At 34.4% G+C, this 57,671-nt stretch carries 60 protein-coding genes, 2 tRNA genes, 1 pseudogene and 1 riboswitch (1 of these 64 running past the window's edge); of the genes and pseudogenes, 28 read left to right on the top strand and 35 right to left on the bottom strand.

Features of this window, described 5'->3' with window-relative positions; translation table 11 throughout:
- From proB to N3D17_01360, 28 genes are all read right to left on the bottom strand, one after another.
- Nucleotides 1-218 carry the 5' portion of a glutamate 5-kinase gene (proB, locus tag N3D17_01495; protein ID MCX8082063.1) on the bottom strand. Its footprint begins 586 nt before the window's first position, so only the first 218 of its 804 coding nucleotides appear in the window; the start codon lies at nucleotides 216-218; its stop codon lies beyond the left edge, outside the window.
- A complete protein-coding gene (locus N3D17_01490) occupies nucleotides 187-1,095 on the bottom strand; it encodes a prephenate dehydrogenase (GenBank protein MCX8082062.1) in 909 nt (302 codons plus the stop codon). The genes proB and N3D17_01490 overlap by 32 nt, the downstream gene beginning before the upstream one ends.
- Nucleotides 1,076-1,822 (bottom strand): slipin family protein, encoded by a 747-nt coding sequence (locus N3D17_01485; GenBank protein MCX8082061.1) that lies wholly within the window; start codon nucleotides 1,820-1,822, stop codon nucleotides 1,076-1,078. Before N3D17_01485 ends, N3D17_01490 begins: the two co-directional genes overlap by 20 nt.
- Before the next feature lie 72 nt (nucleotides 1,823-1,894).
- On the bottom strand, nucleotides 1,895-3,298 hold the full coding sequence (gene gltA, locus N3D17_01480; GenBank protein ID MCX8082060.1) for an NADPH-dependent glutamate synthase: 1,404 nt from the start codon (nucleotides 3,296-3,298) through the stop codon (nucleotides 1,895-1,897).
- Nucleotides 3,299-3,300: 2 nt separating this feature from the next.
- The gene (gene nadB, locus N3D17_01475; protein ID MCX8082059.1) at nucleotides 3,301-4,905 is read right to left on the bottom strand and encodes an L-aspartate oxidase; all 1,605 of its coding nucleotides are present in this window, start codon (nucleotides 4,903-4,905) and stop codon (nucleotides 3,301-3,303) included.
- Between the two features lie 47 nt (nucleotides 4,906-4,952).
- Entirely contained in the window at nucleotides 4,953-5,447 is a 495-nt protein-coding gene (gene def / locus N3D17_01470) for a peptide deformylase (GenBank protein ID MCX8082058.1), read from the bottom strand.
- A gap of 1 nt (nucleotide 5,448) precedes the next feature.
- A complete protein-coding gene (thiC, locus tag N3D17_01465) occupies nucleotides 5,449-6,738 on the bottom strand; it encodes a phosphomethylpyrimidine synthase ThiC (GenBank protein ID MCX8082057.1) in 1,290 nt (429 codons plus the stop codon).
- An 11-nt stretch (nucleotides 6,739-6,749) separates the two neighbouring features.
- Nucleotides 6,750-8,405 (bottom strand): dihydroxy-acid dehydratase, encoded by a 1,656-nt coding sequence (ilvD, locus tag N3D17_01460; protein MCX8082056.1) that lies wholly within the window; start codon nucleotides 8,403-8,405, stop codon nucleotides 6,750-6,752.
- A gap of 9 nt (nucleotides 8,406-8,414) precedes the next feature.
- Complete coding sequence (gene pfkA / locus N3D17_01455; GenBank protein ID MCX8082055.1) at nucleotides 8,415-9,380, bottom strand: 6-phosphofructokinase; 966 nt, start codon at nucleotides 9,378-9,380, stop codon at nucleotides 8,415-8,417.
- Nucleotides 9,381-9,392: 12 nt separating this feature from the next.
- Nucleotides 9,393-10,364, bottom strand: a complete 972-nt coding sequence (locus N3D17_01450; GenBank protein MCX8082054.1) for a class II fructose-1,6-bisphosphate aldolase — start codon at nucleotides 10,362-10,364, stop codon at nucleotides 9,393-9,395.
- 148 nt (nucleotides 10,365-10,512) lie between these two features.
- On the bottom strand, nucleotides 10,513-10,971 hold the full coding sequence (purE, locus tag N3D17_01445; GenBank protein ID MCX8082053.1) for a 5-(carboxyamino)imidazole ribonucleotide mutase: 459 nt from the start codon (nucleotides 10,969-10,971) through the stop codon (nucleotides 10,513-10,515).
- A complete protein-coding gene (locus N3D17_01440; GenBank protein ID MCX8082052.1) occupies nucleotides 10,956-12,116 on the bottom strand; it encodes an LL-diaminopimelate aminotransferase in 1,161 nt (386 codons plus the stop codon). Before N3D17_01440 ends, purE begins: the two co-directional genes overlap by 16 nt.
- Nucleotides 12,109-12,909: a 4-hydroxy-tetrahydrodipicolinate reductase gene (gene dapB, locus N3D17_01435; GenBank protein ID MCX8082051.1), complete on the bottom strand. Its 801-nt coding sequence runs from the start codon at nucleotides 12,907-12,909 to the stop codon at nucleotides 12,109-12,111. Before dapB ends, N3D17_01440 begins: the two co-directional genes overlap by 8 nt.
- Nucleotides 12,910-13,974 (bottom strand): hypothetical protein, encoded by a 1,065-nt coding sequence (locus N3D17_01430; GenBank protein ID MCX8082050.1) that lies wholly within the window; start codon nucleotides 13,972-13,974, stop codon nucleotides 12,910-12,912.
- Entirely contained in the window at nucleotides 13,971-15,230 is a 1,260-nt protein-coding gene (gene murA / locus N3D17_01425; protein ID MCX8082049.1) for a UDP-N-acetylglucosamine 1-carboxyvinyltransferase, read from the bottom strand. The genes N3D17_01430 and murA overlap by 4 nt, the downstream gene beginning before the upstream one ends.
- A 54-nt stretch (nucleotides 15,231-15,284) precedes the next feature.
- Entirely contained in the window at nucleotides 15,285-16,130 is an 846-nt protein-coding gene (gene prmC, locus N3D17_01420; GenBank protein ID MCX8082048.1) for a peptide chain release factor N(5)-glutamine methyltransferase, read from the bottom strand.
- A gap of 3 nt (nucleotides 16,131-16,133) precedes the next feature.
- Nucleotides 16,134-17,987: a tetratricopeptide repeat protein gene (locus tag N3D17_01415; protein MCX8082047.1), complete on the bottom strand. Its 1,854-nt coding sequence runs from the start codon at nucleotides 17,985-17,987 to the stop codon at nucleotides 16,134-16,136.
- Nucleotides 17,984-19,045: a peptide chain release factor 1 gene (prfA, locus tag N3D17_01410; protein MCX8082046.1), complete on the bottom strand. Its 1,062-nt coding sequence runs from the start codon at nucleotides 19,043-19,045 to the stop codon at nucleotides 17,984-17,986. The genes N3D17_01415 and prfA overlap by 4 nt, the downstream gene beginning before the upstream one ends.
- Complete coding sequence (gene rpmE / locus N3D17_01405; GenBank protein ID MCX8082045.1) at nucleotides 19,032-19,232, bottom strand: 50S ribosomal protein L31; 201 nt, start codon at nucleotides 19,230-19,232, stop codon at nucleotides 19,032-19,034. The genes prfA and rpmE overlap by 14 nt, the downstream gene beginning before the upstream one ends.
- 3 nt (nucleotides 19,233-19,235) lie before the next feature.
- Nucleotides 19,236-19,790 carry a GerMN domain-containing protein gene (locus N3D17_01400; GenBank protein ID MCX8082044.1) on the bottom strand — a complete coding sequence of 185 codons (555 nt, stop codon included), beginning with the start codon at nucleotides 19,788-19,790 and terminating at the stop codon, nucleotides 19,236-19,238.
- 38 nt (nucleotides 19,791-19,828) lie between these two features.
- Nucleotides 19,829-20,320: an OmpH family outer membrane protein gene (locus tag N3D17_01395; protein MCX8082043.1), complete on the bottom strand. Its 492-nt coding sequence runs from the start codon at nucleotides 20,318-20,320 to the stop codon at nucleotides 19,829-19,831.
- Nucleotides 20,321-20,330: 10 nt separating this feature from the next.
- On the bottom strand, nucleotides 20,331-22,343 hold the full coding sequence (locus tag N3D17_01390) for a hypothetical protein (GenBank protein ID MCX8082042.1): 2,013 nt from the start codon (nucleotides 22,341-22,343) through the stop codon (nucleotides 20,331-20,333).
- 17 nt (nucleotides 22,344-22,360) lie between these two features.
- Nucleotides 22,361-22,903 (bottom strand): AmmeMemoRadiSam system protein A, encoded by a 543-nt coding sequence (gene amrA, locus N3D17_01385; GenBank protein ID MCX8082041.1) that lies wholly within the window; start codon nucleotides 22,901-22,903, stop codon nucleotides 22,361-22,363.
- Between the two features lie 35 nt (nucleotides 22,904-22,938).
- Nucleotides 22,939-23,010: transfer RNA gene (locus N3D17_01380), tRNA-Met, on the bottom strand.
- Nucleotides 23,011-23,084: 74 nt separating this feature from the next.
- The gene (gene rdgB / locus N3D17_01375; protein ID MCX8082040.1) at nucleotides 23,085-23,666 is read right to left on the bottom strand and encodes an RdgB/HAM1 family non-canonical purine NTP pyrophosphatase; all 582 of its coding nucleotides are present in this window, start codon (nucleotides 23,664-23,666) and stop codon (nucleotides 23,085-23,087) included.
- Nucleotides 23,644-24,387: a ribonuclease PH gene (rph, locus tag N3D17_01370; GenBank protein ID MCX8082039.1), complete on the bottom strand. Its 744-nt coding sequence runs from the start codon at nucleotides 24,385-24,387 to the stop codon at nucleotides 23,644-23,646. The genes rdgB and rph overlap by 23 nt, the downstream gene beginning before the upstream one ends.
- A gap of 12 nt (nucleotides 24,388-24,399) precedes the next feature.
- Entirely contained in the window at nucleotides 24,400-26,310 is a 1,911-nt protein-coding gene (locus N3D17_01365) for a hypothetical protein (GenBank protein MCX8082038.1), read from the bottom strand.
- Nucleotides 26,311-26,355: 45 nt separating this feature from the next.
- Entirely contained in the window at nucleotides 26,356-27,762 is a 1,407-nt protein-coding gene (locus N3D17_01360) for an L-fucose/L-arabinose isomerase family protein (GenBank protein ID MCX8082037.1), read from the bottom strand.
- A 129-nt stretch (nucleotides 27,763-27,891) separates the two neighbouring features.
- On the opposite strand from N3D17_01360, the gene N3D17_01355 reads away from it, so the two are divergent.
- Nucleotides 27,892-27,964 (top strand) — tRNA-Ala (locus N3D17_01355).
- A gap of 7 nt (nucleotides 27,965-27,971) precedes the next feature.
- On the opposite strand, the gene N3D17_01350 is transcribed toward N3D17_01355, so the two are convergent.
- On the bottom strand, nucleotides 27,972-28,835 hold the full coding sequence (locus tag N3D17_01350; GenBank protein MCX8082036.1) for an alpha/beta fold hydrolase: 864 nt from the start codon (nucleotides 28,833-28,835) through the stop codon (nucleotides 27,972-27,974).
- Nucleotides 28,807-29,361 carry a DUF4416 family protein gene (locus tag N3D17_01345; GenBank protein ID MCX8082035.1) on the bottom strand — a complete coding sequence of 185 codons (555 nt, stop codon included), beginning with the start codon at nucleotides 29,359-29,361 and terminating at the stop codon, nucleotides 28,807-28,809. Before N3D17_01345 ends, N3D17_01350 begins: the two co-directional genes overlap by 29 nt.
- A gap of 72 nt (nucleotides 29,362-29,433) precedes the next feature.
- Between N3D17_01345 and mnmE the strand changes: the two genes are divergently transcribed.
- On the top strand, nucleotides 29,434-30,813 hold the full coding sequence (gene mnmE, locus N3D17_01340; GenBank protein MCX8082034.1) for a tRNA uridine-5-carboxymethylaminomethyl(34) synthesis GTPase MnmE: 1,380 nt from the start codon (nucleotides 29,434-29,436) through the stop codon (nucleotides 30,811-30,813).
- A gap of 10 nt (nucleotides 30,814-30,823) precedes the next feature.
- Complete coding sequence (locus N3D17_01335; GenBank protein ID MCX8082033.1) at nucleotides 30,824-31,552, top strand: M48 family metallopeptidase; 729 nt, start codon at nucleotides 30,824-30,826, stop codon at nucleotides 31,550-31,552.
- Nucleotides 31,553-31,596: 44 nt separating this feature from the next.
- Here the strand turns inward: N3D17_01335 and dcd are convergent, their stop codons facing one another.
- Nucleotides 31,597-32,133 (bottom strand): dCTP deaminase, encoded by a 537-nt coding sequence (gene dcd / locus N3D17_01330; protein ID MCX8082032.1) that lies wholly within the window; start codon nucleotides 32,131-32,133, stop codon nucleotides 31,597-31,599.
- Between the two features lie 64 nt (nucleotides 32,134-32,197).
- Here dcd and N3D17_01325 point away from each other — a divergent pair, with 64 nt between their 5' ends.
- The 14 genes and pseudogenes from N3D17_01325 (at nucleotide 32,198) to N3D17_01260 (ending at nucleotide 43,364) form a co-directional block, all read left to right on the top strand.
- Nucleotides 32,198-33,043 carry a lipoyl synthase gene (locus N3D17_01325; protein MCX8082031.1) on the top strand — a complete coding sequence of 282 codons (846 nt, stop codon included), beginning with the start codon at nucleotides 32,198-32,200 and terminating at the stop codon, nucleotides 33,041-33,043.
- Entirely contained in the window at nucleotides 33,043-33,561 is a 519-nt protein-coding gene (locus N3D17_01320) for a sigma-70 family RNA polymerase sigma factor (GenBank protein ID MCX8082030.1), read from the top strand. Before N3D17_01325 ends, N3D17_01320 begins: the two co-directional genes overlap by 1 nt.
- A gap of 34 nt (nucleotides 33,562-33,595) precedes the next feature.
- Nucleotides 33,596-34,153 (top strand): hypothetical protein, encoded by a 558-nt coding sequence (locus tag N3D17_01315; GenBank protein ID MCX8082029.1) that lies wholly within the window; start codon nucleotides 33,596-33,598, stop codon nucleotides 34,151-34,153.
- Nucleotides 34,140-35,060, top strand: a complete 921-nt coding sequence (locus N3D17_01310) for a hypothetical protein (GenBank protein ID MCX8082028.1) — start codon at nucleotides 34,140-34,142, stop codon at nucleotides 35,058-35,060. The genes N3D17_01315 and N3D17_01310 overlap by 14 nt, the downstream gene beginning before the upstream one ends.
- A gap of 12 nt (nucleotides 35,061-35,072) precedes the next feature.
- Nucleotides 35,073-35,159, top strand: a pseudogene (locus N3D17_01305) (prepilin-type N-terminal cleavage/methylation domain-containing protein).
- On the top strand, nucleotides 35,145-35,690 hold the full coding sequence (locus tag N3D17_01300) for a DUF1559 domain-containing protein (GenBank protein MCX8082027.1): 546 nt from the start codon (nucleotides 35,145-35,147) through the stop codon (nucleotides 35,688-35,690). Before N3D17_01305 ends, N3D17_01300 begins: the two are co-directional and overlap by 15 nt.
- A gap of 12 nt (nucleotides 35,691-35,702) precedes the next feature.
- Nucleotides 35,703-36,611 carry a DUF6263 family protein gene (locus N3D17_01295; protein ID MCX8082026.1) on the top strand — a complete coding sequence of 303 codons (909 nt, stop codon included), beginning with the start codon at nucleotides 35,703-35,705 and terminating at the stop codon, nucleotides 36,609-36,611.
- 77 nt (nucleotides 36,612-36,688) lie between these two features.
- Nucleotides 36,689-38,683 (top strand): transporter substrate-binding domain-containing protein, encoded by a 1,995-nt coding sequence (locus tag N3D17_01290; protein ID MCX8082025.1) that lies wholly within the window; start codon nucleotides 36,689-36,691, stop codon nucleotides 38,681-38,683.
- Nucleotides 38,673-39,758, top strand: a complete 1,086-nt coding sequence (locus tag N3D17_01285; protein MCX8082024.1) for a response regulator — start codon at nucleotides 38,673-38,675, stop codon at nucleotides 39,756-39,758. The genes N3D17_01290 and N3D17_01285 overlap by 11 nt, the downstream gene beginning before the upstream one ends.
- Before the next feature lie 18 nt (nucleotides 39,759-39,776).
- Complete coding sequence (locus N3D17_01280; protein MCX8082023.1) at nucleotides 39,777-41,447, top strand: NAD+ synthase; 1,671 nt, start codon at nucleotides 39,777-39,779, stop codon at nucleotides 41,445-41,447.
- Between the two features lie 6 nt (nucleotides 41,448-41,453).
- Complete coding sequence (locus N3D17_01275) at nucleotides 41,454-42,341, top strand: radical SAM protein (protein MCX8082022.1); 888 nt, start codon at nucleotides 41,454-41,456, stop codon at nucleotides 42,339-42,341.
- Nucleotides 42,342-42,797, top strand: coding sequence for a Mut7-C RNAse domain-containing protein (locus N3D17_01270; protein ID MCX8082021.1), 456 nt, complete (start codon nucleotides 42,342-42,344; stop codon nucleotides 42,795-42,797). It abuts the gene before it with no gap.
- A 36-nt stretch (nucleotides 42,798-42,833) separates the two neighbouring features.
- Entirely contained in the window at nucleotides 42,834-43,052 is a 219-nt protein-coding gene (locus N3D17_01265; protein ID MCX8082020.1) for a DUF2905 domain-containing protein, read from the top strand.
- A 3-nt stretch (nucleotides 43,053-43,055) separates the two neighbouring features.
- Nucleotides 43,056-43,364 (top strand): antibiotic biosynthesis monooxygenase, encoded by a 309-nt coding sequence (locus N3D17_01260; GenBank protein MCX8082019.1) that lies wholly within the window; start codon nucleotides 43,056-43,058, stop codon nucleotides 43,362-43,364.
- A gap of 2 nt (nucleotides 43,365-43,366) precedes the next feature.
- On the opposite strand, the gene N3D17_01255 is transcribed toward N3D17_01260, so the two are convergent.
- On the bottom strand, nucleotides 43,367-43,990 hold the full coding sequence (locus N3D17_01255; GenBank protein ID MCX8082018.1) for a LysE family translocator: 624 nt from the start codon (nucleotides 43,988-43,990) through the stop codon (nucleotides 43,367-43,369).
- Nucleotides 43,991-44,058: 68 nt separating this feature from the next.
- Here N3D17_01255 and N3D17_01250 point away from each other — a divergent pair, with 68 nt between their 5' ends.
- The 6 genes from N3D17_01250 to N3D17_01225 all read left to right on the top strand — a co-directional run bounded on the left by N3D17_01250 (nucleotide 44,059) and on the right by N3D17_01225 (nucleotide 48,173).
- On the top strand, nucleotides 44,059-44,535 hold the full coding sequence (locus N3D17_01250; GenBank protein MCX8082017.1) for an NAD(P)H-dependent oxidoreductase: 477 nt from the start codon (nucleotides 44,059-44,061) through the stop codon (nucleotides 44,533-44,535).
- Nucleotides 44,536-44,578: 43 nt separating this feature from the next.
- A complete protein-coding gene (locus N3D17_01245) occupies nucleotides 44,579-45,331 on the top strand; it encodes a sulfide-dependent adenosine diphosphate thiazole synthase (GenBank protein MCX8082016.1) in 753 nt (250 codons plus the stop codon).
- A gap of 67 nt (nucleotides 45,332-45,398) precedes the next feature.
- Nucleotides 45,399-45,770: a metalloregulator ArsR/SmtB family transcription factor gene (locus tag N3D17_01240; GenBank protein MCX8082015.1), complete on the top strand. Its 372-nt coding sequence runs from the start codon at nucleotides 45,399-45,401 to the stop codon at nucleotides 45,768-45,770.
- Nucleotides 45,764-46,810 carry a permease gene (locus N3D17_01235; GenBank protein ID MCX8082014.1) on the top strand — a complete coding sequence of 349 codons (1,047 nt, stop codon included), beginning with the start codon at nucleotides 45,764-45,766 and terminating at the stop codon, nucleotides 46,808-46,810. The genes N3D17_01240 and N3D17_01235 overlap by 7 nt, the downstream gene beginning before the upstream one ends.
- Nucleotides 46,811-46,824: 14 nt before the next feature.
- Nucleotides 46,825-47,058: a thioredoxin family protein gene (locus N3D17_01230; GenBank protein ID MCX8082013.1), complete on the top strand. Its 234-nt coding sequence runs from the start codon at nucleotides 46,825-46,827 to the stop codon at nucleotides 47,056-47,058.
- A gap of 80 nt (nucleotides 47,059-47,138) precedes the next feature.
- The gene (locus tag N3D17_01225) at nucleotides 47,139-48,173 is read left to right on the top strand and encodes an SO_0444 family Cu/Zn efflux transporter (GenBank protein MCX8082012.1); all 1,035 of its coding nucleotides are present in this window, start codon (nucleotides 47,139-47,141) and stop codon (nucleotides 48,171-48,173) included.
- Here N3D17_01225 and N3D17_01220 read toward each other — a convergent pair.
- Genes N3D17_01220 through N3D17_01210 form a run of 3 tightly spaced genes read right to left on the bottom strand, consistent with a single transcriptional unit; the run spans nucleotide 48,108 to nucleotide 51,012 of the window.
- Entirely contained in the window at nucleotides 48,108-49,370 is a 1,263-nt protein-coding gene (locus N3D17_01220; GenBank protein ID MCX8082011.1) for an MFS transporter, read from the bottom strand. The genes N3D17_01225 and N3D17_01220 overlap by 66 nt on opposite strands.
- A gap of 6 nt (nucleotides 49,371-49,376) precedes the next feature.
- Nucleotides 49,377-49,808, bottom strand: coding sequence for a hypothetical protein (locus tag N3D17_01215; protein ID MCX8082010.1), 432 nt, complete (start codon nucleotides 49,806-49,808; stop codon nucleotides 49,377-49,379).
- 4 nt (nucleotides 49,809-49,812) lie between these two features.
- Nucleotides 49,813-51,012 (bottom strand): cation:proton antiporter, encoded by a 1,200-nt coding sequence (locus tag N3D17_01210; protein MCX8082009.1) that lies wholly within the window; start codon nucleotides 51,010-51,012, stop codon nucleotides 49,813-49,815.
- 19 nt (nucleotides 51,013-51,031) lie between these two features.
- Nucleotides 51,032-51,102: riboswitch (Fluoride riboswitch) on the bottom strand.
- Between the two features lie 82 nt (nucleotides 51,103-51,184).
- Between N3D17_01210 and N3D17_01205 the strand changes: the two genes are divergently transcribed.
- From N3D17_01205 to N3D17_01185, 5 genes are all read left to right on the top strand, one after another.
- Nucleotides 51,185-52,075: an alpha/beta hydrolase gene (locus N3D17_01205; protein ID MCX8082008.1), complete on the top strand. Its 891-nt coding sequence runs from the start codon at nucleotides 51,185-51,187 to the stop codon at nucleotides 52,073-52,075.
- Between the two features lie 4 nt (nucleotides 52,076-52,079).
- On the top strand, nucleotides 52,080-53,642 hold the full coding sequence (locus N3D17_01200; protein MCX8082007.1) for a DUF1549 and DUF1553 domain-containing protein: 1,563 nt from the start codon (nucleotides 52,080-52,082) through the stop codon (nucleotides 53,640-53,642).
- A gap of 11 nt (nucleotides 53,643-53,653) precedes the next feature.
- Nucleotides 53,654-54,946 carry a DUF1501 domain-containing protein gene (locus N3D17_01195; GenBank protein MCX8082006.1) on the top strand — a complete coding sequence of 431 codons (1,293 nt, stop codon included), beginning with the start codon at nucleotides 53,654-53,656 and terminating at the stop codon, nucleotides 54,944-54,946.
- Complete coding sequence (locus N3D17_01190) at nucleotides 54,919-57,195, top strand: pre-peptidase C-terminal domain-containing protein (GenBank protein MCX8082005.1); 2,277 nt, start codon at nucleotides 54,919-54,921, stop codon at nucleotides 57,193-57,195. Before N3D17_01195 ends, N3D17_01190 begins: the two co-directional genes overlap by 28 nt.
- Before the next feature lie 15 nt (nucleotides 57,196-57,210).
- On the top strand, nucleotides 57,211-57,671 hold a 461-nt coding region (locus N3D17_01185), incomplete at its 3' end, for a hypothetical protein (GenBank protein MCX8082004.1).

Below are 57,671 nucleotides of genomic sequence, written 5' to 3'. Positions count from 1 at the left end.
GGCCTTTTTCTCCATCCGAGAATCTGCATACCTGCTCCTATTGCACCGGATGTTACGATTATTACCTTCACTTTCTTATTTTTTATAAGATAGCATATCTGCTCAACAAGGTGTTCAATGATAGATAAATCAAGACGGTTATTTGATGAGGTTAAGACATTTGTTCCTATTTTTATAACTATCTTTTTAATTCCTCTGAATATTTTGTCTCTTTCCATCCAATTCATCCCTAACTTTTTTAAAACTTAAAAGTTTCTCTGTCAGTTTTTGTATATCGTCTTTTTTTAGAATATCTACCATTTCAGATAAGTTATTCTCAAATATAGAGATATAGTTTAAAATATTTTCTTTATTAGCAATAAATATCTCCGCCCATAGTTCTGGAGAACTCTTTCCAATTCGTGTAGTATCTAAAAATCCTGTTCCTATACCGGGTAAAAGAGCATCTATGTTTTGCTCATACATAAGTGATAGTAAAAGGTAAACTAAAAAATGAGGTAGATGACTTGTCAGTGCAAGTAATCTGTCATGTTCTTCTGGAGAAAGTATTATTGTTTGTGAACCAACAGCAGTCCAGAATTTTTTAACCCTTAAAATATTTTCTTCTTTTGTATAATCTGAAGGAGTTATAATAACAAATTTATTTTCAAATAAATTTTCCTGTACAGCAGATATTCCACTTCTATCAGAACCAGCGATGGGATGAGAACCAACAAAATTTGAGTTTTTACCTAAAATTTCAAGGGCATCTTTTACTATCTTGTTTTTTACACTTGCAACATCTGTAATCAGAATGTCAGGATTAATTCTTTTTATTTTTAAGAAGTAGTCCTTAATGACATTTATTGGTGTGGATATTATCAGGAAGTCAACATTTTTTATTCCTTCCTCAAAATCCACAAAATACTCATCTATTAATCCATCTACTTTTGCCTTTTCAAGAGTTGAGTATTTTCTACTGAATCCAATAACTTTTTCCGCAATTTTTCTTTTTTTTATCTCCAGTGCTAAAGAACCCCCAATTAGACCAAGTCCCACAATACCAATAGTTTTAAAGTCAGTCATAATAATCCGGTTATTTTTTATTGCTTTCAAAGAATTTCAACAGTTCTACAGGAAGAGGGAAAATTATAGTTGAGTTTTTCTCTGCAGCAATTTCGCTTGCTGTCTGCATAAATCTTAACTGTATGGCTATCGGTTCAGAAGCGAGAACTTTTGCCGCTTCCATAAGTTTTTGAGATGCCTGATATTCCCCTTCTGCATTGATAATCCTTGCGCGTCTATCTCTTTCAACCTCTGCCTGTCTTGCCATAGAACGTTTCATTGTTTCAGGTAATTCCACTTCCTTTATTTCAACGATACTGACCTTTATACCCCATGGGTCTGTCTGTTCATCTATTATCTGCTGAAGTTGTTGATTGACTGTGTTTCTTTCGGATAGTATCTGGTCTAATTCAAATTGTCCTGCAATTCCTCTCAGTGTTGTTTGTGCTAATTGCATTGTAGCAAGATGATAATTTTCTACAGTTACAACCGCTTTTGCAGGGTCCATTACTCTGAACCATACAACAGCATTGATTTTTATGGGGACGTTATCTTTTGTCATTACTTCCTGAGGGGTTACATCAAATGTTACAGTTCTTAAACTTACCTTTACCATTTTTTCTACAATGGGAATAATAAAGAAAAGTCCTGGTCCACGTGCACCCATCAACCGGCCGAGGCGAAATATAACACCTCTTTCATATTCATTTACTATCTTTATAGCATTTACTAAAAAAATAAAAACCACAAATCCTATTATTAAAACTCCACCTGTCATAAAACCTCCTTTAGAGGAGAATCCTCTTTTTTTTATTAAACCCTATTGTTACTTCTATGTCAACATTCTTTATTATTTTTTTTCACGATTTTCAAGATATTTTATTATACTCTGTGCTGCTTTTCTCCCCATGCCCATAGCGCTTATAACAGTAGCAGCTCCTGTAGCAATATCTCCACCGGCAAAAATACCAGGAATGTTTGTTTCGCCTGTTGCTTCATTTACAATAATATTTCCTTTTTTGCCTGTTTTTATTTGTTTATATGTTGAAGGTATCAATGGACTGGGATTCTGTCCTATAGCAACAATGACAGAGTCAAGATTTATAATTTCTTCTGTGCCTTCAATAGGGATAGGACTCCGTCGGCCACTTTCATCTGGTTCTCCCAATTTATTATGGATTACTTTTATTCCTTTCACATATCCATTTTCATCTCCTATTATTTCAAGTGGCTGAACAAGAAAAATAAATTTTATTCCTTCCTCCATTGCATGTTCAATCTCCTCTTTTCTTGCAGGCATTTCTTTTTCTGTTCTTCTGTAAAGGACAATAACTTCTTTTGCCCCTAGTCTTAAGGCAGATCTTGCAGCATCCATTGCGACATTTCCACCACCTATAACAGCAACTGTTTTACCTATAGATACCGGTGTATCATATTCAGGGAAGAGATATCCCTTCATAAGATTTACTCTTGTCAGAAATTCATTTGCTGAATATACCCGTAAAAAATTTTCCCCCGGAATACCCATAAATGAAGGAAGTCCAGCACCTGTCCCAATAAAAATTGCTTCATAACCACTGTTGAAAAGGTCATCTATAGTAACTGTTTTTCCTACAATGACATCTGTTTTTATTTCCACTCCTAATTTTTTAACAATATCTATCTCTTTTTTAACGATTTCTTTTGGCAATCGGAACTCAGGGATTCCATATGTCAAAACACCTCCCGGAGTATGTAGTGCTTCAAATATAGTTACTTTTACTCCACATTTTGCGAGTTCAACAGCACATGTAAGTCCTGCTGGACCTGAGCCGATAATAGCTACTTTTCTATTTTGGATGTTCTTGCTGGTAATTATAGAACAGTTAAAATTCTGTTCTCCTTTATCAGCAATGTATCGTTCAAGTTTACCTATTGCTATTGGTTGCCCTTTTTTTGCAAGTGTACAGAGTATTTCACACTGTGTTTCCTGCGGACATACCCTTCCACATATTGCAGGTAGAAGATTTGTTCTGTATATTATCTCAAGTGCTTCCTGAAATTTCTTCTCGCTTATATTTTTTATAAAACCCGGTATATCTATTTCTACTGGACAGCCCTTTATACAGGGTGCTTTTTTACATTGAAGGCATCTACTTGCTTCAGCAATCGCCTGTTCCTCTGTATATCCAAGTGCAACCTCATTGAAATTTTTTATACGTTTCTCAACTGGTTGTTTGGTATCTTTAACTCTTTCTAATTGTTTCTGTTTCATTTTTAAACCTCTTCGTATCTAACACCTTTTTTACTTATGATTATATGTTTTTTCCAGTGTTTATTATCCTGCTCTGGATAGTCCTTTCTGAAATGTGCCCCTCTACTTTCTTTTCTTAAAAGAGATACTTTAGTAATTAACATAGAGAGTATGAGCATGTTAAGTGTCTCAAATCCTGTAGTATCTGAAAATTCTTTTAAGAAAGCATATCTCATCCAATCAGTAATTTTATCTTCTGCATTTTTGAGAGAAGTTTCTTCTCTTTCAATACCTACATTGCGCCACATCAAACTTCTTATAGACCTTTTAAGGTCTTCCCTATCAATGTATATATCAGCTTTTTGAGGGAATAAATATTTTCGCTTAAATGTATGAGATTTAATTCTTGATCTTTCCAAGGCACTTTTACCTGCTCTCGTACCAAATACAAGTCCTTCAAGTAATGAATTGCTCGCAAGACGATTTGCACCATGAACTCCTGTACAGGCAGTTTCTCCACAGGCATAAAGGTTTTCAATAGAGGTTTTTCCCCATATATCTGTTTTTATTCCTCCCATAAAATAATGAGCGGAGGGTCTAACAGGTATGGGGTTTTTTTGAATATCAATACCATAATCTTTACAAAAATTATAGATAGAAGGAAAACGTTTTTTAAGATTATAGTTTATATTTTTCAGGTCAAGATATACACAGTTTGAACCGGTTAGTTTCATCTGGTCTATAATTGCTCTGGTTACTATATCACGTGGAGCAAGTTCTCTCATAGGATGATAATTAGACATAAACCTTTCACCTTTTGAATTTATCAGAATACCACCTTCACCCCTGATACTTTCAGATATAAGGAAGCGTGGAGCTCCTGCCTGATAAAAGGTTGTTGGATGAAACTGATAAAATTCAAGGTCCATAAGTTCTGCTCCACAACGATATGCAATAGCGATACCATCACCTGTAATAACGGTAGGATTAGTAGTCTCCTGAAATATATTACCTGCACCACCTGTAGCAAGTATAAATGCTTTTGCTTTAATAATAAACACTTTTTTCCTTTTTTCATCATATACAAGAGCGGCTTCCACTTTATTCTCATCAGAGATAAGGTCTATAAGAAAATGAGAGTGAAGAATTTTTATATTTTTTTCAACGGATACTTTTTTGTATAAGAATTCTGCAATTGCTTTACCAGTTCCATCACCATTTATATGTAAAATCCTACGGCAGGAATGTCCACCTTCTCTCGTAAAGTGATAATCATTACCCTCTTTATCAAATGTGAGTCCAGAAGAGATGATTTCGTTTATGCTTTTTATCCCTTCTTTGACAAGGATATCCACTGCTTCTTCATTTGAAAGTCCACAGCCTGTATTGAGAGTATCTTTCTTATGTTGTTCAGGAGAATCCCATGGTGCTATTGCACCAGCAATGCCACCTTGTGCATTATAAGTACAGGTTTCTGAAAGTCCATCTTTGTAAAGAATAAGTGTTTTGAAATTTTTTAGTTCAAGAGAAGCAATCAATCCTGCTATACCACCACCTACAACAAGAAAATCCACTTCTTCTAACTGCAACTTCTCCGTATCAAAAGAGATAAAAAAATCAGGTATCATAATGTTTTATAGATTATAAGATTATTGTAAGATATATTTTTAATCTTTTAATCTGATTTAAGCAATTTATCTAATTTTTCCTGCCAGAGTTTTTTTTCTTCTATGTTGACATAATCAATAATTAACTTTCCATTCAGATGGTCTATTTCATGCTGAAAACATCTTGCTAAGAGTCCTTCTGTCTCAATAAAAAATTCTTTCCCTTTCTCGTTCAATGCTTTTAGTTTTATCTTTTTCGCCCGTGGTATTGAAAAATATATTTCAGGAAAACTTAAACATCCTTCTATATCAATTTCCTTTTCTTCTGAAATACATACTATTTCAGGATTTATAGCAGTTATTATTTTATTGGTTTCTTTATCAAAAGCAATAAATATTCTTTTTGAAATACCTATCTGAGGAGCAGCGAGACCAAGTCCCTGTACTTTTTGAAGTGTTTTTTTCATACTTTCTATTAATTTAATAGTTTGTTCATCTATATTTTTAACTTTTTCTGCCATTTTCCTTAAGATATCTTCTCCGTATACTCTGATTCTTCTCATTTTAACAGGTGGTAATAATCTTCACTCCGAGATACTTTTCTACTGTTTTAATAGCACAATATTTGCCACACATAGTACATACATCTTTTTCTGTCGTTTTGTATCTCCTATGAATTCTATCAAACTTAACAGGGTCTATAGAAAGTTTCCTTTCTTCCTGCCAGTTTCTCTGTGTTCTTGCGAGTGACATTTTACAGTCCCATTCTACAGAATCCTTTAGTCCTCTTGCTATATCAGCACTGTGTGCCGCAATTTTTGCTGCAATAGTTCCTTCAATTACGTCTTCAACCCCTGGAAGTCCGAGATGTTCACTCGGTGTAACGTAGCATATAAAATCAGCACCATACCACCCTGCAACAGCTGCCCCAATCGCTGATGTTATATGGTCATAGCCTGGGGTAACATCCGTAACCAATGGACCAAGTACATAAAAAGGAGCACCTTTACATACCTTTTTCTGAAGGGTGATATTTGCTGGTATTTCATTGAGTGGAATATGACCAGGTCCTTCTATAATTACTTGAACTCCATTGTCCCATGCTCTCCTTGTTAGCTCCCCGAGGGTTAAGAGTTCATCTATTTGAGAACTGTCAGTTGCATCTACAATACCGCCTGGTCTCATACCATCACCCAAACTTAATATTAAATCGTACTTTCTGGCAATTTCGAGAACTCTATCAAAATGTTCATAGAGGGGATTCTCTTTTTCATTTGCAATCATCCAACTTATAAGAAATGCTCCTCCTCTACTCACCACCATTGTTTTTCTCGGGTTTTTTCTCAGTCGTTCAAGTGTTCTGAAGGTAATCCCACAGTGAAGTGTGGTAAAGGATATTTTATCTTCAGCATGTCTTTCAATAACTTCAAAAAGTTTTTCAGTATCCATTTTAATAAGGGCACCTTTTTCTTCTACGGATTCAATGGCTGCCTGGTAGATAGGAACTGTTCCTATAGGGACAGGACTTCTTTCAACAATAGTACTTCTTATCTTATCAATATCTCCACCTGTGCTAAGGTCCATTACAGTATCAGCTCCATATTTACAGGCAGCTTTTAATTTTTCGATTTCAGAATGTATGTCTACTATATCAGGAGATGTGCCTATGTTAGCATTTATCTTTATTCTGAGAGAATCCCCAATTCCAAGATATGTGTTTCTGTGTTTTAAGATAACAACTTTGCCTTCTGCTACTTTTTCTGCAAGCGTTTCAGGATTTATTCTTTCTCTGCCTGCAACATATCTAACACCTTTGCTGATAATTCCCTTTAATGCCGATTCTCTTTCAAGCATTTTTCCCCCGTTTAATCAAGAATTGCTCCTGTATTTGCAGATTTTACACTTTTTCTGTATCTTGCAAGAACACCTTCAAGTTTTTGTGTTTTCTCTTTCCATGTTTCTTTTCGTTTCTTTAATTCTTCTTTATTTACTTTTAATTCAAGACGTCTATTTTTTATATCTATTTCAATTATATCTCCGTTTTTTACAAGTCCTATAGGTCCTCCAGAAGCAGCTTCAGGACTTATATGTCCTACACAGAGTCCTCTTGAACCACCAGAGAACCGTCCATCAGTAAGGAGTGCAACTTTTTCATCTAATCCTTTACCTGAAATTACAGATGTAATGGAGAGCATTTCTCTCATTCCTGGTCCTCCTCTGGGACCCTCGTATCTTACAATAAGGACACCTTCTTTTACCTTCCCTTTCATAACTGCGTTCATTGCCTCTTCTTCGGAATCATAGACCATTGCTGGTCCTGAAAATTTCATTGCTTTTTCTGAAACTGCTGATTGTTTAATTACTGCTCCTTCGGGAGCAAGAGTACCTTTTAAAATTGCAATTCCGCCTTCAGATGAATATGGATTTTCAATACTACGTATTACGTCTCTGTTGAATATCTGAGCGTCCTGTACAATTTCTTTTACCGTTTTACCACTTACAGTTAGAAGTTCTGTATTTAAAAGATTATTGGAAGCAAGTTCTTTCATTACAGCAGGTATGCCTCCTGCTGCATCAAGGTCCTGAATATGCTGTTTAGAAGCAGGAGATATTTTACATATATTAGGGATTTTTCTACTTATTTTATCAAAGAGATTTAGAGAAAGGGTAATTCCTGCTTCTTTTGCTATCGCTGGAAGATGCAGTACTGTATTTGTTGATGCTCCTATTGCCATATCCACTGCAATTGCATTTTTAAAAGCATCAAGAGTTGTTATATCTCTTGGCTTTATATCTTTTTTTACTAATTCCATTACTTTCATACCAGCATATTTAGCAAGTCGTATCCTTTTTGATGTTACTGCTGGTATAGTTCCATTTCCTGGAAGAGCAAGCCCAATTGCTTCTGCGAGACAGTTCATAGAGTTTGCAGTGAACATTCCCGAACAACTTCCTGCACCGGGACACGCTATATCTTCTATAATTTTTAATTCTTTTTCATTTATCTCTCCTTTTACAAATCTTCCAATACCTTCAAAAACAGAGATGAGGTCTATTGTTTCTCCTGAAGGGGAAAATCCACAAAGCATAGGACCACCACTTACGAGAAGACCTGGTATATTCACTCTTAAAAGAGCCATCAACATACCTGGGATGATTTTGTCGCAGTTAGCAATCATTACAACTCCATCAAATTGATGTGCCTGAAGCATAATCTCAACAGAATCAGCGATTATTTCTCTTGAGACCAAACTGTATTTCATCCCTGTATGGCCCATTGCTATTCCATCACATACACCTATAGTAGAAAATTCAACGGGAGTTCCTCCTGCCATCCTTATACCTGCTTTTACAGATTCTGCTATTTTGTTAAGATGGATATGTCCTGGAACAATTTCATTGGCAGAGTTAGCAACTGCAATTATAGGTTTTTCTATTTCTTCATCAGTTAACCCTATTGCTTTTAAAAGTGAACGATGTGGTGTTCTCTCAAGACCTTTTTTTATGTTATCACTTCGCATATTTCCCCCCTATATTGCCATTCTGTTTATTATTTCTAAATATGCTTCTGAAATGGGTTTCTGCGTAGAGATTATTTCTTTTAGTGGAACATACACTATCTCATTCCCTTTAATTCCAATCATATACGGATATTTTTTTTGCATTAAAAGATTCACTGCTGATACTCCAAATCTTGTAGCGAGTGTACGGGTAAGATATGTTGGGGTACCACCTCTCTGGATATATCCCAATACAGAATATCTTATTTCTCTTTCAGGGAGTGCTTTTTTTAAATAAGCAGTTAATTCTTCTGCCTTACCCGCTCCTTCAGCAAGGACAATAATAGAACTTTCTTTTCCCTTTTCTTCCTGTTCCTTGAGAAGACGAACTACTTTTTCATAAGGTATTTTAATTTCCGGTACCAATACTATTTCAGCGCCGCAAGCAAGTGCAACTTCAAGTGCAAGATTCCCTTTTTCTTTTCCCATTACCTCAACTACAAATGTTCTATTATGACTTGTGGCGGTATCTCTTATATTATCAATAGCAGAGACAGCAGTATTGACTGCAGTATCAAAACCAATGGTATAGTCAGTCCCGAAAATATCATTGTCTATAGAGGCAGGGATAAGAACAACAGGGAAATTAAAATCCATAGATAAATAATATGCTCCTTTGGAAGAGCCATCTCCCCCTATTACTACAAGTCCTTCAATACCTTCAACCTGTAAATGTTCATAACAAATTTTTCTAATCTCATATTCTCTGAACTCAGGAAATCTTATTGTTTTTAGAAAAGTCCCTGCTTTATTTATAATACCACTTACACTTCTTGAAGTAAGTTTTATAAAGTTTTTTTCGTACAGTCCCTTAAACCCTTTTTCAATACCTACGATTTCAAGATTATAACTTAATGCTGTTCTTACTACTGCTCTTATAGCAGCGTTCATTCCAGGAGCATCCCCCCCTGTAGTAAGAACCCCTATCTTTTCCATTTTTAGTTATGTTTATCCTCTGCCAGCACTGCCGAGGAGTTTACATTTTTCAATATACATCTTTTTCAATTCTTCTCTCGCAGGACCAAGATATTTTCTCGGGTCAAATTCTTTAGGATTTTCAGCAAGATATTTTCTTATCATTGCTGTCATTACTAATCGTCCATCAGAATCAATGTTTACCTTACAGACATTCATTGAAACCGCTTTTTTTATTTGTTCTTCTGGAACACCTGCTGTGTTTTCCAGTTTTCCACCATATTTATTAATTATTTCTATGTATTCAGGCAATACAGAAGATGCACCATGTAGTACTATAGGAAATCCAGGAAGTCGTCTCGCACATTCTTCAAGAATATCAAATCTTAATGGTGGGATTGATTCTCCCGGTTTTACTTTGAATTTATATGCACCATGTGAAGTACCAATGGAGATGGCTAAACTATCTACTCCTGTTCTTGTTACAAAGTCCTCAACAACTTCTGGGTCTGTATAATGACTTACTTCAGAAGAGACATGTTCTTCTATACCTGCAAGTACGCCTAATTCTCCTTCAACAGTTACATCTCTTTCATGGGCATATTCAACTACTTTCTTAGTAACTGCAACATTCTCTTCATAAGGAAGTGCAGAGCCATCTATCATAACATTTGAAAAACCGTAATCAATACAACTTTTACATATTTCAAAAGAATCTCCATGGTCTAAATTTAAGGCAATGGGTATATTACTTCCCATTTCTCGTGCCATAGCAATTGCTCCAGGAACCATATACCTTAAAAGTGTCTGGTTTGCATATTGCCTTGCACCTTTAGAAATCTGGAGTATCACAGGTGAATTACATTCAGCACAGGCAGTAATAATTGCCTGTAGTTGCTCCATATTATTGAAATTATACCCAGGAATGGCATAACCACCTGCTAATGCTTTTTTAAATAGTTCTCTTGTATTGACAAGCCCCAGTTCTTTATAACTTACTGCCATTTTTTAACCTCCTTTTCTTTTTAATAGTTTCAATTTTAATTGAAAAGTTTTATTATAATTTTTTTTCCTCCTGGCGTCAATTGAAAAACAATAAAAATTGTAAAATGTATATCAAAAAGTATTTTTTAAACAATACCTGGTAGTTTATTTACTTTCCAAGAGATTCTTTATATTTTTTTAACTTTGTTTTTAGGTCTGTATCTTCTAATGCAAGTATCTGTGCTGAAAGTATTGCCGCATTTTTTACACCTGACCTTCCAATAGCCATTGTGGCTACAGGAACTCCTGAGGGCATCTGTACTATTGCCAAAAGCGCATCTATCCCTCTGATTTCACTTGTAGGCAGAGGGACCCCTATAACCGGAAGGTGTGTCTTTGCTGCAATCACACCCGGAAGATGTGCTGCCATCCCTGCGCAGGCGATAATGACTCCAAACCCATTCTCCTCTGCTTTTTGAGAAAAATCTACTACTTTATCTAACGTTCTATGCGCTGACATTACCATCACCTCATATGGAATACCAAATTCCGTAAGAATATCCTTTGCCCCTTCAATATACTCCATATCGTTTTTGCTACCGAGAACAATCGCTACTTTTTTGCCCATATTTCTTTCACCCTCCTTATCCCTTCTTTTATCTTTTCTTCAGGGACTGTTATTGAAAATCTTAAATATCCCTCTCCTGATGGACCAAAACCCACTCCTGGGGTTGCCACTATTCCTGCTTTTTCAAGAAGAAAAGAGGCAGTTTCTATAGATCTCTCTTCTATATTTAACCAGCAGTAAAAAGTTCCTTCTGGCATTTTGATTGCGAAACCGGTTTCTTTTAGACCATTTACCAGTATCTTCATCCTGTTTTTGTATATCTTTCTTAACTCTATGACACTTTTCTGACTTCCTGTAAGCGCCTCTACTCCAGCGAACTGTATTGCCTCAAAGGTTCCAGAATCAATATTTTCTTTTATTTTTGCAAGTGCAGATACAAGATTACTATTTCCACAAGCCCAGCCAATTCTCCACCCGGTCATATTGTATGTTTTTGAAAGAGAATGAAATTCTATCCCGATATCTTTTGCTCCTGGTAAAGATAGAAAACTCACAGGTTTTTTTTCAAAGTATATCTCACTATAAGCAGCATCATATACAAGTATCAGTTCGTTTTTTTTACAGAATTTAATCGTATCTATCAAAAATTCCTTTGCTGCAAAAGCAGCTGTTGGATTATTAGGATAGTTAAGGAAGAGAATCTTTGCTTTTTTAATGATACTTTCAGGTATTTTGTCAAGTTCCGGAAGAAAGTTATTTTCTGCTTTCAGTGGTATGAAATAAGGTTTTCCTTCTGCAAGTATAGTTCCGATGTGATATACAGGGTATCCTGGTTCCGGGACAAGGGATATATCTCCTGGATTTAAAAATGCCCAGGGAAAATGGGCAATACCTTCTTTGGAACCTATCAATACAGTTATTTCTTCATCTGGATTAAGTTTTACATCATAATTTTTTTTATAAAAATCAGCGATTGCTTTTCTAAAAAGCAGGGTTCCTTTTCCCAATGGGTATCTATGAAAAGATGGATTTTCAATACCCTTTTTCATCGCATCTATTATATTTTGGGGTGTGGGCAGGTCAGGGTCTCCTATACCAAAGTCAATTATGTCAACACCTTCTGAAATCATTTTCTTTTTTTTCCTATCTATTTCTGCAAATAAGTAAGGTGGAAGTTTCTGAAGCCGTTTGCTTATTTCAAACATTCATTACCTCCCGTAGTATATCTTCCATTGTATAAAACCCTGTTTTCTTATTCTTTATAAAAGACGCGGCCTTAAGTGCTCCTGATGCAAAAGCGGTTCTGTTATAACATCTATGAGAAATTTCTATAACCTCGCCACTGCCTCCAAAATATACATAATGTTCCCCTACGATATCACCTAATCTGAGAGAATGGATACCTATTTCTTCGACAGCGCGTATTCCAGTCAGTCCTGCTCTGCCATGTTTTATCACTTTTTCAGGTTTTCTGTTTAAAATATTGCATATAATATCTGCAATCTTTTTTGCAGTCCCGCTGGGAGCATCTTTTTTAAATTTGTGGTGTATTTCTGATATTTCTATCTCATATTCCTTCAGAATTTTAGCCGAAAACTTTATTATTTCAAAGAAAAGGTTTACCCCTATACTCATATTAGGTGAATAAAATACAGGTATGTCAGAAGAAGATTCCTTTAAGATTTTCATATCTTCGCTGTTGAATCCGGTCACTCCTGTTACAAAAGGTGTCTTTTTTATTTTACATTCTTTTAAATGTTCTATTGCACCTTCCGGAGTAGAAAAATCTATTACAACTTCATCTCCTTTCATAACATCAGACAAATTATCGGAGATAAATATTCCTGAAGAGTTTGTTTTACCTACGGAAGAATGGGCTTTATATTCCACACCACCTTTTACAATGAACTCTTCTTTTTTCTGTATGGCAAGCTGAATTATAAGAGAACCCATTTTCCCTTCCGCTCCGCATACAACTATTTTGGTTTTATCTTCCATTTAGGCCTCCTTACAGGCTGAAATAAATGCTTCTATATTTTCCAGTGGAACTTCCGGTTCCAATACATGGGTCGGAGCCAGGATAAGAGCACCATCATATCCTAATTCTTTTTTTCTCTGCCTTATAACATTTTTTACTTCTTCAGGAGAACTGAAAGGCATGGTTGTTTGGGTTCCGATGGTTCCATCAAAAACCAGATGCTTACCATATTCTTTTTTTATCTTTGTAATATCCATGCATTCAGGCTGTAAAGGGTTAAGTATTGTCACTCCTATTTCTATAAGTTCCGGTATAATAGTATTGATATTTCCATCACTATGATACCATATCTGGATATCCGGCTTAATTGACTTTACTGATGAATATACCTTTGCCCACCGTTCTTTTATGAATCTTCTCCACATTGTCGGTGAAAACATCAGTATATTCTGATTTGCTACATCATCTCCGGTTATTATAAAGTCAACCCCTGCAGAAGCAGCAATTGTTGCTACATTCAGATTTCTTTCCATGAACCTGTCCAGTATGTATTCACACCATTCAGGCCGTTCTATCATATCCATTAAGAATTCTTCATAGCCTCTTACCTGCCAGGCGTTTTCGTACATATGTCCTACCGAGGTACAAACAACTTTTCCGTTTTTATGTGCTTCTTCAACTTTTTCTTTCAATCCTGTTATTTGAAATCCTTCTGAAGGAGGATAAGGGAACTCTTCTATATCTTTAAATGACTTTGCATTTCTTAATGGGCTTATATAGCCAGTAAAATGATAAAATTTTGCAGGTATTTCCAGTACTCCTAACCAGTTTATATGTGAACCTTCTGGTTTTTCAATATCTGTAAAATATCTTGAAAAATCAGGTAGGGGTTGTTTCTCAATATAAAGTGGTTGTAATGCAACGGGATCATACATTCCGAAAAGTTCTTTAATATCAGCATCTTTTTCAACTCCATATTTATCTTTTATTTTTTTTATGATTTCAGGAGTAAAACTGGCATAAAAAAGAAAGTCCGAATGTGGCTGATGAGAAACTGTTGCTTTGAAAATTTCAAGTTGTGTCATCTTATTCTCCTTATATCAGCTCCTAATGCTGATAACTTTTCTTCAAATTTTTCATATCCTCTATCAAGATGATATATCCTGGCTATTTCTGTTGTTCCTTCTGCTGCAAGAGCAGCAAGAACTATTGCTGCACTTGCCCTTAAGTCAGATGCCATTGTTTTTGCACCGATAAGTTTATTCACACCTTTTATTACTGCTTTAGCCCCGTCCAAGGTAATATTCGCTCCAAGACGATTAAGTTCACCAATGTGGATAAATCTTTCTGGAAAAACCTTTTCTGTTACAGTGCTTATTCCATCTGCAAGTGTAAGAAATGCGGTCATCTGTGCCTGAATATCTGTCGGGAATCCCGGATAAGGAAGAGTAACAATATCAACCGACTTCCATTTTCTTACAGGAAATATTTTTATAAAATCATTACCTGTTTTAAAAGATACTTCTGCTTCTTCTATTTTGTCAAGAAAAGAGAAGAGATGAGATGGAATAAAATTTTTTATTGTAATTTTGCTTGAGGTAATACATCCAGCAAGTACATATGTACCGGCTTCTATCCTGTCAGGAATTATAGAGTATTCTATCCCTTTCAGTTTTTTTACCCCTTCTATTCTGATACAGTGGGACCCTTCACCATATATCTTTGCTCCCATATTTTTTAAGAATCTTGCGAGGTCTACAATTTCAGGTTCACAGGATGCAAATTCAATTATTGTCTCTCCCTCAGCCAGTACCGCAGCGCTCATTACATTGGCAGTTGCAAGAACACTTGAACCGAAATTTCCACCTAAAAATATATTTGCGCCCTTTAATTTTTTAACCTTACCTACAATATATCCTTCTTCTGTATCTATATCTACTCCAAGTTTTTTTAATCCTTTGATATGGAGGTCAATAGGTCTTGTTCCTATTACACATCCACCAGGCATAGAAAATTTTACTTTACCATATTTTGCAAGTAGCGGTCCTAAGAGACATATAGAACCACGCATTGTGCTTACAAATTCATAAGGGGCTGTAAATTTATTTATTCCTGATGGGTCTATTTCAAGGGTGTTTTTTTCATATTTAACACAGGCACCCAGATATTCAAGGATTTTTATGATTGTTCGTATATCTCTGACATCTGGCACATTATGAAGAACGGTTTTATCATTACCGAGAAGTGCGGCTGATATAATAGGTAAGGCAGCATTCTTAGAACCAGATATTTCAACACACCCTGAAAGTTTTTTACCCCCTGTTACAATGAATTTATCCATTATTACACACCTCTTGTAATGTAATTAAAAATTTTAACATTTATGATGAATTCGTCAAATCTGCTTTTTACTGAAAATTGCTATTCTGTCAATTCCTGTAAAATCTTTTACAAATTTTATCAATTCCATATCAGTTTTTATTCTTTCTATGTGTTGTCTCTGTCTATCGCCTATTTCCATCAACAAAAAACCTCTATTATTAAGAAAAGCATTAGCATATTTCAAAATCCTTTTTATTACATCGAGACCATCACTACCACCAGAAAGTGCCTTTGAAGGTTCATTCTGAACTTCTCTTGGGAGAGTTTCTATTTCAGAAGAAGGAATATAAGGTGGATTACTCACTATTATATGAAATTTTACCTTTTGGAGAGGGAAAATATCTGTCTTTAAAAATTGTATTTTGGTTTTAACTTTATACTTTTTTGCGTTATTTAAGGCAGTTTTTAACGCTTTTGCAGAGATATCTGTTGCTATGATACGACAGTTTTTTATCTCCTTCGCAATAACAATTGCAATATTTCCACAACCTGTTCCTATATCTAATATTTTTACATTTTCACCTTTGTAAAATCTTTCGTATATTTCTATCGTTTTTTCAACAAGTATTTCAGTTTCAGATCTCGGGATAAAAACACCTTTCTGTATAAAAAAATCATATCCATAAAAATTTACTCTTTTTGTAAGATATTGTAATGGAATACCTTTTGCTCTTTTTATAAGAAGATTGTTATATGATTTTATAATTTCAGTAGGAAGAATAAAATTGTCAGTATATATATAGCAGATTGGTTTATTAAGGATATAAGAAAGGATAATTTCTGCATTTTTGCGAGGTTCTTCTATGTTATTCTTCTGTAAAAAAGTGGTTGCTCTTTCAACAATATCTTTTGGGTCCATTTTTTACTTACCTGGATTTTTTGTAATGGATACAAGCACACTTGAAGCCATTTCTTTTATATCAGGATAAATACCTTCTTCACTTAAAAATTCAATTAAACCCTGCAGTTGTGGATCTGGTTTTTGAGTAATATATTCACCCAATATCTCTATAATACCTTTACGGAGGTCTATCTCTTCTCTAAGTTCTACTTCTCCATTAGGATAGTCCTGGCCGAGTCGGCTAATAAGTGTCTGTATTCCAGTAAAGTCACCTAAACGTGCGAGAGTCAGCAAATAATATATTTGCTCATTTTCTACACCAAATTCTTCCCATCCTTTCTTAATAATGGATAATCCTTGTCTATCCCTCATCTTACCGAGGGTTCTTATAAGTTTTAGTGCAAATACAACTTCATTTTTGTCTTCAGGAGTTTCTTCGTACCTTGCTATTTCTGTAGGCATTCCTGTTTCAAAACCAGGAGGACCAACTGGAACGCCAGTTCTTGGGGCTAAAGCAGTAACTGGAGTAGAACTGGTTGTCACAACAATATCTGTCCTTTTCTGTTCTCTTGCTTGCAATAACGCTTCATATCTGCTTTTTTGTTGTTGTAACTCTATAATTTGCTGGTCTGTTTTAGCAAGGTCTTCTCTTTTTTTGTTTATAGAGGTTTCTGTTTTAAGCATTTCATTCCTTATTTTTTGTATTTCCTGAATGCTTAAAGATTTATTACCTCCTGGTTGAGGTATGCCTGGAGGTACTGCGAATTCAGAAGGAAGGTCACTCATCTGTAATTTTTGCATAATTTCATTTCTTTTTTGTTCTTCCTGTGTTAACTGCATATTCAGAGCAATTTTTTGTGCTTCAAGTGTTTCTAATTTTGATGTTATATCCTTGATATTTTTTTGTGCTTCAATCCTTTCGTTTTCCCTTTTATCCAGTATTGATTTTAATGTATTTCTTAAGGTGACAATTACACTTTCGGATTTGATTTTGGAAATACTATCAAGGGCAGTAATTTTTATATCATAGAGTTCGTTTTTATCCTGAATAATTTTGAGTATAGTATCAATAGAATCAGGTGTTTCTGTTTTTCCGAGTGCCAGTATGAGATTTTTTCTTATAGCTGGTTCATTATTCTGTTTTATAATTTCTATTATGTCAGGAACCACCTTTAACAGTTCTGATTGTTCATAAGCAAGTAAGAGTGTTGATGCATTTTGTCTTGTAGTTGCTGTACCAAATTTTATCCTTTTGACAAGTTGTTCTACAGGAAGTTTTTCTTCCTTTACTCCAGTTGCCTCTCCAGGTATCATTCCAGTGAATTCAGGAGGTAATACTGCTGCTCCTGGAGGACCTGGAAATGGTTCTTGTTTTTGTTCTTCCTTTTTTTCTTCTTTCTGTTTTTTTATTTCTTCCTCCATCTTAGCCCATTTTTGCAACATCTCTCTATTTTCTAGTTGTCTCTGGATTTCTTCTTTTAACTTTCTCGCTGATTTACCCTTTATTGATGCTGGGGCAATTTCTATTACTTTATCCAGTGATTTAATCGCCTCTTCATAGTTTCCTTCTGATAAATAAAAATTAGCAATAGAATAATAGAAATCAGGATTGGTATTATCTATCTCAACGGCTTTATTATAATTGTCAAGTGCTTCTTTCTTCTTCCCTATTGCATAATACGCCTCTCCCAGATAAAAATATGCATAAGGGTCTGATGGTTTCATATCCCTGGCTTTTTCAAATGCTTTTATAGATTCTGATATTCTTTTCTGGTTAAGTAGTAATATTCCTTCTTTTATGAAGTCTGTATAGTCGGCATATAATAGAGAAAGGCACATACTAAAAAATATTATATAAATAGATATTTTTTTCATTGCAATTGCCTCCTTAATGTTTCTATTAATTCTTCCATTTCTCCTTCCATTATTCTATCAAGGTTATATAATGTAAGTCCAATTCTATGGTCTGTAAGCCGATTCTGAGGGAAATTGTAAGTTCTTATTTTTTCACTTCTCTCACCTGTTTTAACGCACTCTTTTCTTTCGGTATCAATTTTCTTTTTCATTTCTGTTTTATATAGATTTTGAAGGCGCGCTCTTAAAATCTTAAGTGCTTTAACTTTATTTTGTATCTGTGACCTTTCATCTTGACAGTTTACAACAATACCTGTTGGGATATGTGTAATTCTTACTGCTGATGACGTTTTATTTACTTTCTGTCCACCTGCTCCTGAAGACCTGAATGTATCTATTTTAATATCACCCGGGTCTATCCTGAGTTCTTTTTCTTCCATTTCAGGAAATACAGCAACTGTGGCAGCAGATGTATGAATTCTTCCATAACTTTCTGTTTTAGGTATTCTCTGAACTCTGTGAACTCCACCTTCATATTTAAAATCACTGTAAGCACCTTTACCCTTAATAAGGAAAATAATCTCTTTAAAACCGCCTTTTTCAGAACGACTTGTACTCAATATCTCTATTTCATACCCCTTTTTTTCACAGAATCTTGTATACATTCTTAGAAGGTCTTTTACAAAAAGAGATGCTTCTTCTCCACCAACCCCTGCTCTAAGTTCCATTATTGCATTTTTATAATCTTCTGGATTTTCTGGAAATAAAAACCTTTTTATTTCTGTATCTATTCTATTTTTTTCTATTAGAAGTTCTTCCTTTTCATCTTCTGCAAGTTTTCTGATTTCAGAATCATCTGTATTGAGAATCTCTATAGCATCCTGTAATTTTTTTTCTATTCTTTCCTTTTCTCTTTGAAGATTGACAATTACCTCTAATTCTTTTAATTTTTTTACAGCATCTTTAAATTCATCTGATGTAGCGCTACCAGAAGTAATTAATTTAAGGAGTTTTTCATATTCCTCTGTTATTTCATGTAGTTTGCTTTCTATAGTATCTCTTACATTATTTATTTCCATACCTTTTCTTGAATTTTTCCACTCTTCCTGTGGTATCTACAAGTTTATGTTTTCCTGTAAAAAAGGGATGGCAGTTTGAACATATCTCTACTTTAATTTCTGGTTTTGTAGAACGGGTCTTTACTATATTTCCGCATACACATACAATTGTTGATTCTCTGTATTCTGGATGTATTTTCTCTTTCATATTTTATCCTCCTGTTTCATATTTTATCTCATAGTTAAAGTTATCCCTGCCTATAGGTTTTTCTACATCTGTAATTCCCTCTCCACTAAAATACTTTATAAATTCTCCATTTATAAGTATTCTTACCTTTTCAACAGGTGGAAACTGAGTTGCAGTATAAACAATCTGTGCTAATCTGTCAGTCATAAGCATGGTTCCTCCGCCCTGTTCTATCTCTTTTGAAAAGTCAATGAATGCAATACCTCCTTCCACTTTAACATTTATAATTGATGCATTTTCCGGCATGGCAGTATTTAAACCTTGTTGTTTCTCACTGTCATCCGGTCCCTGGAGTAGAAGTTCTATCGCCATCTTTATTTTTGTCTCCAAATCCCCTGCTTTTGAAATACTTCTCTTCACAGGTGTCAGATAAGTTGTTTTGGTTTCTTCGTTATATCCCAGAAGAAAAATAAAAACAACTTTTGGACTTATAGTTTTTTTAATGAAGATAAAAACACCTGCCGTCAGTATCAGAATACAAGTTAATATGTATATTAACATTCTTTCTCTTCTGTTCATATTTTCCCTTTCTGCTTTATATACATTATACCCCAAAACTATTTCACAGGTATCATTGGCATATCCGGGACTTCTGCTTTCTTTTCCTCTGTTTTATTCTTCCTTATAGCGTTAAGGATATCTTCTGTTATATCTTTTCCACCAACAATAACCGCGCCCTTATCCACTACATATGAATATCCTTGTTTTTTAGCTAAATTTTCAATATCCTTTGTTATTTTCGCCATTGCTTCATTCTGTAACCTTATAGCAATCTGTGAAATCTCTTGTTGTATCCTCTGCTGTTGTTTTATTTTTTCTTTCTCATTCATTTTATCTACTGTTTTTTGCAGATTAGAAAGTTCCTTGTGAAAAGTTTTAACTGCTTCTTCCATTGCAGGATGTTCGTTCACTATACGGTTCATATCAACAGAAGCAATTTTAATACTTGGTTTTAGAACCTCAGATATAAGAAGTACTATCCCAAGTATTAACACAAGTCCAGCAAGCATTATCTCTACCCTTTTTTCATTCTTCCATATAGAGTTCATCTGTCCTCCTTTATTTTTCTTTAAATTCTACTACCAAGTAGCCCATATATGGCAGTAATAAAGAATTTTTATAGAAACACTTTTTACCATCTTTTTCTTTTAATAGTTTATCATCGTATGGATTTTTAAGTGGTTGAAGAAAAGTAGTAGTTGAAGGAACCTTATTCCATGGAATTTCAATTTTTACATTCATAGAATCTGTATGACCATTCAACACAACCAGTTTATCTCCATCTTCGCTGTGAAAAAACATTGGGAAAAGATAAGGTCCATTTAAAATCATGGGGAACGGGATATTTTCTTTATAAAGGTATTTTATGATGTTTTGTACTACAATCTGTCTATAAAAGTTAAACCCTCCATAAAAAATAGGTTCATATGTTACTACTGCTACTCTTCCTCCGAGAGAATTTTGATAGAGGGTAATCCCTGGTCCCAGTATCTTCTTTTCTGGAGTAATAACTTCTGTCCAGATGATTGTATCTTCTAATGGGATAAATATATTAAATTCAGGTAGGAGGTTCACTGTATTATAGATACCTTCTCTTACTCCACTTTTACGATTTTTTACAACTTCAAGGGAATAAGTAGATTCTTCTCTTGATACCGTCTTTAGATATTTAACACCGATATATTTTTCAAAACCTCTTTTACACAATATCCTTGCACTTTCTCCATCAAGAAGCATTCCTCCCTTTAACATTTCTTTTATCTCATCTTCTTCAAATGTCCAAGCGTTATTACCAAATATGAGATTTACTTTTTGCCTATCAGGAGAAGCAGGGATACCCAAAGATAACAAAAACTTCCATCCGGGTAAGGGGTCTACTACTAATCCATCCAGGGAAGTTCCTTTTTCTGTTTTTACTCTTTCCGCTGCATCTTCCTTCCACGGTATTCCCACTCCAAATAAGTTAGCTTCCTTAGAGAATTTATTAGAAATCCAGGAGAGTGACTTATAACTTCTATCAAGAAGTTCTCCGATACCTTTTTCTTCATCAACACGATTGCCTACAAAAGGGAAAAGGTTCAACAGTAGTGCATCAGAACCAAAAAACATTGCTAGTGCCATATCTGTCCATGTTTGCGTATCAGATTTGTTCCATGTAGTAAAAGAAAAATTCTCTATCTCAGGCTCAACTTCACAATAAGCGGGTCTTAATTTCTTCTGGATAGAGAGCATCATAATAGAATAAACTTTATCCTTCCCTAAACATTCACAGTATGGTGCAAAATGAGGTCTATGAACTACTTTATTTTCTATGGTAAGTATATTAAAGAGATCATACCATCTCCTCCCTTCAATACTATGAAAAGATGGATGGGAACTCATAAGTCCCATACAGGTTGTCTCTTTTGCATTCTTTTTGACCGCCTCTGTTATCTTGGATGCAACTTCTAACTGCACCTCCCTCCATACCTCCATCCATTTCCCACGCCATGGATGCGGAGAGCCAGGTTTCAGGACATTTTTTAAAATTTCTTCCCTGTTTACTTCTTTCCTAATTTTCTTATTGAATCTCTCTATTATTTCTTTTTCAAATCCACCTCCCCAGGTAAGAGGAGAATGATTGTGATACCTAAAATCATCTTCTATCCATATAACACGAAACCCGAGAGATGAAAATCTTGCATAAAGATTGTATATATACTCCTGCCAATTTTTATCGGCAAAAGAAGCAGTTGCTTTACTCTTTTCTCCATACGGAGATACCATCGGCTTAAATCTTCTATCTGGAGGAAATCTTCTACCTCTATCGGCGGGAAGTACAGTCATCCAGGGATTTAAACTGACCTTTATACCCTTTTCTTCAAGTAGTTCTTTTGCTGTCCTGACTGTTTCAAACCACATATCCTCTTCTTTCTTAGAAAGAAGACCGTTGTTCCATTCTTCTCCTGCAAAAAATAGAACCACCTCCTCTATTCTGTGTTTAAGACAGAATTCAAGTAATGCTCTTGTATCTGCCTTAACATTCTTGTTTGGAATAATCTGAAAACGAAGATGATATTTTACCTTTTCCATGTTATCCCTTCTTTTTTCTACTCAGAAAAAACTTCTGCTTGAAAAGTATAAATCTCTATATCTCTTTCTTTCCATGCATCAGGAGGTAATCCTGCTTTATACATACAAAGATTAGATAAAAACTCTTCTTTACTCCATCCAGTTTCTTCTGCTACCTGAGGGAGAAAAACACCCTGTCTGAATCCTTTTTTTATTACAACGCCATCCCTTCCTAGTACAATTTCTTCAGCATCTTTTACTTTTATAAGTGGAGTAAGCACAGAGATTTCAATTTCTATATCATTAAGTTCTTTGTAACTTACAGGAGGAAAACGAGGATCTCCTGTTGCTGACTGGATAGCCATATCTCTCACTGCCATTACAAGAGGTTCAACTCCTTCAATATAACCTATACAACCCCGTAAATCCCCATTCTTTTTTAAAGTTACAAAAACCCCTCTTTTCTCTTTCAAAACAGGGTCATCACACTCAATTGGTGGAAGTTCTTTACCTGAAAGTACATATTCAAGGGTCTCTCGTGCAATTTTTAAAAGATTTTTTTTCTGACTCTCTGTAAGCATAATAACAGATCCCTTATTTTATCAATCATCTTTAGTAGCGAGGGGGGGACTTGAACCCCCGACATACCGGGTATGAGCCGGCTGCTCTGCCACTGAGCTACCCCGCCATAATATAAACTCAAAACAATAAATCAAGTTTTAATCTGTTTAATCTTTTTAACTGGATGTCTAAAAAATTATTTTACCTCTTAAGAAGATAATCTGCAAGTTTATTGAAAGCAATTGCTCTATGGCTTATCTTGTTTTTTTCTTCCATCGTTAGTTCAGCAAATGTTTTATTTGTTTCTGGGATCTCAAATATCGGATCATATCCAAAACCATTATTCCCTCGTGGAGTAAAAGTTATGATACCATTCACTTCTCCTGTGAAAATTTTTTCTTCATTGTTGTCAATCAATGCTACTACTGCGATAAATTTTGCCTTCCTCTCTCTAATATCCTTGAAAGGTGAAAGTAAATCAAGTAATTTCTTTATATTTTTTCTGTCGTCAATCGGTTCTCCTGCAAATCTTGCAGAGAAGATTCCAGGGAGTCCATTTAATTTTTCCACAATAAGTCCTGAATCTTCTCCTGCTACAGGAGCATCTATAAATTTTTTAAGATGACGTGCTTTTATAAGAGCATTCTCTTTAAATGTCTCTCCTGTTTCTTCAGGAAAAACAATATCTTCAGGTGCGGGCTTAACCTTTATCCCTGTATTTTTCAGTATATCTTGTATTTCTAATACCTTGTTTATATTTTTAGTTGCCAAGTAAAAGTTCAATATCATCTTTCAAAATCTCTTTTTGTATATCTATAATCTTTTTAATTCCCTCACTGGCTATCCGTAATAAATCCATCATGTCTTTTTCTGTGAAGGGATATCCTTCAGCGGTTCCCTGTATCTCTACAAATTCTCCTTTCCCAGTCATTACAACATTAAAATCAACACTTGCTTCTGAGTCCTCATTATAGTCAAGGTCGAGTAGTTTATTGCCATAAACAATGCCGGTACTTACTGCTGCAAGATAATCACGGAGTAAAGGGATTTTTATAAGTCGTGCTTTTTTTAATTTTGAAAGTGCTTCTACGAGAGCGATAAAACCACCTGTTATTGAAGCAGCCCTTGTACCTCCATCTGCCTGGATGACATCGCAGTCAACCATTATGGTCCTTTCTCCTATTTTTTTCATATCAAGGATAGCTCTTAAAGACCTGCCTATCATTCTTTGTATTTCTTGACTCCTGCCTGTAAGGTTGGAGCTTCTTGCTACTCTTTCACTTGTAGAAGCAGGAAGCAAGGAATATTCTGCAGTTAACCATCCACTATCAGTTCCCTTCAAAAAAAGCGGGACTTTATCTTCAACATTGACAGCACATAATACCTTTGTATCGCCTATTTCTATCATACATGACCCTAACGCATATTTGAGAATACCTTTAGATACTTTCATTTCTCTGATTTCTTCAAAATTTCTTCCACCCCTTCTTTTTATTTCAACCATATAGCTCCTTTCTTAAATAAAGGGATATAACATTATAAAAATTGAGAAGTCATCTTCATTTCCAGATATGCCTATATTTAATTCCCAGCAGTGTATTCTATGCTTTATGTCAAAAGATACTCTGGAAATATTGTCTGAGTTAATATCATACTGTAACCCTATACTATACTTTAATGATTCGTCAATAATATAACTTAATCTTCCTTCGATCCCAGAGATATTGCTTTCTTCATCATACCTATTTCCTATAGAATATCTAAATTTCCCTGAATTAAAAGTTATATCGTTAACTCCAAATAAATACTTCTCTTCGTTTATATCCCATTCATTGTTCCCTTCTATATATATATAAGGAGTAAGTTTAATGTCATATTTTAGAGAGGAAGTATCAAATTCTTCGTTATCAATATCATAAAAATTTTCTATGGATATCATGCCGGTATAAACATCATGGTTCCTGAAAAACCATTCCAGCCCAAAGTTCAGAAAACTACCTTCATCCATTTTTTCAAGAAAGTCAAAATATTCAAGTTCTCCTTTTTTATAATCAAGTTCTCGATGAAATAACGTTAAAGAGGGTGAGAAGTATTCAGTAAAATTTATATGTTCTTTCTTCATAAGTGAAGAAAATCCTATTCCTACTTCTCTTAAAAAATTAAATCTGTTATTTTCCGATTCTGAATAATCAATACCGCCTAGTAAAAGATAAGGAGAAAATTTCAAGACACCCATTTCACTACACCCTTTTAATGTAAGTATATTGGCTATTCTGAGATAATTCTCATCATCTTTATAAAAATTTGTAAAACGGAAGTCGTTTTCTAAAAATACAGGGCTCTCTGCTATCTGTAGAGATGGGGTATAAAAACGTATCTCTGGAAGTTTTTCAATATTTAGAAAATCATCCCTTGGTGAGTTTCTTAAGTTAAAGTTAAATATTCCATAATTGAAGTTCTGTGTTATTGAAAAATAATTATACTTTTTGGATTTTGTTATATAATCAGAGTGAAAAAAATTGTAAAAAAGTTCATTATTATCCATCCATCTCCAGTCAATAAGGAAAGCACCATTTCCACAACAGTTACTATAGTTTTTCAGGAATTCTAACAAGATTGCTGGTTCAATATCTTTATCTGACCAGTCCTTAAAAAAAAAGCCCTCACTTCTATATCTTTGTGACTTTGAATATATATTAACACCTGCTCCAAAACCCTCCTTGCCTAATAAAATACGCTCTTTTATTATCGCTTCTGCTCCTCCTGGTCTCTGTGCGAATGTAATTTCTACATTCTCTCCTGTTTTTGAAGTATAAGAAGGATTAGCAGTAACTATGGGCTCTTTTGTTTTCATATCAATAGTATATCTCGGAAAATAAAATATACTATATTTTTCGCCGAGGATGAACTTCATTTTTTGTGCCTGAAAATAATCGTTTTTTTTATATTTAATGCGTCCTGCAGATATCCTGTAGTGGGGTTTTTCAAGATCACAGGTTGTTATATATCCATTGATAAGATAAAGAATATCTTCATCTTTTTCTATTTTTTCTGCCTTACCCAAAAAAGGTGGTGAAGAAAAAACAGCATAGTTTAAAATACCCTTACCTGTATTTATGTTATAGAGAATATCTTTTGCTTTAATAGTTCCCTCAGATGTTTCAATATAAAGATTACCTTTTGCTATAACATCCCCTGTTGTTTTAATAAATTCTCCTGAATCGCATTTTATTATCATGTCTTCAAAAACAATTTTCACATTACCCTGAAGTTTTACTTTCTCAGGCTCTCTATTTTGGTTGAATATTACTTCCAGAGTATCGGCTGTATAGTATACGGGGATATAATTCTCTGGTATGTCCTTTGAAAATATAACTTTCCATAGCAAAAAGGAGATGATAAAACATTTTTTAAGACATCCAGACATATAACCCTTTCAAGTTGTTAAATGATTTACAAACTATTAAGAATATCAGACCTTAACCACTCTGTATCCTAAGTATCTTTCAAATGCTTCTTTAACCGGTTGGAGAATATGTCCATATGTAACACTGGTATGATGTCTGTAACCTCTGTAACCAATGGTTTGTAAAGCATCCTGAAGATTTTCTATCTCAGCAACTCCAGCACATCCAAAAAAGTCATCAGGTATGGGGTCTTCTGTAAATCTGCCTTCTCCGAGATAAAATTCCATTTCTCCATTTAAAGTAAGCATGCTTCCAAATGTAAAAGGTCCTGATGCAATCCGTCCTGTATTACATCCATAACCATATCCTTTTCCAACAGAATTGGATAGTATAGCATGGTCTGTTATTTTTCCCTTACATACCATCATATTTGCTGGTACAGGTCCACAGTGAAAAAGTATACATTTGTTTTCTGATTCTCCATAGTTATTATTCCAATCCAGACAGGCAGATGGTTTCCCTGATGCTTTAGAGAGAGCATACATAGTTACAGCATTACCAATATCAACCTCACACGCAGCAGGGATACCTCTATTATTAAGTTCGCTCAGTACTACACAGGGAGAAATACCAAGTACTTGCTGCATTTCTATCCAGCATCTTAATGCGATAGCATCAAACTCATATTCATTAATTAGATCATCAATAACGACAGCAAGTTTTACAAGATTCTCAAATGCTTTTTTGGGAATTCCTTTCCAGTCTGCATAACTGCTGTAGATATTTGCTTTTTCAATGGTCTTTTTATCAGATGTTTTTATATTTTGCATCCTGTGAAACACAGAAAGAAGGTCAAATGTTTCCATTGTAATCCCTTTTTTCTGAAGAGCAAGTTCATCTATACGGACTGTTTTAAACGGAGTTGTTCTCGCTCCGATAGCACCAACAACCATATTTTTCATTCCATTTACTACCCGGCATAAGCGGTCAAAAAAATCAATGTTTTCTGCAAAGACGGGTGATTTAGGATGGACCGTATGTGGTTTAAGAACAGTAAAAGGTATTCCATACTGACAGAAGACGTCCATAATAGAGAATTTCCCACAAAAAGCATCTCGTCTTAATTGAGGTGACATCTTATCAAGTTCATCAGGATATGCCTGTATAAGTATTGGAACTCCGGCATCTTTCAACGCTTCAACTGCACCTGTTTCATCACCGAAATTTGGCAGGGATAGTATAATACCACCGAATTTTCCACGATTCTTTCGTAAAAAATCTGCAAAAATCTTTCCTTCTGCTACCGTTTCTATAGCCCCATACCTTGTAGCTTTTTCATCAAGTAAAAGTGTTTTGTATCCTAATTTTGTAAGTACATCTGTCAGTTCTTTCCTTGCTTCTGCCATAAATGATGCTGGAAAAAAACCTCTATTACCAAAAAATAATGCAAATGTCGTTTTTTCTGTCTTCATTCTTTCCCCCTTTTTAGGATATTTTACTATTTTACTTTTATGTCTTCAAATTATTAAATTAATTTACTATTTTTGACTTATGAATATAAAAAGTTATAATAAATTTAGTGTTTAGAGTTTGAACTTAATGGGGGATTAGCTCAGTTGGGAGAGCACCAGGCTGGCAGTCTGGGTGTCAAGGGTTCGAATCCCTTATCCTCCACTGTATTTTAATTTTTAAGATACTGAAGGAAGAAATTTCTTACCATCTCCTGATATTCAGATGTAAATGCGCGGTCAAGTCCTGTATGTTTTCCTTCAACATGCCATAATTTTTTGGGTTGAGATGCTTTGTTGAAAAGTCGCTGTGCATGTTCAAAAGGGACGAAATCATCTTCTTTTGAGTGAATAATCATTATAGGAGATGTAATTTTATCTACAAAATATTCGGGACTATTTTTGATAAAATCCGTACCGAAAACATATCTCCCTAAAAGGCGTGACAAAGAAGAAAAAATATATTTGAGGGGTCCAAAGTTTTTATAATAATATGTAACCATTTCTGGAAAATTTGCAAAAGCAGAGTCACTAACTATAGCATCTATCCCCTCATACTTTGCAGATGCAATAATACCTACTGCACCACCTAAAGAATATCCCCATATACCCATTTTTTTATTTTTAATTTCTTTTCTTGATTTTATAAAATCCATTGCTGCTTTAACATCCATAAACTCTTTAAGACCAAAATAAGTAATCCTTCCTTCACTTTCCCCATGTGCACGAAAATCAAAAAGGAGAAGCGAAAAATCAGGATATAAAAAAGATACAACTGGAAGAATATCTGACTTGTTTGCAGGATAACCATGTAGACATATAATAATACCTTTACATTTTGGGGAGAAGATAAACCACCCTTTAAGATTTTTCCCATCGTCTGTTTTAAGAATAATATTCTCATAAGGAAGTCCTATATCTGACGGAATAAGATAGATAGGCATTCTGGCGGGCATAATTGCTCGCCATCCAAGAATTACCGTAAGTGCTATAATAATGATGATAGTATCAATCAATATCCTTATCCAGATTTTCATCTTTTAACTGTTTCCTATAGATATTTCTTAATTCTTTAAAAAATTTAAGATATCCTTCTGATTTATAATCAGGATATGTCCATGGTAAAAAAACAAATTGTTTTTTTTCAAAGTAGAGTGTAACTTCTGCAAAAATTCCTTTACCTAAATAGATTCTGTGATAAAAATCCTTTGTTGAAAAAAGAACTATGTGGGAAAGATTAAGATATCCAGGGTCAAGATTAACTCTCCTTGGGAATTCTGATGTAGTAAAAAATACTTTTTCAATATCGTTTGTAATATGTTTCCATATGAAAGAATCTTCCAGAGAAACCAGATTTTTAAATGATATAAGCCGTTTTTTCAGATTATCACCCATCTCTTTATGGTAATAATCAGTATAAGTGAAAGGAAACGGCCCTGCTGTAATGTCTATCTCACCTATTTTTTCAATCAGTTTCTTTGTAGTTTTTTCAACAATATCTTCATTCCCATATAATATCCCACAGAATAGTTTTACCTTTTGATAGTTTTTTCTTATATCCATTTTATAATTTTAGTTCCATATTTTATAAATTATATATGTTAAAATACTTATCTGACAAATAAGGACAAAAAAATGAAGAAAGATACCATATGTGCTATTTCAACTCCTTTAGGAATAAGTGGAATAGGAATTATAAGGATAAGTGGTCCTGATACATACAGGATTATTGGAAAAATATTTAGACCCGCAAAAAGAACAATAAAAATATCAGAGGTAAAAACCCATACAGTTTACTATGGACACATAGTTGATGGGGAAAGAATAATAGATGAAGTTCTTATCACTGTAATGAAAAAACCGAGGAGTTATACCAGAGAAGATATGGCTGAAATTGGATGTCATGGTGGATTAATTCCATTAAAAGAAGTCCTTTCTCTTTGTATGAAAAATGGAGCCAGACAGGCAGAACCAGGAGAGTTTACAAAGAGAGCATTTCTTAATGGAAGAATAGACCTTATTCAGGCAGAAAGTATTCTTGAAATTATTTATAGTAAGACAGAGAAATCGCTTGAGATATCTACACAAAAACTTAAAGGTTCTTTTTCTTCTGCTCTTGCAGAGATAAGAACAATGCTTTTCAAGGTAATATCAGATATTGAAGCAAAAATTAACTTCCCTGAAGAAGAAGATGTAAAAACATGTAATACCGAGATATTATCTGAAACAGAGAGAATAATTTCTTATATAGATTCCATCCTTTCTCGGGCAGGTAAAGGGAAAATACTACATCAGGGTATAAATGTGGCTATTATAGGAAGAGCCAATGCAGGTAAGTCCAGTTTACTCAATGCACTTTTGAGAGAGGAAAGAGCAATTGTTACCGAAATCCCAGGGACTACAAGAGATATACTTCAAGAGATGATAAATATCAGAGGAATACCTGTAAATATCATAGATACTGCAGGGATAAGAAAAGTAAGAGGTAAAATTGAAAAAATGGGGATAAAAAAAGCACTGGAATGGATGGAAAAGGCAGAGATTAATCTTATTGTCCTTGATGGTAATAAAAAGCTGAATGAGTACGACCATCAATTGCTTAATTATATAAAAGATAAAAAAAATTATATCCTTATTATAAACAAAAAAGACCTGCTACAGAAAATTGAGAAGCAGTATCTTCAAAAAAATTTTCTGAATGAAAGGATTATTTACACATCAGCCAAGACAGGTGATGGCATAGAAACCCTTGAAGAAAAAATATACAGTATTATACAGGAAGGTTATGGAGAAAAAGGAGACGAGATATTTCTTAATATAAGACAGGAAGGTAAAATAAAAGAGATAAGAGAAATTTTGATGGATACAAAACAAAATGTTATAAAAGGAGTTACTATAGACATTATATCAGAGTATTTGAAGAGATGTATTAGAAAAACAGATGAGTTAATAGGAAAAAACATATCCGATGAGATACTTAATCAGATATTTTCTCAATTTTGTATTGGGAAATAGGAGGAGAAGAATGAAAAGGATATTAATAGTTGTGCTCTTTACGTTTTTGTTGACAGGGTGTGCTACATACTATAATCCTGTTACAGAAAAATCAGAATATACAATATATACAGAAAAAGATGAGATAGATATGGGAATAGCAATAGATAAGAAACTCCAGAAAGAAAACAAAGTAGTAGAAACACCTGATTACATAAAAGAGATTGTTGAAAAGGTGAGTAAAAAATCAGACAGACCTGACTTAAAATATACCGTAAGAATAATAGAAAATAAAGAGATTAATGCGTTTGCTGTACCAGGTGGTTTCATTTATCTTTATACAGGACTACTTGAGAAAGTGGAATCAAACGATGAGATAGCAAATATTATTGGACATGAGATAGGTCATATATGTGCAAGAGATGGAATTAATCAGTTACAAAAGACATTGCTTTATTCAATACCAGCCAGTATATTATTGAAAAATAGAAGCGCTGCAATCCAGAAGGCAGTTGATACTGCCTTTACGCTGGCAATGCTAAAGTATAGCAGGGAACAGGAATTAAGAGCTGATAAACTCGGAGTTACATATGCCTATTATTCTGACTATAATCCTGAAGGTATGATATCTTTTTTTAGGAAGTTGCAAGATATAGAGAAGAAATCGCCTTCACTTAAAATAACCTTTCTTGCCAGTCATCCAGATATAGAAGACAGGATATCTAATGTAGAAAAGGTTATCCGAGAACTTAAAAAATAGATTTACAGACGAAGAACTCATATTTTTCAATATGCTGATTTCTATTATCTAGATAATATAATGCCCTTTGATTCCTGATATTTTCCTGCAGCATCTTTATATGATTTCTCACACTCTTTTTCAGCAGAAAGAAAAATTACCTGTGCTATTCCTTCTCCAGCATAAATTTCTGCTTTTACAGGTGTGAGGTTAGCAATCTGAACTGTAATATGTCCTTCCCATTCTGGCTCCAATGGAGTTACATTTACAATTACTCCGCATCTCGCATAGGTGGATTTACCAAAACAGATTCCAATAACATTTCTCGGTATTCTGAAGTATTCAGCACTTCTACCGAGAACAAAACTATTAGGAGGGATTGTACATATATTCCCTTTAAATTTTTCAAAATCAGATTCTTTTAAGTTTTTAGGTGATACAGGTCCCTTCCCTTTAAATATAAGAAACTCATCAAATAAAATAAAATCATATCCATACGAAGAGACACCAAAAGAAATCCCCTTTTTTACTTTCTCAGGTGAAAAAGGAGTTATCATCTTTTCTCCCATCTCTTTTATCCATCTATCTGGTTTAACCACAATAACCTCCTTTTCCGAAGTATTTTAACATATTTTATACATCTTTACTTTATGTTAATATAATTTTATGAGACCAATTATTCCAGACAATATAAAAAAACGTGTGTCTATCAATAGTAAAAGTGAACAGGTTAAAAACATTTTAAAAAGATTTAATATCAATACCGTTTGTGAAAATGCTGTCTGTCCGAATATCTATGAGTGTTTCTGTAAAGGGTATGCTACTTTTATGATATTGGGAAATAGATGTACAAGAAACTGCAAGTTCTGTGGAGTTTTACCCTTAAATAAATCAACCTTACCGGATATAGAGGAACCAGAAAATATAGCAAAAGCGATAAAATTACTGGATATGAAATATGTAGTAATAACTTCTCCTACGAGAGACGACCTTATTGATGGAGGAGCCGAACAGTTTGCTATTACTACAAAGTATATAAAGCAATTAAATACTACTATAAAAATTGAATTACTCATTCCTGATATGCAAGGGAATAAGCACAATCTAGAAACAATTTTTAAAGCAAAACCAGATATAATCTCTCACAATATTGAAACAGTACCATCTCTTTATCCATCTATAAGACCCTCTTCTAATTATAAAACCTCTCTTAAAGTCCTAAAAGTAATAAAAGAAAAAGGATTTATTACAAAGTCAGGTTTTATGGTAGGATTAGGAGAAAGTAGAAATGAAGTAATAGAATTGATGCATACACTTAAAAATAACGGCTGTGATTATCTGGTTATCGGGCAGTATTTAAGACCATCAAAGTCCGCAGTACCTGTAAAAGAGTTTATTCCTGAAGAAGTGTTCAAAGAATATGAAGATACAGGTAAAAAACTTGGTTTTAAGAATGTATTTGCAGGGGTTTTTTATAGAAGTTCATATCTCGCTGAACAACTCATACAATAATGGATGAAAAAGAACTGATAAGGGAAGCACAAAAAGGGAATATAGAAGCATTTACAACACTTATCCGTTCCTGTGAAAATCGTCTGAAAAGTACTGCCTTCGCAATGTGTCCGAAAGAAGTGGAAGACCTTTTACAGGAAACATACCTTGCCTCTTTTAAAAGTATAAGACGATTTCGTGGTAATTCTTCTTTTTATACCTGGTTATATAGAATAATGCTGAATATTGCTTATAAGAAATTCAGAAAGAACAGACAAAAAAATCTACTTGTAAGAAAAATAAATAAAATTAATATATCTTATCAGGATATCTCTTTATCTGATACAGATAAAAAAGAAATTGTTAGAAATGCAATTGCTAAATTACCTTTTCAGTATAAAGAAGTTATTACACTATATTATTTTGAAGAAATGTCTGTAGAAGAAATAGCCCAGCATCTTAACATCAACCCTGGCACAGTAAAATCCCGCCTTTTTAATGCACGAACCATCCTGAAAAATTTAGTTGAACCAAAATAAAAAATAAGGGACTAAATATATAGGAGATGAGAAAATGAAAAAGGATAATTTTACAGAAATAGAAAATATTATCGGAGAGATTAAGAAAGAGAGTGAAAATTATATTTTTAAAGGTGATATTATAAGTAAAGTATCTTATATTCTAAAGGAGAAGCAGCAAAAGTCACTTTTATATTATAAACAGATTTTGGGGATATCTGTAATACTTTTAGTCATGCTTAATGTAATTCAAGGAATGCTTTTAGTTTATAATAGACAGCAGATTGCACTTATGAGAAAACTCCAAGAGAATCTAAAAACATCTGCATTAGCAAATAATTTTACTCCAGATAGGACTGTTATTCCTGACCGTCCTTCAGTAGATACAAAACATATAACACAAATGAAACAGATGGATAAAAAAGTGCCCTCTATCCAGAAAGAAAAAGAAGAGAAAAAATCCGAACTTATCTATGCTTCCACTAAGGATATAGGGAAATTTATGGAATTATATAATCTATTTAACTCTACAATTTCTCCTGTGATTCCTATAGATGTAGAGAATGATATAAATAACAATTCAAAAAAGGAGGTAGAATATGAAGCTATTTAGAAACATAGTAGGTTTAGTAATAATTTTTTTAATATCTGTTTCTGTATTTTGCGAGGATAAGACAGAAAAAGATACTGTGCTTGACAATTTTTTCAATACAGTTAAACAAATGAATCTACAACAAATAGTTATCAATACAATGGAAACAGATGTGGAAGTAGAAGTAAAACTTTCCCCTATGTTAGAACCGTATGTGAAAAGTTTCTTCTCAAAGGGAGTTCCCCCTGTTTTAAAAAGTAAAGGGTATCTACGAAATGTCTTCAGAAATATAGACAATAAGTATGAAGTAGAATATTCATATCTCTATCAGGATACAAGTATGGGAGATATTGTTATAAGCCGTATGAAAGATAATATAAATGTTTTACTCCCTTCACTGGGGATTATAATTAATGACACGTTACCCGAAATAAAAGCAGTAGTAAATCAATATGTCCCACTTACTGAACAGCCAAATTCACCTTTTGATACTACCTATATGGTTATTACTTATCTTAAAAACCAGGAAAAATCAGTCAGAGAAAAGATTAAATTTGAGAGGAATGGAACTAAAGCAGGAATAAAAACACATATTTATTCTTATCCTGTGGATAATGGAAAGATATTATTGGAGATATACGATGGAATATGGACAATTGCAACTATAACTTTTGATGGTATAAATAATATGGCATCTACATATATCCAGATAGAATATCCTGTAGTAAAGGATACTTCAAATCTTTCTATGAATTTACCAAACTCTTTTATATTAAAAGGACAGAAAGAAGGGACAGAGGTGGTAATTACTCTATCCAACATAAAATATAATAAACTTCTTTCCAATAGTGATTTTGAAATAGCAAAGATGAACTTCCAGGAATTTATTGCGACAATGTATCTTAAATATGTTCAAGGACAGTATTAAAAAGGAGGAAAAATGAACAGAAGAGATGGATTTACGCTTATAGAGTTACTTGTTGTGGTAGCAATCATAGCAATTCTTGCTGCTATGTTGTTACCTGCGCTCAGTCAGGCAAGAGAAAAAGCGAGGCAGATAAGTTGTGTAAACAACTTAAAACAGTTATATCTCGCCTTTGCTTTATATGCTGATATGTATGAAGGGAAATTACCACCGAGGGATATAGGATTAGCAGAGATGTATCCTCTATGTTATATAAATTGGACAAATTTTATCAGACCTGTACTTGAACAAGGTCTTGCTAATATATCTATTTCAAACTGGCCTAAATCACCTGATATATATTATTGTCCAACAGGGAAAAGGTTTGTTAAGGATTTTACTGCACAATATGGACTACCTGTAGAGCCATCAACTACCTATATTATTAATACTACACCACCACCAGGAGACCCTGGAGTAAAAGGTAAGAAGATAGATGGTTTCTGGACAGACCCTGATGGAAAGTTTGGGGCATCAAATATATGGCTTCTTGCAGACCCTCCCTTAAAAAATGCGGGCTGGGTTAATTACTCACATACGGGCGGAATAAATGTTTCATATCTTGATGGAAGCGTAAGATGGCAAAAATTATAAAGGAGGAAACAGATGAAAAGAATTGTTATCTTTCTAATTTTTTTCTCAATTATCGCTGGTTTATATTGTGAAGAATCTCAACCTCAACCGGCAATAACAGAAACAGCACCAAAGACAGAGGAGTTAAAAGAAGAACCACAGAAATATACATTGATATATAAGTTTCCTCAGGGAAAAGAGATTTACTATCAACTATCAATGGACAGAAAAGATGAGTTTAATGTTGCAGGAAGACGGTTTGATGCAAAGAAAAAGACCCTTGTCTATATATCTCAATTGTTTGAGGGAACGGATGAACAGGGAAATGGTCTTTTGAAGGTAACTTATCTACAGGGATGGCAGGATAATATCAGGATATTTTCACAATCCAAAGAAGTAAAGGTAAAAATGTCTCCAAAAGGAGAAGTTCTTGAAAGCCAAGGACTACAAGAGATTGCAGCAGAATTTTTGAAAGTGCTACAGTATAACCTTGCTGACTATATCCCGGGCATTGACCGGCTTCCTGTAAAAATAGACCTTACAAAGATGCCATCCAATGCTTTTAATATCTACTGGCAGGCATTCATATTTCCTGTTCCTGAAAAACCAGTAGCGGTGGGTGATATATGGACAAGAGAAGATAAGAATGCAGGGGTAACTATACAGTATAAACTTCAAGAGGTTAAAGATGGTAAGGCATATATAGAAGTTATTACTGAAAACAACAGAGGTTCTTTTGATGGTAAAGCGGTTTTTGATATAGAAAATGGATATCTCATATTAAATAATGTAAATATGGTTACAGATGCAACAGGTAAGATTGTTCAAAGAGCAGCGAGTGAGCTTACTACTGCCACTGGTACAGAAGTAAAACCAGCAGATGTTCTACCTAATAAAACATATGTAAATTTTAAAATGGAATATGTGCCAATGGAAGAATAATAATTATTTATTTTTATTTAATTGAAAAGATAATATAAATAAAAGATAATTTATTTTTTCTTAAAAGGAAATATAAGGTGCTCTGGCGAAAAAAAAGTATTGTATTTATTCCTTTAGTATTTCTCTCTTTTACAATACCTTCTTGGCCTGACAACTCAAAAAAACAAAAATCAAAAACAACCATCGTTTATGGAGGTGATTATGATTATCCTCCTTTTGAATACCTTGATAAAAAAGGAAACCCGGTTGGTTTTAACATTGAACTCATAAAAGCCGTAGGAGAAGAAGCAGGTTTTAATGTTAAGGTACGATTGGATAGCAGGGAAGCCATATTAAAAGATTTTAAAGAGGGGAAAGTAGAAGTTATTGCTACAGTTCATTCTAAACAGGAAGACAATTTTGCTGATTATGCTATAGCTAATACTCTGATTTATTATCTGTGGTTTAGTAAAAAAGGAGAAAGGTATCTGAGTTCACTCGGGTCTTTAAAAAATTTAAAGGAAACTGTAATAATTCAAAAAGAAAGTTTTCCTTATTATGAGATATTGTCTCTATATCCAGATTACAATTTATTGCTGGCAAATACAGAACCCAATGCCCTTAGGATATTAAAAGCAGGTAAAGGGAAATATGCATTAGTATCAAATATCATAGGATATTATACAATATCCCTTGATAATATGCATGATATTGTTCGGGCAAGCCCCCCTCTTTTACCCGTTGAGTATTGTTTTGCTGTTAAAAAGGGAAATAAATTACTTTTAGATAATATAAATCAATCTATCGCAGTACTTGCTTCAAAAGGTGTAATATCTTCACTTGACCAGAAGTATCTTAGTAAGTATAGGACTTCTACAACAGAAGCAGTTCAAGTATTAAAGTGGTTGCTGGTACCCCTGTCTTTTTTATTTTGTCTGATATTATTTTTTGTATTGTTCCTGCGAAAAGTAGTTACAAGGCAAACAAAGCAGTTAAATAGAGATATTGAAACAATACGGCGGTCTGAAGAAAGATACCTTCATTTATTTGAGGAGGCAAAAGATATTATATTTACAGCGACAACAGAAGGAAAGATCTTAGATATTAATCCTTCAGGTATCCAGACGTTTGGTTATACCTCAAAAGAAGAGGTCTTAAATGGTTTTATTGAGAAGGAAATATATTGGAATCCCGAAGACAGATTAAAAATTTTATCACTTCTTGAAAAAGATGGTTTTATAAAGGATTATGAAGTAGAAATGCAAAAAAAAGACGGAGAAAAATTAATTGTAAGATTGAGTGCAACAGCAGTAAAAGATTCAAAAGAGAAATTTAATAGTTACAGGGTCATAGCGAGAGATGTAACAGAACAGAAACGGTTAGGACAACAATTAATACAGACAGAAAAGATGGCTGCATTAGGTGAATTAATATCAGGAGTAGCCCATGAAATAAATAATCCGCTTACAGCAATGATTGGTTTTGCAGAACTTATACTTACAACAAATGAAAAGATAGACGAAGAAATGAGGCAGGATATTAAAAAGATATATGAAGCGGCTATGCGTGTATATAGAATAACTACAGGTCTTTTAAGATTTTCTCGTAAGGAAAAACCTGTTAAAAAGGAAATCAAGATAAATAAACTTATTGAGGAAGTACTGGAAATAAAAGAGTATCATCTCAGAGTAAAAAATATAAAGGTTAACAAATTATTACAGGATGATATTCCTTCCATAAGTATTGATGAAAACCAGATAGAGCAGGTATTTCTTAATATTATAAATAATGCGGAGTATGCTATGACACAACAAGAGAAAGATAGAGTTCTTACTATAAGAACGTCTATATGGAACAATTATTTAAAAATTGAATTTATAGATACAGGACCAGGCATACCGAATGATATAATTAAAAGAATTTTTGACCCCTTTTTTACTACCAAACCCAAGGATAAAGGAACAGGGCTTGGACTTTCTGTGAGTTATGGGATTATTAAGGAACATGGTGGTGAGATATATGCTGAAAATGGAAAGGAAGGCGGTGCTATTTTTACAGTACTTCTTCCTTTGAGAGAAAGAAATGGGAAGTGAAAAAATACTAATAGTAGATGATGAAAAACCTATCATTGAATATCTGGAAAGGGTTCTTAAACACCTCGGATATACTTCTGTAATGTCAACAGAAAAAGCAGAAGAAGCACTCAATATATTACAGAAAAAAAGAATTGATTTACTTTTAGCAGACATCCATATGCCAGGTATGGGTGGTCTCTGGCTGCTTGGAAAAATAAAAGAATTTAATATAGATACAAATGTTATTGTAATAACAGCGAGTCATAATTTTGAAGATGCTATTACTGCTTTAAATTCAGGTGCAGATAGATATATATTAAAACCATTGCATATAGGAGATATTAATCATGTGATAAAGAATGTACTGGAGAAAAGACGACTAATTATAGAGAATAGAGAATATCAGCAACATCTTGAACAGAAAGTAGTAGAAAGGACAAGAGAGATTCAAGAGATGATGAAACTTCTTCAAATATCTAAAGATAAGATAAAACAATCATATATTGAAAGTGTTCAACGTCTAACAGTAATCGCCGAATACAGGGATGAAGAAACGGGTTCTCATATAAAACGTATAGGACTTTACGCAAAGGTAATGGCAGAAGAATTAGGATTATCTGCTGATGATGTAGAGACAATATATATTGCAAGTCCAATGCATGATTTAGGAAAAGTTAGTATCCCTGACCATATACTTTTAAAACAAGGGCCCTTAACTTTAGACGAATTTGAGATGATGAAACAACATACAATTATAGGAGCGAAAATTTTACATGGGTCTGACTCTGAATTTATAAAAACAGCAGAAAAAATTGCGCTAACACATCATGAAAGATGGGACGGTAGTGGATATCCTTATGGAATTAAAAAAGAAGAAATACCTCTGGAAAGCAGGATACTTGCTATTGCTGATACATATGATGCTTTAAGAAGTTCTCGTCCTTATAAACCACCCGTAGACCACATAACTGCTTATAGAATTATAACTGAAGGAGATGCCAAATCCAGTCCTGAGAAATTTGACCCTGAATTATTGAAGATATTTAAAAAAATCAGCAAAAAATTTGAAGAGATATATCAATCCCACCTATAAATAGTGTATAATAAAAGTATGGATAGTATTCGTATAGGTATTGGACAGGTAAACTCTACAGTAGGTGACATTGAAGGCAATACTGAGAAGATATTGGAATATATAAAAAAGGCAGAGAGAGAAAAGGTAGATATCCTTTCTTTCCCTGAGTTAGTCATAACAGGTTATCCTCCTGAAGATATTCTCTTGAAACCATCTTTCATTCAAAAAAATATAGATGCCTTATCTTTAATAGAAAAAGAAGTAAAAAATATGATAGTTATATTAGGCTTTGTTGATATACAGAATGGCAGGTTATATAACGCAGCTGCTATACTCAATAATAAGGAAAAGGTAGGTATATATCATAAAATACTTTTACCAAACTACGGTGTCTTTGATGAAAAGAGATATTTTTCTTCAGGAGATAAGCCCTCTATTTTTAATCTATCAGGAATTTTGTTTGGTGTAAATATCTGTGAGGATATATGGTATATAGACGGACCTGTAAAAGAACAGGCGAAAAAAGGAGCAAAATTCCTGATAAATATAAGTGCTTCTCCTTATCATATGGGAAAGACATTAGAGAGAGAAAAAATAATAAGAGAGCAGTGTATTAGAAACAATATCTTTATTTCTTATAGTAATCTTGTTGGTGGTCAGGATGAACTTGTCTTTGATGGGAGTAGTTTTATAATAAATAATACAGGTAGTATCATTTCCAGAGCAGAACCATTCAAGGAAACTCTTCTGATAACAGATATTCAACTAAAAAAGACAGGAGTTAGAAAGAGAGATGCAGTTTATATATCATATGAATTCTCTAAGGATAGAACATCTGTTTCAATCTCTGAATACAGAACGATAACCATAGAAGAAGAGGTATATCTTGCACTCGTTACAGGAATGAGAGATTATGTATTAAAAAACGGGTTCAGAAAAGTTATTCTCGGTTTGAGTGGTGGTATTGACTCTTCTCTGGTTGCTGCTATTGCTTCTGATGCTCTCGGAAGTGAAAATGTCATAGGTGTTTTTATGCCTTCCAGATATTCTTCAAAAGAGTCAGAAGAAGATGCTAATGCGCTTGCGGATAACCTAAAAATAAAATTTCTCACAATACCTATAGATGGCATATTTACATCATATCTTGAAACATTTTCTTCTGTTTTTACAGGAACAAAACCAGATATAACAGAAGAGAATCTTCAGGCGAGAATAAGGGGGAACATACTTATGGCATTATCTAACAAATTTGGATATCTTGTTTTAACCACAGGAAATAAATCTGAAGTCAGTGTTGGTTATTCTACACTTTATGGAGACACTGCTGGTGGTTTTGCTGTGATTAAAGATGTATATAAGACAATGGTATATAAACTGGCATATTACAGAAATTCCATCAGTAAAGTTATCCCTGAAAGGGTCTTTACAAAAGCACCGACAGCAGAGCTTAAACCCGGGCAGAAAGACCAGGATACACTCCCACCATATGAAATTCTTGATAGTATCCTTAAGGAATATATAGAAAAAGATAGAAGTTTTCAAGAAATAGTTTCACTCGGTTTTGATGAAATAACAGTAAAAAAAGTGCTTCAGATGGTAGATAAAAGTGAATACAAAAGGAGACAATCACCGCCTGGAACCAAGATTACTCCAAAGGCATTTGGAAAGGATAGAAGGATGCCCATTACCAACCGGTTTATTTTGTGAAATTCTATGCCTGAAAAGTTAAAAATAATAGACGGAAGAATTGATAGATTATACAGTATTCTAAACTCCTGTAATCTATGTCCGAGGAAATGTAAGGTTAATAGAATATCTGGAGAAAAAGGAATATGCCGAGCGGGAAAGGAGATTATGGTTTCAAGTTATGGTCCACATTTTGGTGAAGAACAAGAACTGGTTGGTGTTTTAGGGTCAGGTACTATCTTTCTTACTTATTGCAACCTTTTATGTATATACTGCCAGAACTATGATATAAGCCATTCAGGGATTGGGGATGTCGTATCAGAAGAAAGAATGGCGAGTATTATATTAAACTTACAGAAAATAGGATGCCATAATATCAATCTTGTTACTCCTACACATTTTACACCCCAACTAGTAAAATCATTGGGATATGCAATAGAAAAGGGACTTAGTATCCCTATTGTCTGGAATTGCAGTGGTTATGAGAATGTTGAGGTAATAAAATTACTTGATGGTATAGTAGATATTTATATGCCTGATATGAAATATGGAGAAAGCGAACCTGCAAAAAGATACTCAAATGCGCCTGATTATTTTGAAAGATGTGTAGAAGCAATAGAAGAGATGTATAAACAGGTAGGGGATTTAAAAGTAAATACAGAAGGTATAGCAGAAAAAGGATTACTTGTAAGGCATCTTGTACTACCAAATCACATTTCAAATTCAGAAAATGTTTTAAAATTTATTGCAGGCCTTTCAAAAAATACGTACATAAATATAATGGATCAGTATAGACCCTGTGGTAAGGCGGATTTATATCCAGAGATAAATAGAAAACCTACCTTTCAAGAATTTAAAGAAGTAATTAAAATCGCTAAAAGTTTAGGGCTTTACAGAGGTTTTGAAAGGTTGTGAATGAAGAAGTTTATTGTGGATGGGATGCTGGGTAAAACAGGAAGATGGTTAAGGTTGATGGGATATGATACCCTCTATTTTAACACGAGCAGAAAGATAGAACTCTTAAGAATTGCGAGAAAGGAAGGGAGGATAATCCTGACGAGAGACAGAAAATTAGCACTTTCAAATCCTGATATCGTAGTATTAATTGAAGGTGAAGGAAGTATTAATCAGTTAAAAGAAATTATAGATAAACTCGTACTTAAACCAGCAGAGGAAAATATTTTCAGCAGATGTTCTCTCTGTAATATAATCCTTGAGATTAGAGAGAAAGAAGAAATAAAAACACTTGTCCCCGAATATATATATTCTACTAAAGAGAATTTTTCTCAGTGCCCTTCATGTAAAAGGGTATACTGGGAAGGAGACCACTGTAAAGAAATAAGGAAAACACTTGAAAATCTTTTAAAATGAGGGTAAAAATAGATAAATAAGTAGGAAAGAAATAGAATGGAAAACAATTTTGCAAAGTTTTTACTCATAATAGGGATATGTCTTATTATCTCTGCGGTCTTAATAGAAAAAGGCATAAAAATTCCTTTTGGGAGATTACCTGGAGACATAATAATAAAGAAGGAAAATTTTTCTTTTTATTTTCCTCTCGCAACAAGTATTATTATAAGCATTTTATTAACATTATTCTTTTCATTGATAGGAAGATGGAGGTGAATTATGATAGTTACAATAGTGGAGATTTATGTAAAGAAGGATAAGATAGATGATTTTATAAAGGCAACTTTAGAAAATCATAAAAATTCCATTAAAGAAGAAGGGAACCTCAGGTTTGATGTTTTACAGTGTCTTGATGACCCATGCAGGTTTACCTTATATGAAGTTTATGAAAGTGAAGAATCAGCAAAAGCGCATAAGAATACATCTCACTACCTTAAATGGAAAGAGACAGTTGAGAACTTTATGGCTCAACCCAGAAAAGGTATACCTTACAAAGTAATAGCACCCTTGGATAAATCACTGTGGTGATATTATATAAGAGAGGTAATCCCAAAATACAAGCCAAATAATATAAGAATAATTCCACAAATGTTCAATATCTTTATATATACTTTCTGGGAAATAATCTTTTTACTTTTTTCAATACTATAAGAGACAAAACTATACCATACAAGGTCTGCAAGTATATGTCCCATAAAAAAATAAATAAGTCCTTTTATCCCTATATTCCTTACAGAAAGTAAAAGTCCCAGCCCCACAGTTAACCACCATACAGTCCAGTATGGGTTGGCAATACTCATTGTTATACCCTGGAAAAACAGGATAATATAGGAATTAGAATTTTTCATTGATACATTAAGAGAGACCTTTGAGAGAGACCGGAGTATATTGATACCAAAATAAATGAGAATTAAAGCACCTGCTAAAGAGATGTACTTTATAACTACCTGATTGTTTAATATTTTCCCAAGTCCAATAACAAGAATACAAACCATAATAATCTCTAATAGTGCATGTCCCCCTATAATAATAGGACCTGCTTTTCTTCCATACTTAAAACTCTCTGCTATAGCCAGAGTTAAAAGGGGCCCCGGTGCCAATGCTCCTGTGAGTGCAATGGTAAAGGATAACCCAAAAATAGATACAAGTTCCATTTTTATATCTTATACTACTTGAATAATTTTTAAAAGTGCTTTACCATAGATTTCAACAGGGAGGTGATATGTCAAAAGTTCTTATAATATATTACTCTTCAACAGGGAATACAAGAAAGATGGCACATCTTATAGAAGAAGGCGTAAAAGAAGAAGATGTGGATGTTGAAGTAAAAAATGTAGAAAATGCGGAGATAAAGGACTTACTTTCTGTAGATGGAATTATCATTGGTTCTCCCACCTATTACGGAACAATGGCAGCACCTGTAAAGGAATTTCTTGACGAAAGTGTTGCAATACATGGGAAATTGGATGGAAAGGTTGGCGCTGCTTTTTCCTCTTCTGCAAATATAGGTGGTGGAAATGAAACAACTATCACAGATATATTAAACGCACTTTTAATCCACGGAATGGTTATACAGGGAGACCCTTCAGGTGGACATTACGGTGTTGTATCAATAGGAGTACCTGATAGTAGAGTAGAAAGAGAATGCAAGAGATTGGGAAGACGTGTTGCAAAACTTGTAAAAAAACTACATTCCTGATAATATAAGAAATAATTTTCAATGAAAAATAAAGGAGAAATTAATGGAAGAACATATTATATCAAAGGCAATTATTGAGACATATATAAAAGAACTCACTTCTTATCTGGATGTTGATGTTGCTATTGCAGGTGGAGGACCTTCAGGCCTTATATGTGCCTATTATCTTGCTTCTGTAGGGAAAAAAGTTGCAGTATTTGAAAGACACCTTAAGATAGGTGGTGGAATGCCTGGCGGGGGTATGATGTTTAATAGAATAGTGGTCCAGGAGGAAGCAAAAGAGATTATGAAAGAGTTGGGAATACGGATAAAAAGATACTCAGAGAATCTTTATACTGCAGATGCAATAGAGACAATTTCAGCTCTTACATTCAAGACCGTTAAAGCAGGAGCAAAGATATTTAATCTTATAAGCGTGGAAGATGTAGTAATAAGAGAAAAAAAGATAACAGGAGTGGTTTTAAACTGGACTGCTGTGGATATTGCTCATCTACATGTTGACCCACTTGGAGTTAAAGCAAAATTTGTTGTAGATGCTACAGGACATGACAGCGAAGTATGTAAAATAGTAGAAAGAAAATCAGGAGAGAATTTTAAGGTTATTGGTGAAAAATCAATGTGGGCGGAAAGAGGAGAAATAGCACTTATTGAAAATACAAAAGAGGTATACCCCGGACTTTTTGTATGTGGAATGGCTGCCAATGCAGTAGCGGGTTCTCATAGAATGGGTGCTATATTTGGTGGGATGCTCCTCTCGGGTAAGAAGGCATCTTCTCTTATTCTGGAAAAACTATAAATAAGGGTTTGACAGAAAAATTTTCTGTGTTATAATATATGAATGTATGGGCATATGAGAAATTAAAATGGAAAGATATACAGAGGTATTAAAAGCAGCAGGAGAAAAAACGAGGTTAAGGATAATAAGGTTATTACTGGAATCAAAGAGTCCTCTCTGTGTGTGTGAAATAATGGATTGTTTAGAAGAGACACAGACAAATATTTCAAAACATTTAAAAATTTTGAAATATACTGGAATAATAAAAGAAGAAAAGAAAGGGAAATGGGTTATGTATTCCCTCTCTCCTAACAAAGATGACTTTTTAATTTCAGTGATTAAAGCAATTAAATCTATTTCCTGTGATAAATTTAATAAAGAAATAAAAAATCTTAAAAAAAGAATGGAATTGAGAAAAAAAGGGATGCCTGTTGTGGGAATAAAGAAGGGAAAATGTTAAAAGAACTTATTGAAGGCGGACTTCTCGCTTTAAAGGACTATATTGCAGTTCATGTTTTAACCTGTCTTATCCCCGCTTTTTTACTTGCTGGAGGAATGGTAAGTTTTATTAATAAAGAGACCATTATAAATTATCTCGGAGAAAGGGTAAGCAAAGTAAAGTCCTTTTCTATATCTGCAATTTCAAGTTTTTTGCTCGCTGCCTGTTCCTGTACAGTCATTCCAGTGGCAAGTGGACTTTATTATACAGGAGCAGGAATTGGTGTTGCTTTTATCATACTCTGGGTTGCTCCATCTTCAAATATCCTATCTTTAATATATACAGGTAATATTATTGGAATAGATATTGTTATAGCAAGGGTGATGAGTTCTTTAATTATGGCATTTGTTGTTGGAAGTATTATGAGTTTTTTATTTAGAAAAGAACAGATTGAAACCGTCAGGTTAGATAAAGAAGATAAGAAAAAAATCATAGAAAAAAAATATGTAATACTTCTGGTATTAATCCTTCTTTCCCTTCTTATGCCAAATTATTTAGTTCAAAAAGGTCCTTACTGGAAGAAAATTATTGTATGGTTTATCTTCACAGTTGTTTCAGGAATTTATGCCTGTAAAAAACTTGAAAGAAAAGATATTGAAAACTGGCTTAGGGAAACAATGTATTTTGTTAGGATAATTTTTCCTCTTTTACTTGTAGGTGTTTTTATTGTAGGAATTATAGGAGAGATATTACCCAGGAACTGGATAGAAAAGTTTCTTGGAGGGAATAGTATAAGAGCAAGTTTTCTTGCTACATTGATAGGAGCAACTACATATTTTGCAACTCTTACAGAAGCACCTTTTGTTGATAAACTTATGAAACTCGGAATGGGAAAGGGACCTGCACTTGCATTACTTTTGACAGGTCCTGGATTGAGTTTGCCAAACTGGATAGCCATCTCTCGTGTTTTTGGAATAAAAAAAGCGGTTGTCTATGTAATAACAATTATAATCTGTGGAACACTTGTAGGTTGGATTACAGGTAATTTTATTTTAAAATAGAAAAGGGGTGAACTATGGAGATTTTAATAGTAGGTGCTGGCTGTCCTAAATGTCAGGCAGTAGAAAAGATTGTAAGAGAAACAGTTGAAGAAATGGAAATATCTGCGACTATTTCTCATCTGTATGATATAAAGCAGTTTGCAAAATATGGGGTGACGATAACCCCTGCGGTAGTGGTAAATGGCAAGGTTATCCTTGCAGGCAAAGTTCCTTCAAAAGAAGAAATTAAAAAACTTTTAATAGGCTAAAAGGGCGAGATAACATTTAATATTGCAACTAAAGTAGCAACAAAAATAGTTATAAGATAGAACGATAAGATATAAAGAAAATGAAACTTTTAATAGAAATAATTGGGCTCCTTAATGAAATGAGTCCCTATTTACTTTTTGGATTTTTGATTGCAGGGATATTGAAGGTTTTAATCCCTACAGAAAGAATTTATTATCATCTTTCGCCTTCTAACTTTTTATCTATCTTAAAAGCAACTCTTTTAGGTATACCTTTACCACTGTGTTCCTGTGGCGTTATTCCTGTGGCAACACATATTAAAAAAGAAGGCGCAAGTGATGGTGCTACGGTTTCTTTTTTGATATCTACTCCTACTACAGGGGTTGATTCAATTTTAGCTACATATTCACTTCTCGGGTGGATATTTGCAATAATAAGGCCTGTATGCGCACTTTTTTCAGGACTTTTTGCTGGAATTTTAGTAAATAGATATGAGGATAGAAAGAAACTTCCTAAAGAAAAAGACAACTATACCTGTATCTTCTGTGAAAATGAAGGATTGCATACACATTCTTTTTATGAAAAGATAAAAAGTGCCTTTAGATATGGATTTTTTGAACTGGTTGAAGACACAGGTAAGTGGATTTTAATAGGTATAATCATTGGCGGTATAATCTCAACTTTTGTACCAGAGGATATCGTCTCAAAATATCTCGGAAGGCAATTATACTCTTATCCGTTAATGCTTCTTATAGGTGTACCTCTTTATGTATGCGCAACTGGCTCTATACCTATAGCGGCTTCGCTTATAACAAAAGGTATGTCTCCTGGTGCAGGTCTTATATTCCTTTTTACAGGACCTGCAACAAATTCAGCCACTTTAATGTTTGTTGTAGGAAAACTCGGCAAAAGAAACTTTTTAATTTATCTTTTTTCAATAATTCTATGGGCAGTTATTTTTGGATTAATTATTGATCATCTTTGGGTTTTTCAATCGACTGGAATGATACATATCCACCAGAATAAAATTTTACCTCCACCGGTTAAGATTTTATCATCTTTTATACTCTTACTCCTTATATTGAATACTTTTTTTCCCAGAAGGAGTAAAGAACATAAAGATAGTTCCTGTTAATCCCATAATGGATGCATAGATAAATCCCCACCTCGCACCTATGGTTATCCAGAGAATTCCTACTATTGTACTGGAAAAGAAATCCCCTACCCCATTCATAACACCTAACAGTCCATAACCGGTCCCTGCTTTATCCTCTCCGATATAATCCCTGACAGCAACACCTTCTATTGTATCTTCCCAGGCAATAAACACACCTGCAAGTATAAAACAAAGAATAAACCATGTGATTGAAGGTATTGCTATTGCAAATCCAGCAAATGTGAGTACTGCTACTGCATATCCTGTGGCTAAATATCGTGTTCTGTTAAAGCGTATACTCAAAGCGCCTATAGGGTAAGAAGCAATGGCATATACGAAATTTCGTAATAGATAAAACAGTGTGGCATACCGTGCTGCTTCAAAAGTTCCAAGTATTCCCGCAAGAACTGTGTTGGCACGTAAAATCATAAGGGTAGGAGCAAAGTCAGCCATTCCGAATATTCCAACGGATAAAAGAAAAAATCTGAAACTGTAAGGCATATCCTTAATCGTTTTTGAGAATTGCATTTCTCTATTACCTTGACGATATTTCTCTTCAACAAGCAAAGACATTGATATTACAGAGAGGATACCGGGAATAAGTGTAATAAGAAAAATAAACCTAAAGATACTATCCTGACCCATACTGGCAGGCAAAAATGAATTTATAAAATGAACAATATTTTTATTGGAAGAAAGGTATGTCAGTATAGCAAATGCCGTAAGTGGACCTGCAATTGCACCTACTGTATCTGCTGCCCTATGGAAACCAAAAGCCCTACCTCTGTTCCTATCATCAACTGATTCTGCAAGCATAGCATCTCTTATGGGTCCACGGATACCCCTACCCAGCCATCCTACTACCCTGCCTAGAAGAATTAAAGGTAAAGAGAAAGCAAATACAAATAATAATATTGCTATGGCTGTCAAAGAATAACCGGATACAACCCACCTCTTGCGATTGGCTGTTTTGTCACCGATATATCCTGCAAGGAGTTTAACAAAACTTGATGTGGCATCTGCTACCCCTTCAATAAGCCCGAGAGAAGATGCTGATAATCCAATAGCCTGGATAAACTGTGGCAGGATAGAAGTTGCCATCTCATGACAGAAATCGCTTAAGAAACTCGTGAGAGAAAAACCAATAATATTTCTATTAAACCATTTATTATTCATTACTTTTTACTTCTTATACAACACTTCTTCTATTTCTTCTAATAGTTGAGTAATTGTGAAAACCTTAGGGTCAAGATATTCTTTTAACGATTTTGAGACCTCTCCATAACCCTTCAGTCGTTTACTTTCAATTTCACATACCATTTCCCATAAAGATGCTACTCTGCTTGATATAAGATTTTTTATTTCATACCTTTTCTTTTTTATATTTAATGTTTTCCCTATATCTTCTATTACCTTTTTAATTTTACCTGTAGATTCAACCACTCTGCTCTTTTCTTTTTCACTTAGGTTATTAACAATATCATATAAGATACTTTTTTTATCCGAAGTATTACACAAATTTTCTATATCATCTACAATTTCATTAAGAATTAAGAGTACTGAAGAAATAGAGTTCTTTTGTGCAACAGTAATTTTAATATCTTTTTCTTCCATATTATTACTCTTCGTCAAGTCCTTCCGCCTTTACAATTATATGCTTTTCTGAATGGGGAGGCAAAAGATGTTTTGGAAGGAAATAAAAACTGGCTATGGCTGTGGGAATAAGTGCACTTCCTATAACCACCATAACGAGGAACGAATACTGAAATTCTGTGATAATATTGTGCGTATATCCATATAAAGCAGAGATAGTCCCAAAGGTTAGACCGGTTGACATCAAAAGTGTGTAATACCACTGTTCTGAATAATCTTTTCTAAATATTCTTATTACAGGATACAATCCACATATTTTTGTTGCTACTTTTGCTCCTAACAGTAATAAGAAGATAAAAGGGGCTGAAAAAAGTGCAGGTATAGAAACAAAAGAACCAGCCCTGATAAAATAAAACGGAGTAAGAAAACCCACAGTAAGGGTTCTTAAACGTCTTATCCATATCCTGTTCTTAGTAGCAAACTCTGCAAGAACCATACCCGCTATATAAGCCGGAAGAACCGGTTCACTGCCAGACCATATAGCAAGTGTGCCGAGAGCGAAAAGGACAAAAGATACCCACTTTACTCTTATTGCTGCTGTTCTATTACCATATATACGGGTAAAAAAGTTTGTTAAAAATGGAAATACAGATAGTATAACAACCATTGATACAATAAAGATAATTGTTTTTATTGTAAAAGGAGAGAAAATTAGTCCTAATGCAATGACAGTTCCAAGGTCATTAATAAAGCAAGCACCGAGTATTCCTTTACCAAACTCTGTTTTATTAAGTCCTGTTTCAAGCATAACTGCATATACCACAGCCATGGAAGTCGTTGATAGTGCAACACCTGTTAACAAACTCGCTTTGAATCCCCACTTGAGAACATAATAAGCAACAGCAGAACATCCGATAAAAGGAGCAAGAAAACCAATGATTCCAACTACTATAACCTCTTTCCATTTCGTTTTTATTACCCCTGGGTCAAGTTCTGCACCTGCAAGGAACGTAAGAAATATCGCACCTGTTGATGCAAGAAATTTCAACCATTCAAAATTACTTCCTAAAGAATTAGGGCCAAAATAGTGGTTTGCTATGGTTCCTGCGATAATACCTATACAGATTTCAACGAGAGCAATAGATATTTTTATGTGGTAGGCAAGTATAGCAGATACAACTGCAAGGCATAGCCATAAAGATGTTGTAAAATAAATCTTTTCCATGGAGTTCTCCTTTTATACTTGTTTAGTAGGAGTTATCATCTTTGCTATAAGCAAAGCGGTTAAAAGGAGAACCCCATCTCCGTTATTATTATAACATAAAAGATGAAAAATCAAACAGTAAACTTTTTTTTCTTATGGATGTCTAAATTTACAGATACAGGAGGAGACGAATATGAAGATAAAATATTTAATACTGAATCTCATCTTATTTGTTTGTATTAATGTTTTCCCTCAGCAACTTCCCACTAAATTACTATTTCCTGAAGGCACTAAAGTATTCAGAGATATTGAATATGCAAAATCAGAAGGGGTGAAACTCCTAATGGATATCTACATCCCTGAAAGTGAAAAACCACTACCTCTTGTTGTGTGGATACATGGAGGAGGATGGAAGAGTGGAAGCAAGGAAAACTGTTATCCAGCAATGCGTCTTTTATCTTATGGATATGCTATTGCAAGTATCAACTATCGCCTCACAGGAATTGCAAGTTTTCCTGCACAACTGGAGGACTGTAAGTCAGCGATAAGATTTTTAAGGGCGAATGGAACAAAATATAATATAAACACCGAAAAGATTGGTGTATGGGGTGCTTCTGCAGGTGGGCATCTTGCAGCGCTTCTCGGCACAACAGGAGATATAAAGGACTTTGATAAAGGTTATTACATTGGATTCTCAAGTAAGGTTCAAGCCGTCTGTGATTATTTTGGACCTTCTTCTATTGGTGATATGATAGGAAAAACATCGGGAGGTAGTGGCAATTCACCGGAGGAATTAATTAAACTGCTTATAGGAAAAGAGCAAGATAATTTTAAAGAGAAAGCAAAAAGGGCAAGTCCAATAACCTATGTAAACAGTGCCTCTGCTCCGTTTTTTATTGTGCATGGGGAGAAGGATAATGTAGTACCTGTATCCCAGAGTGAAATGCTATATAATGCCCTTGTTAAGGCAGGCGTGGATGCACAATTATATATTATCAAAGGAGCAGGTCATGGAGGTCCTGAATTTATAAAACAGGATGTTATAGATAAGGTAGTTTCTTTTTTTGATAAATATATCAGATAAGAATATGAAGATAAGAAAAGTATTACTTATTGTATCAATTATAACTTTTCAAAAACTTTTATCTGGAGAGTTTATAGTACCATACGAAACTTCTACCTGGTCTATCTCAGAAACAGAGATTGATAGATATGTATTGGGTAGATTAAAAGAAAAAGGCATTGAACCAGCAAATCCCTGCTCAGATGAGGTATTTATAAGAAGGATATATCTTGATGTAATAGGAACACTACCAGAACCTGAAGAAGTGAAACAATTTTTAAATGATAGACACCCTGAAAAAAGGAAGATATTGATAGATAAACTTCTGGAAAGCGATACATTTGCTGACTACTGGTCTTTAAAATGGTGTGATATACTACGGGTAAAATCAGAATTCCCCATTAATCTCTGGCCCAATGCTGTTCAGACATACCACAGATGGATAATATCTGCTTTAAGAGAAAATATGCCTTATGATAGATTTGTGAGAGAACTTTTAACCTCCAGTGGGAGTAACTTCCGTGTACCACCTGTGAATTTTTATAGAGCAGTTCAGGGACGGGACCCAATCTCTATTGCAGGTGCAGTAGCACTTACCTTTATGGGGACACGGACTGAAAACTGGGATGAAAACAAAAAGAAAGAGATGGCTATGTTTTTTTCACGGATTGCTTATAAAAAAACAGATGAATGGAAAGAAGAGATAGTATATCTCAACCCTGCCCCTTCCGAAGAGATTACTGCTGTGTTGCCTGATGCTAAAAGAGTGAAAATCCCATCCGATGCAGACCCGCGTATCATCTTTGCTGATTGGTTGATAAGGGATGATAACCCTTATTTTGCTAAAAATATCGTTAATCGTATATGGTACTGGCTGATGGGTAGAGGAATTATCCATCCACCGGATGATATAAGAGATGATAATCCTCCTTCAAACCCTGAATTGCTTGCATATCTTGAAAAGGAACTGGTAAAGAATAATTATGACCTCAAACACATCTATCGGATAATACTTAACTCCCGCACCTATCAACAATCATTTATTCCCAAAAGTACACATCCTGATGCAGAAATGCTTTTTGCTTATTATCCTGTAAGACGGCTTGATGCAGAGGTGCTTTCAGACATTTTGTGTAAAATCGGTGGTACAGGTGAGGAATATATCAGCCGTATTCCAGAACCATTTACTTTTATTCCGAAGTATCAACGTAATATACTTCTTGCAGATGGAAGTATTACAGGACCATTTCTTGAACTCTTTTGTAGACCTTCCAGAGATACAGGGCTGGAATCTGAAAGAAACAATAACATAACATCCGCACAGCAGATGTACCTTTTAAACTCCAGTGGACTCTATAGAAAAATTCAATCAAGTGCTATTTTGAGAAGGATATCTATTCTGTCAAAAAGTAATCCAGAAGAGGCAATTAGAAATGGATATCTCCTGTTACTATCCCGGTATCCAACAGGTGAAGAGATAGATAAATGTAAAGGATATTCTCAAAAAGAAGGAATATCATTTAAAGAAGCAGTTGAGGATATAACATGGGCACTTATAAACAGCAAGGAATTTTTATACAGACATTAATAGGTAGAAAAATGAAAAAGACAGGTATATTAGCAGGGATAATAATCTTATTGTGTAATTTTCATTTATATGGAGACATCCATACAAAATCACAGGCAAAAGCAGTTATTCAGATATGGCTTTGGGGTGGTCCTTCACATCTTGACACTCTTGACCCTAAGCCAGATGCTGGACATGATTACTGTGGTCCGTTTGACAAAACAGTACAGACAAATGTTCCTGGAGTAGAGATAAATGCGATGTTGCCAAACCTTGCGAATATTGCAGATAAATACTCTATTATCCGCAGCATGACACACGGTATCAATGCCCATGAGACAGCTTCCTATGTTATGCAGACAGGTCAGCCAGCAGGAGAAAGAAATGTGTATCCGAGTATAGGTGCTGTTGTTTCTCTGTTCAAAGGATATGACTATGGTTATAAAGGTGTTATTCCACCTTATGTAATCTTAACCACATCTCAAGGCAGATTTTCAGAGGTGGGCTTTTTATCTTCAAAATATGAACCATTTGTTACAGGTGGAGACCCGAATAGAGAACCTTTTGCCGTTGAAGGTATTGTACTTGAAGGTCTCTCTGAAAAAAGACAGGAATACAGAAAAGAACTACTTGAGAACATAGATTCTTTCAGAAAGTACCTTCCTTCAAGTAAAGAATTTGAAAATTTTGATAGGACAAGAACACAGGCATGGGAGATGATAGAAGAAGGGAAGAAGATTTTTGACCTGTCTTCAGAGCCCGACGAGATAAGAGATAGATATGGAAGAAATACATTTGGACAGTCCTGTCTTATGGCAAGACGTCTTGTAGAAAATGGTGTGGTATATATTACCATTAACTACCAGGGCTGGGATACCCACAGCCAACATTTTCAAACAATGAGACAGAAACTTCCAGAGTTTGATAAAGGGTTATCAGCGCTCATTCAAGACCTTTCTGACCGTGGACTTCTTGAGACCACAATTGTATGGGTATCAGGAGAGTTTGGAAGAACCCCAGAGATTTCATGGGAACCACCATGGAATGGAGGAAGAGGACACTATGGTAACTGTTTCTCTGTTCTGGTCGCAGGTGGTGGGTTTAAAGGGGGATGTATTGTTGGATCTTCTGATGAAAAAGGAGAATATGTGAAGGAAAGACCTGTTTATCCCCAGGACCTGTTAGGGAGTATTTATTATCTACTCGGTATTGACCCAGAAAGAACATTTCCTGATGAATATGGCAAGAATTTAAGAATCCTGCCACCTATAGAAAAAGGGGAAGGAAAGGGACTTTTATGGGAGATAATGGATATAAAAAACTGATTCTTTTTCTGTACATTTTATTCGCCTTAAAAGTATATCCACAGGCAATGGAACGTGAACTTTCTATCGGATATGTCTATCCTGCTGGTGGTCAGCAGGGGTCTGTAGTCCAAGTAACTGTAGGCGGGCAGAACCTCAGGGATGTTTCAGATGCCTATATAACAGGTGATGGAATTACTATAAAGAAAGTAATACATATTCCACCTCTTAATGCGAGACAGAGGCAGGAACTTCAGAGAAGGATTAATGATTTAAGAAGGAAATATAGAGGACTACCTCCAGAAACATCATCTTCTACAACTCCAGAAGAACCTATAACTTTTCCTCCGCATCCATTGCTACAAAACCTTGATAACTTAACACCAAAAGAGATTGAAAAGGTGGTAGAGATTTTTATTATGCCTTTTAGACGGATTCAGAGGAAAACCTCCATCCAGGAGATGGTGCTTATTGATATGGAAATTCTTCCTTCGGCTACACCGGGCAACAGAGAAATACGGCTTCTAACACCGAGGGGTATGACAAACCCACTCTATTTTCAGGTAGGGACGATACCTGAAGCAATAGAGGAAGAACCCAATGACCCCAATATAGAAGGACTACTCATTTATAATATCCCTGTGGTCTTCAATGGTCAGATTATGCCTGGTGATGTGGATAGGTTCAGGTTTTATGGACGTAAAGGACAGAACCTTGTAATTGAAGTTAATGCGAGAACACTTATTCCCTATATGGCAGATGCAGTCCCTGGCTGGTTTCAAGCGACATTAGCCCTTTATGATTCAAATAATAAAGAGATAGTATATATTGATGACTACAGGTTCAGTCCGGACCCTGTTATATTGTTTAATGTCCCCAAAGATGGCGAATATACTGTTGAGATAAAAGATGCCCTTTACCGTGGAAGAGAGGACTTTGTATATCGGCTTTCCATCAGTGAAAAACCCTTTATTACTTATATATTTCCACCAGGTGGCAAAGAAGGAGATAAAGCAGTTGTTTCTGTCTATGGTGTAAATCTTACTGAAAAGTATCTTACCCTTGACACATTACCGGGTCCCTTTATAAGGAAAGTTTTTCTTTATAATAATGATGGANATTCAAATCCTGTCTTATATGCATTAGATAATCTACCCGAATATACTGAAGATAAACCAAATAATTCAATAACCGACGCTGAATATATTACACTGCCCCGGACAATAAACGGAAGGATTGAAAAACCTGGTGATGTTGATGTTTATAAAATTGAGTGTTCTACTGGATTTGAACTTGTTGCTGAGGTTTACGCCAGAAGATTGAATTCACCCCTTGATTCACTTTTACGGATTATAGATAGTTCAGGTAATATCCTTATATGGAATGATGATAACCCTGATAAAGCATCAGGACTTACTACACACCATGCGGACTCATATATTCGTTACAAGATACCAAAAGATGGAACATATTTCATTCAGATATCAGATGCGCAAGGTCATGGTGGAGAAGAATATATATACCGACTCAGATTAAGTAATCCATCCCCAGATTTTACAGTAATGATTACCCCTTCTACCATAAACATACCTGCAGGTAGTTCTATACCCTTTGATGTTCACATCATAAGAAAAGATGGTTTTAATGGACCGGTGGAGATATTTCTTAAAGACACTCCTGATGGATTTGTCATTTCAGGAAATAAAATACCCTCTGGAAAAAACTTCATACGGATGACAATTACTGCACCGATTACAGGAGGGTCTTCTGTTATGAAAATAAATATGGAAGCAAGGGCTATTATCAATGATGTAGAAGTAGTCAGACCTGTAATCCCTGCAGAGAATATGATGCAGGCATTCGGACCAACACATCTGGTTCCTGCTGAAACATCTTTTCTTGTAGTGTTAAAACCCAGTTTCAGGGCAGTTTCAATGGCTCTAACAGATACTGCCCCTCTAAAAATTTCAAAAGGCAAAGATATACAGATTCAAGCAAAAGTTCCTTTTCGTATGTCTGCAGAGGAGATTATTTTAGAATTAAAAGAACCAGCGGAAGGAATATCTATTGAACACACAGAAATTAAAAATGGACTTCTTCTTTTTATATTGAAAACAGATAGTAATAGAGTTAAGGAAGGACTTGCTGACAATTTAATAATTGAGGTCTTCACCAATTCACCAGTAGGTCCACCGGATGAAAAGGGGAGTAGAACAAAGCAGAAGGTCTCAAGGGGCTTTTTGCCTGCTATTCCTTTTGAGATTATATAAAAACAGGTATAGCCGATGAAACATTTCTCTTTTAAAATTGCAGGGTTACCGGTCTCTATAAAAATTTCCCATTTTTCAGGAAAAGATGGGACAGACGAGTTCTATATAGCCATTTATCCATACAAAATAGCAGATTTTATAACGCAGACAGAATGGATATATCGTGCATATATGCAAACACTTAAACATATAGGTATTGAGCTTGAAACTGCTGTATTCTGCCGACTGTTTTTTAGTGATATTGTCAACCAGTGGAGTGTTTTTGAAAAGACATTATTTTATTCAAGTATATACCAAAATTCTATCTGCAGTGTATCAGCCATCTGCCAGCCACCTGGACCTGTGGCAAAAATTTCTTTCTGGGCATACCACATAGATGGTAAAAATAATCCTCTTGATAAAACCAAGGATGGCAATTCACTTATTTTGAAACGAGATATTCTTACACACTACTGGACAACAGAATTGGTCTATCC

This window comes from bacterium, from assembly GCA_026414725.1.
Lineage (GTDB): Bacteria > Ratteibacteria > UBA8468 > B48-G9 > JAFGKM01 > JAAYXZ01.
The sequence above is the reverse complement of the archived record's forward strand: the minus strand, read 5'-3'. Positions and strand labels throughout refer to the sequence as shown.

What these genes read in the sequence shown, in the direction of transcription:
- N3D17_01280 (MCX8082023.1), top strand. Translation starts at nt 39,777, where the DNA reads ATGGATAGTATTCGTATAGGTATTGGACAGGTAAACTCTACAGTAGGT.
- N3D17_01260 (MCX8082019.1), top strand. Translation starts at nt 43,056, where the DNA reads ATGATAGTTACAATAGTGGAGATTTATGTAAAGAAGGATAAGATAGAT.
- N3D17_01450 (MCX8082054.1), bottom strand. Translation starts at nt 10,364, where the DNA reads ATGGCAGTAAGTTATAAAGAACTGGGGCTTGTCAATACAAGAGAACTA.
- N3D17_01300 (MCX8082027.1), top strand. Translation starts at nt 35,145, where the DNA reads ATGTTGTTACCTGCGCTCAGTCAGGCAAGAGAAAAAGCGAGGCAGATA.
- amrA (MCX8082041.1), bottom strand. Translation starts at nt 22,903, where the DNA reads ATGCTTACAGAGAGTCAGAAAAAAAATCTTTTAAAAATTGCACGAGAG.
- N3D17_01335 (MCX8082033.1), top strand. Translation starts at nt 30,824, where the DNA reads ATGAAAAGGATATTAATAGTTGTGCTCTTTACGTTTTTGTTGACAGGG.
- N3D17_01200 (MCX8082007.1), top strand. Translation starts at nt 52,080, where the DNA reads ATGAAGATAAGAAAAGTATTACTTATTGTATCAATTATAACTTTTCAA.
- rph (MCX8082039.1), bottom strand. Translation starts at nt 24,387, where the DNA reads ATGGTTGAAATAAAAAGAAGGGGTGGAAGAAATTTTGAAGAAATCAGA.
- prmC (MCX8082048.1), bottom strand. Translation starts at nt 16,130, where the DNA reads ATGGACCCAAAAGATATTGTTGAAAGAGCAACCACTTTTTTACAGAAG.
- prfA (MCX8082046.1), bottom strand. Translation starts at nt 19,045, where the DNA reads ATGGAAATAAATAATGTAAGAGATACTATAGAAAGCAAACTACATGAA.
- N3D17_01415 (MCX8082047.1), bottom strand. Translation starts at nt 17,987, where the DNA reads ATGAAAAAAATATCTATTTATATAATATTTTTTAGTATGTGCCTTTCT.
- N3D17_01430 (MCX8082050.1), bottom strand. Translation starts at nt 13,974, where the DNA reads ATGACACAACTTGAAATTTTCAAAGCAACAGTTTCTCATCAGCCACAT.
- N3D17_01395 (MCX8082043.1), bottom strand. Translation starts at nt 20,320, where the DNA reads ATGAACTCTATATGGAAGAATGAAAAAAGGGTAGAGATAATGCTTGCT.
- def (MCX8082058.1), bottom strand. Translation starts at nt 5,447, where the DNA reads ATGAGAAGAATCAGAGTATACGGAGAAGATATCTTAAGGAAAATGGCA.
- mnmE (MCX8082034.1), top strand. Translation starts at nt 29,434, where the DNA reads ATGAAGAAAGATACCATATGTGCTATTTCAACTCCTTTAGGAATAAGT.
- nadB (MCX8082059.1), bottom strand. Translation starts at nt 4,905, where the DNA reads ATGATACCTGATTTTTTTATCTCTTTTGATACGGAGAAGTTGCAGTTA.
- N3D17_01320 (MCX8082030.1), top strand. Translation starts at nt 33,043, where the DNA reads ATGGATGAAAAAGAACTGATAAGGGAAGCACAAAAAGGGAATATAGAA.
- N3D17_01215 (MCX8082010.1), bottom strand. Translation starts at nt 49,808, where the DNA reads ATGGAAGAAAAAGATATTAAAATTACTGTTGCACAAAAGAACTCTATT.
- N3D17_01365 (MCX8082038.1), bottom strand. Translation starts at nt 26,310, where the DNA reads ATGTCTGGATGTCTTAAAAAATGTTTTATCATCTCCTTTTTGCTATGG.
- N3D17_01230 (MCX8082013.1), top strand. Translation starts at nt 46,825, where the DNA reads ATGGAGATTTTAATAGTAGGTGCTGGCTGTCCTAAATGTCAGGCAGTA.
- N3D17_01235 (MCX8082014.1), top strand. Translation starts at nt 45,764, where the DNA reads ATGTTAAAAGAACTTATTGAAGGCGGACTTCTCGCTTTAAAGGACTAT.
- N3D17_01315 (MCX8082029.1), top strand. Translation starts at nt 33,596, where the DNA reads ATGAAAAAGGATAATTTTACAGAAATAGAAAATATTATCGGAGAGATT.
- N3D17_01400 (MCX8082044.1), bottom strand. Translation starts at nt 19,790, where the DNA reads ATGAACAGAAGAGAAAGAATGTTAATATACATATTAACTTGTATTCTG.
- purE (MCX8082053.1), bottom strand. Translation starts at nt 10,971, where the DNA reads ATGGGCAAAAAAGTAGCGATTGTTCTCGGTAGCAAAAACGATATGGAG.
- N3D17_01390 (MCX8082042.1), bottom strand. Translation starts at nt 22,343, where the DNA reads ATGGAAAAGGTAAAATATCATCTTCGTTTTCAGATTATTCCAAACAAG.
- N3D17_01255 (MCX8082018.1), bottom strand. Translation starts at nt 43,990, where the DNA reads ATGGAACTTGTATCTATTTTTGGGTTATCCTTTACCATTGCACTCACA.
- N3D17_01310 (MCX8082028.1), top strand. Translation starts at nt 34,140, where the DNA reads ATGAAGCTATTTAGAAACATAGTAGGTTTAGTAATAATTTTTTTAATA.
- N3D17_01205 (MCX8082008.1), top strand. Translation starts at nt 51,185, where the DNA reads ATGAAGATAAAATATTTAATACTGAATCTCATCTTATTTGTTTGTATT.
- gltA (MCX8082060.1), bottom strand. Translation starts at nt 3,298, where the DNA reads ATGAAACAGAAACAATTAGAAAGAGTTAAAGATACCAAACAACCAGTT.
- ilvD (MCX8082056.1), bottom strand. Translation starts at nt 8,405, where the DNA reads ATGCGAAGTGATAACATAAAAAAAGGTCTTGAGAGAACACCACATCGT.
- N3D17_01360 (MCX8082037.1), bottom strand. Translation starts at nt 27,762, where the DNA reads ATGAAGACAGAAAAAACGACATTTGCATTATTTTTTGGTAATAGAGGT.
- pfkA (MCX8082055.1), bottom strand. Translation starts at nt 9,380, where the DNA reads ATGGAAAAGATAGGGGTTCTTACTACAGGGGGGGATGCTCCTGGAATG.
- thiC (MCX8082057.1), bottom strand. Translation starts at nt 6,738, where the DNA reads ATGCTTGAAAGAGAATCGGCATTAAAGGGAATTATCAGCAAAGGTGTT.
- N3D17_01195 (MCX8082006.1), top strand. Translation starts at nt 53,654, where the DNA reads ATGAAAAAGACAGGTATATTAGCAGGGATAATAATCTTATTGTGTAAT.
- N3D17_01225 (MCX8082012.1), top strand. Translation starts at nt 47,139, where the DNA reads ATGAAACTTTTAATAGAAATAATTGGGCTCCTTAATGAAATGAGTCCC.
- N3D17_01270 (MCX8082021.1), top strand. Translation starts at nt 42,342, where the DNA reads ATGAAGAAGTTTATTGTGGATGGGATGCTGGGTAAAACAGGAAGATGG.
- N3D17_01220 (MCX8082011.1), bottom strand. Translation starts at nt 49,370, where the DNA reads ATGAATAATAAATGGTTTAATAGAAATATTATTGGTTTTTCTCTCACG.
- rpmE (MCX8082045.1), bottom strand. Translation starts at nt 19,232, where the DNA reads ATGAAAGAGAAAATACATCCAGAATACAGAGAATCAACAATTGTATGT.
- N3D17_01265 (MCX8082020.1), top strand. Translation starts at nt 42,834, where the DNA reads ATGGAAAACAATTTTGCAAAGTTTTTACTCATAATAGGGATATGTCTT.
- N3D17_01345 (MCX8082035.1), bottom strand. Translation starts at nt 29,361, where the DNA reads ATGGATATAAGAAAAAACTATCAAAAGGTAAAACTATTCTGTGGGATA.
- N3D17_01275 (MCX8082022.1), top strand. Translation starts at nt 41,454, where the DNA reads ATGCCTGAAAAGTTAAAAATAATAGACGGAAGAATTGATAGATTATAC.
- murA (MCX8082049.1), bottom strand. Translation starts at nt 15,230, where the DNA reads ATGGATAAATTCATTGTAACAGGGGGTAAAAAACTTTCAGGGTGTGTT.
- dapB (MCX8082051.1), bottom strand. Translation starts at nt 12,909, where the DNA reads ATGGAAGATAAAACCAAAATAGTTGTATGCGGAGCGGAAGGGAAAATG.
- N3D17_01485 (MCX8082061.1), bottom strand. Translation starts at nt 1,822, where the DNA reads ATGACAGGTGGAGTTTTAATAATAGGATTTGTGGTTTTTATTTTTTTA.
- N3D17_01245 (MCX8082016.1), top strand. Translation starts at nt 44,579, where the DNA reads ATGGAAGAACATATTATATCAAAGGCAATTATTGAGACATATATAAAA.
- N3D17_01350 (MCX8082036.1), bottom strand. Translation starts at nt 28,835, where the DNA reads ATGAAAATCTGGATAAGGATATTGATTGATACTATCATCATTATTATA.
- N3D17_01210 (MCX8082009.1), bottom strand. Translation starts at nt 51,012, where the DNA reads ATGGAAAAGATTTATTTTACAACATCTTTATGGCTATGCCTTGCAGTT.
- N3D17_01285 (MCX8082024.1), top strand. Translation starts at nt 38,673, where the DNA reads ATGGGAAGTGAAAAAATACTAATAGTAGATGATGAAAAACCTATCATT.
- N3D17_01240 (MCX8082015.1), top strand. Translation starts at nt 45,399, where the DNA reads ATGGAAAGATATACAGAGGTATTAAAAGCAGCAGGAGAAAAAACGAGG.
- N3D17_01295 (MCX8082026.1), top strand. Translation starts at nt 35,703, where the DNA reads ATGAAAAGAATTGTTATCTTTCTAATTTTTTTCTCAATTATCGCTGGT.
- N3D17_01440 (MCX8082052.1), bottom strand. Translation starts at nt 12,116, where the DNA reads ATGTTTGAAATAAGCAAACGGCTTCAGAAACTTCCACCTTACTTATTT.
- N3D17_01325 (MCX8082031.1), top strand. Translation starts at nt 32,198, where the DNA reads ATGAGACCAATTATTCCAGACAATATAAAAAAACGTGTGTCTATCAAT.
- N3D17_01250 (MCX8082017.1), top strand. Translation starts at nt 44,059, where the DNA reads ATGTCAAAAGTTCTTATAATATATTACTCTTCAACAGGGAATACAAGA.